Annotated in this window: 51 protein-coding genes and 1 pseudogene; 31 read left to right on the top strand and 21 right to left on the bottom strand. The window is 63.9% G+C overall.

The window, feature by feature from the left end:
* The first annotated feature begins 42 nt into the window (after nt 1-42).
* Both EOA49_RS02615 and EOA49_RS02610 read left to right on the top strand, forming a co-directional pair.
* Nucleotides 43-888 carry a glutathione S-transferase family protein gene (locus EOA49_RS02615; protein ID WP_245460495.1) on the top strand — a complete coding sequence of 282 codons (846 nt, stop codon included), beginning with the start codon at nt 43-45 and terminating at the stop codon, nt 886-888.
* 255 nt (nt 889-1143) lie between these two features.
* Entirely contained in the window at nt 1144-1533 is a 390-nt protein-coding gene (locus EOA49_RS02610; protein WP_067002225.1) for a hypothetical protein, read from the top strand.
* An 87-nt stretch (nt 1534-1620) separates the two neighbouring features.
* Here the strand turns inward: EOA49_RS02610 and EOA49_RS02605 are convergent, their stop codons facing one another.
* Nucleotides 1621-1842 (bottom strand): hypothetical protein, encoded by a 222-nt coding sequence (locus EOA49_RS02605; RefSeq protein ID WP_127240969.1) that lies wholly within the window; start codon nt 1840-1842, stop codon nt 1621-1623.
* A gap of 640 nt (nt 1843-2482) precedes the next feature.
* Here EOA49_RS02605 and EOA49_RS02595 point away from each other — a divergent pair.
* The 7 genes from EOA49_RS02595 to phoB all read left to right on the top strand — a co-directional run bounded on the left by EOA49_RS02595 (nt 2483) and on the right by phoB (nt 11576).
* A complete protein-coding gene (locus EOA49_RS02595) occupies nt 2483-5860 on the top strand; it encodes a response regulator (RefSeq protein WP_245460492.1) in 3378 nt (1125 codons plus the stop codon).
* A 519-nt stretch (nt 5861-6379) separates the two neighbouring features.
* Complete coding sequence (gene pstS, locus EOA49_RS02590) at nt 6380-7438, top strand: phosphate ABC transporter substrate-binding protein PstS (protein ID WP_127241371.1); 1059 nt, start codon at nt 6380-6382, stop codon at nt 7436-7438.
* Nucleotides 7439-7500: 62 nt separating this feature from the next.
* On the top strand, nt 7501-8487 hold the full coding sequence (pstC, locus tag EOA49_RS02585) for a phosphate ABC transporter permease subunit PstC (protein WP_095824035.1): 987 nt from the start codon (nt 7501-7503) through the stop codon (nt 8485-8487).
* Nucleotides 8488-8490: 3 nt separating this feature from the next.
* Nucleotides 8491-9342: a phosphate ABC transporter permease PstA gene (gene pstA, locus EOA49_RS02580; RefSeq protein WP_067319294.1), complete on the top strand. Its 852-nt coding sequence runs from the start codon at nt 8491-8493 to the stop codon at nt 9340-9342.
* A complete protein-coding gene (gene pstB / locus EOA49_RS02575; protein ID WP_067002093.1) occupies nt 9339-10142 on the top strand; it encodes a phosphate ABC transporter ATP-binding protein PstB in 804 nt (267 codons plus the stop codon). Before pstA ends, pstB begins: the two co-directional genes overlap by 4 nt.
* A 20-nt stretch (nt 10143-10162) precedes the next feature.
* On the top strand, nt 10163-10867 hold the full coding sequence (phoU, locus tag EOA49_RS02570) for a phosphate signaling complex protein PhoU (protein WP_127241372.1): 705 nt from the start codon (nt 10163-10165) through the stop codon (nt 10865-10867).
* Nucleotides 10868-10886: 19 nt separating this feature from the next.
* Nucleotides 10887-11576, top strand: a complete 690-nt coding sequence (gene phoB / locus EOA49_RS02565) for a phosphate regulon transcriptional regulator PhoB (RefSeq protein ID WP_127241373.1) — start codon at nt 10887-10889, stop codon at nt 11574-11576.
* 316 nt (nt 11577-11892) lie between these two features.
* Here phoB and EOA49_RS02560 read toward each other — a convergent pair whose 3' ends face one another.
* Nucleotides 11893-13128 carry an ROK family transcriptional regulator gene (locus EOA49_RS02560; RefSeq protein ID WP_127243037.1) on the bottom strand — a complete coding sequence of 412 codons (1236 nt, stop codon included), beginning with the start codon at nt 13126-13128 and terminating at the stop codon, nt 11893-11895.
* A gap of 347 nt (nt 13129-13475) precedes the next feature.
* Here EOA49_RS02560 and xylF point away from each other — a divergent pair, with 347 nt between their 5' ends.
* The 4 genes from xylF to EOA49_RS02540 all read left to right on the top strand — a co-directional run bounded on the left by xylF (nt 13476) and on the right by EOA49_RS02540 (nt 18688).
* Entirely contained in the window at nt 13476-14516 is a 1041-nt protein-coding gene (xylF, locus tag EOA49_RS02555; protein ID WP_127243035.1) for a D-xylose ABC transporter substrate-binding protein, read from the top strand.
* 236 nt (nt 14517-14752) lie between these two features.
* The gene (locus EOA49_RS02550) at nt 14753-16117 is read left to right on the top strand and encodes a sugar ABC transporter permease (RefSeq protein WP_127243033.1); all 1365 of its coding nucleotides are present in this window, start codon (nt 14753-14755) and stop codon (nt 16115-16117) included.
* 13 nt (nt 16118-16130) lie between these two features.
* Nucleotides 16131-16931: an ATP-binding cassette domain-containing protein gene (locus EOA49_RS02545; RefSeq protein WP_095831037.1), complete on the top strand. Its 801-nt coding sequence runs from the start codon at nt 16131-16133 to the stop codon at nt 16929-16931.
* A 131-nt stretch (nt 16932-17062) separates the two neighbouring features.
* Nucleotides 17063-18688, top strand: a complete 1626-nt coding sequence (locus tag EOA49_RS02540; protein ID WP_127242103.1) for a CHASE domain-containing protein — start codon at nt 17063-17065, stop codon at nt 18686-18688.
* An 84-nt stretch (nt 18689-18772) separates the two neighbouring features.
* Here EOA49_RS02540 and EOA49_RS02535 read toward each other — a convergent pair whose 3' ends face one another.
* The 6 genes from EOA49_RS02535 to EOA49_RS02515 all read right to left on the bottom strand — a co-directional run bounded on the left by EOA49_RS02535 (nt 18773) and on the right by EOA49_RS02515 (nt 22269).
* Nucleotides 18773-19018, bottom strand: a complete 246-nt coding sequence (locus tag EOA49_RS02535) for a YMGG-like glycine zipper-containing protein (RefSeq protein ID WP_067319279.1) — start codon at nt 19016-19018, stop codon at nt 18773-18775.
* Nucleotides 19019-19123: 105 nt separating this feature from the next.
* Nucleotides 19124-19426, bottom strand: coding sequence for a hypothetical protein (locus EOA49_RS02530; RefSeq protein ID WP_127242101.1), 303 nt, complete (start codon nt 19424-19426; stop codon nt 19124-19126).
* A gap of 111 nt (nt 19427-19537) precedes the next feature.
* Nucleotides 19538-19708, bottom strand: a complete 171-nt coding sequence (locus tag EOA49_RS32510; RefSeq protein ID WP_164747034.1) for a hypothetical protein — start codon at nt 19706-19708, stop codon at nt 19538-19540.
* Between the two features lie 224 nt (nt 19709-19932).
* Nucleotides 19933-20964, bottom strand: coding sequence for a sensor histidine kinase (locus EOA49_RS02525; RefSeq protein WP_127243032.1), 1032 nt, complete (start codon nt 20962-20964; stop codon nt 19933-19935).
* Between the two features lie 180 nt (nt 20965-21144).
* A complete protein-coding gene (locus EOA49_RS02520) occupies nt 21145-21309 on the bottom strand; it encodes a DUF1328 domain-containing protein (RefSeq protein ID WP_067002119.1) in 165 nt (54 codons plus the stop codon).
* A 165-nt stretch (nt 21310-21474) separates the two neighbouring features.
* Entirely contained in the window at nt 21475-22269 is a 795-nt protein-coding gene (locus EOA49_RS02515; RefSeq protein WP_067002122.1) for a response regulator, read from the bottom strand.
* 203 nt (nt 22270-22472) lie between these two features.
* On the opposite strand from EOA49_RS02515, the gene EOA49_RS02510 reads away from it, so the two are divergent.
* Both EOA49_RS02510 and EOA49_RS02505 read left to right on the top strand, forming a co-directional pair.
* On the top strand, nt 22473-22676 hold the full coding sequence (locus tag EOA49_RS02510) for a NepR family anti-sigma factor (protein ID WP_127240687.1): 204 nt from the start codon (nt 22473-22475) through the stop codon (nt 22674-22676).
* Nucleotides 22677-22679: 3 nt separating this feature from the next.
* On the top strand, nt 22680-23231 hold the full coding sequence (locus tag EOA49_RS02505; protein ID WP_040973662.1) for an RNA polymerase sigma factor: 552 nt from the start codon (nt 22680-22682) through the stop codon (nt 23229-23231).
* Between the two features lie 31 nt (nt 23232-23262).
* Here the strand turns inward: EOA49_RS02505 and EOA49_RS02500 are convergent, their stop codons facing one another.
* A complete protein-coding gene (locus tag EOA49_RS02500; protein ID WP_336618911.1) occupies nt 23263-23607 on the bottom strand; it encodes a response regulator in 345 nt (114 codons plus the stop codon).
* A 198-nt stretch (nt 23608-23805) separates the two neighbouring features.
* Between EOA49_RS02500 and EOA49_RS02495 the strand changes: the two genes are divergently transcribed.
* The 4 genes from EOA49_RS02495 (at nt 23806) to EOA49_RS02480 (ending at nt 25782) form a co-directional block, all read left to right on the top strand.
* Complete coding sequence (locus tag EOA49_RS02495) at nt 23806-24567, top strand: Crp/Fnr family transcriptional regulator (RefSeq protein WP_095799844.1); 762 nt, start codon at nt 23806-23808, stop codon at nt 24565-24567.
* A gap of 77 nt (nt 24568-24644) precedes the next feature.
* On the top strand, nt 24645-24971 hold the full coding sequence (locus EOA49_RS02490; RefSeq protein WP_095778215.1) for a DUF883 family protein: 327 nt from the start codon (nt 24645-24647) through the stop codon (nt 24969-24971).
* A gap of 10 nt (nt 24972-24981) precedes the next feature.
* Nucleotides 24982-25446 carry a phage holin family protein gene (locus EOA49_RS02485; protein ID WP_095782492.1) on the top strand — a complete coding sequence of 155 codons (465 nt, stop codon included), beginning with the start codon at nt 24982-24984 and terminating at the stop codon, nt 25444-25446.
* A gap of 120 nt (nt 25447-25566) precedes the next feature.
* Entirely contained in the window at nt 25567-25782 is a 216-nt protein-coding gene (locus EOA49_RS02480) for a hypothetical protein (RefSeq protein WP_067002134.1), read from the top strand.
* A 20-nt stretch (nt 25783-25802) separates the two neighbouring features.
* On the opposite strand, the gene EOA49_RS02475 is transcribed toward EOA49_RS02480, so the two are convergent.
* The gene (locus EOA49_RS02475) at nt 25803-26723 is read right to left on the bottom strand and encodes a diacylglycerol kinase family protein (protein WP_127240684.1); all 921 of its coding nucleotides are present in this window, start codon (nt 26721-26723) and stop codon (nt 25803-25805) included.
* Nucleotides 26724-26961: 238 nt separating this feature from the next.
* Between EOA49_RS02475 and EOA49_RS02470 the strand changes: the two genes are divergently transcribed.
* Nucleotides 26962-28350 carry a PRC-barrel domain-containing protein gene (locus EOA49_RS02470; protein ID WP_095824026.1) on the top strand — a complete coding sequence of 463 codons (1389 nt, stop codon included), beginning with the start codon at nt 26962-26964 and terminating at the stop codon, nt 28348-28350.
* 44 nt (nt 28351-28394) lie between these two features.
* On the opposite strand, the gene EOA49_RS02465 is transcribed toward EOA49_RS02470, so the two are convergent.
* Nucleotides 28395-29957 (bottom strand): alkaline phosphatase family protein, encoded by a 1563-nt coding sequence (locus EOA49_RS02465; RefSeq protein WP_245460491.1) that lies wholly within the window; start codon nt 29955-29957, stop codon nt 28395-28397.
* 230 nt (nt 29958-30187) lie between these two features.
* On the opposite strand from EOA49_RS02465, the gene EOA49_RS02460 reads away from it, so the two are divergent.
* The 4 genes from EOA49_RS02460 to EOA49_RS02445 all read left to right on the top strand — a co-directional run bounded on the left by EOA49_RS02460 (nt 30188) and on the right by EOA49_RS02445 (nt 33390).
* Nucleotides 30188-31120 (top strand): VOC family protein, encoded by a 933-nt coding sequence (locus tag EOA49_RS02460; protein ID WP_095799849.1) that lies wholly within the window; start codon nt 30188-30190, stop codon nt 31118-31120.
* Nucleotides 31121-31124: 4 nt separating this feature from the next.
* Nucleotides 31125-31763 (top strand): alpha/beta hydrolase, encoded by a 639-nt coding sequence (locus EOA49_RS02455; protein WP_127240686.1) that lies wholly within the window; start codon nt 31125-31127, stop codon nt 31761-31763.
* The gene (locus EOA49_RS02450; RefSeq protein WP_095778179.1) at nt 31756-32052 is read left to right on the top strand and encodes a GNAT family N-acetyltransferase; all 297 of its coding nucleotides are present in this window, start codon (nt 31756-31758) and stop codon (nt 32050-32052) included. Before EOA49_RS02455 ends, EOA49_RS02450 begins: the two co-directional genes overlap by 8 nt.
* Before the next feature lie 279 nt (nt 32053-32331).
* The gene (locus EOA49_RS02445; RefSeq protein WP_067319258.1) at nt 32332-33390 is read left to right on the top strand and encodes a dipeptidase; all 1059 of its coding nucleotides are present in this window, start codon (nt 32332-32334) and stop codon (nt 33388-33390) included.
* Between the two features lie 96 nt (nt 33391-33486).
* Here the strand turns inward: EOA49_RS02445 and EOA49_RS02440 are convergent, their stop codons facing one another.
* The 4 genes from EOA49_RS02440 to EOA49_RS02425 are packed head-to-tail and all read right to left on the bottom strand — an operon-like array spanning nt 33487 to nt 38199.
* Nucleotides 33487-33744 carry a hypothetical protein gene (locus EOA49_RS02440; RefSeq protein WP_082953643.1) on the bottom strand — a complete coding sequence of 86 codons (258 nt, stop codon included), beginning with the start codon at nt 33742-33744 and terminating at the stop codon, nt 33487-33489.
* Between the two features lies 1 nt (nt 33745).
* Nucleotides 33746-34975 carry an aminomethyltransferase family protein gene (locus tag EOA49_RS02435; protein ID WP_127240688.1) on the bottom strand — a complete coding sequence of 410 codons (1230 nt, stop codon included), beginning with the start codon at nt 34973-34975 and terminating at the stop codon, nt 33746-33748.
* Between the two features lie 43 nt (nt 34976-35018).
* On the bottom strand, nt 35019-36593 hold the full coding sequence (locus EOA49_RS02430; protein ID WP_127243030.1) for an NAD(P)/FAD-dependent oxidoreductase: 1575 nt from the start codon (nt 36591-36593) through the stop codon (nt 35019-35021).
* Complete coding sequence (locus EOA49_RS02425; protein WP_127240704.1) at nt 36580-38199, bottom strand: NAD(P)/FAD-dependent oxidoreductase; 1620 nt, start codon at nt 38197-38199, stop codon at nt 36580-36582. Before EOA49_RS02425 ends, EOA49_RS02430 begins: the two co-directional genes overlap by 14 nt.
* A gap of 211 nt (nt 38200-38410) precedes the next feature.
* Here EOA49_RS02425 and EOA49_RS02420 point away from each other — a divergent pair, with 211 nt between their 5' ends.
* The 4 genes from EOA49_RS02420 (at nt 38411) to EOA49_RS02405 (ending at nt 42352) form a co-directional block, all read left to right on the top strand.
* Nucleotides 38411-39205 (top strand): class I SAM-dependent methyltransferase, encoded by a 795-nt coding sequence (locus EOA49_RS02420; protein ID WP_067319251.1) that lies wholly within the window; start codon nt 38411-38413, stop codon nt 39203-39205.
* A gap of 6 nt (nt 39206-39211) precedes the next feature.
* Complete coding sequence (gene betI / locus EOA49_RS02415; RefSeq protein WP_095799855.1) at nt 39212-39898, top strand: transcriptional regulator BetI; 687 nt, start codon at nt 39212-39214, stop codon at nt 39896-39898.
* Nucleotides 39899-39962: 64 nt separating this feature from the next.
* The gene (locus tag EOA49_RS02410) at nt 39963-41045 is read left to right on the top strand and encodes an ABC transporter substrate-binding protein (protein WP_127240703.1); all 1083 of its coding nucleotides are present in this window, start codon (nt 39963-39965) and stop codon (nt 41043-41045) included.
* Nucleotides 41042-42352 carry a flavin monoamine oxidase family protein gene (locus tag EOA49_RS02405; RefSeq protein ID WP_164746783.1) on the top strand — a complete coding sequence of 437 codons (1311 nt, stop codon included), beginning with the start codon at nt 41042-41044 and terminating at the stop codon, nt 42350-42352. Before EOA49_RS02410 ends, EOA49_RS02405 begins: the two co-directional genes overlap by 4 nt.
* Here EOA49_RS02405 and EOA49_RS02400 read toward each other — a convergent pair.
* Genes EOA49_RS02400 through EOA49_RS02390 form a run of 3 tightly spaced genes read right to left on the bottom strand, consistent with a single transcriptional unit; the run spans nt 42316 to nt 45162 of the window.
* Nucleotides 42316-43389 carry an ABC transporter ATP-binding protein gene (locus tag EOA49_RS02400; protein WP_127240707.1) on the bottom strand — a complete coding sequence of 358 codons (1074 nt, stop codon included), beginning with the start codon at nt 43387-43389 and terminating at the stop codon, nt 42316-42318. The genes EOA49_RS02405 and EOA49_RS02400 overlap by 37 nt on opposite strands.
* A 37-nt stretch (nt 43390-43426) precedes the next feature.
* Nucleotides 43427-44248, bottom strand: coding sequence for an ABC transporter permease (locus tag EOA49_RS02395; protein WP_095799857.1), 822 nt, complete (start codon nt 44246-44248; stop codon nt 43427-43429).
* Entirely contained in the window at nt 44245-45162 is a 918-nt protein-coding gene (locus EOA49_RS02390) for an ABC transporter permease (protein WP_127240701.1), read from the bottom strand. The genes EOA49_RS02395 and EOA49_RS02390 overlap by 4 nt, the downstream gene beginning before the upstream one ends.
* 290 nt (nt 45163-45452) lie before the next feature.
* On the opposite strand from EOA49_RS02390, the gene EOA49_RS02385 reads away from it, so the two are divergent.
* Nucleotides 45453-46871 carry an aminotransferase gene (locus EOA49_RS02385; RefSeq protein ID WP_127240700.1) on the top strand — a complete coding sequence of 473 codons (1419 nt, stop codon included), beginning with the start codon at nt 45453-45455 and terminating at the stop codon, nt 46869-46871.
* 180 nt (nt 46872-47051) lie between these two features.
* Here the strand turns inward: EOA49_RS02385 and EOA49_RS02380 are convergent, their stop codons facing one another.
* Complete coding sequence (locus tag EOA49_RS02380) at nt 47052-48254, bottom strand: aromatic ring-hydroxylating dioxygenase subunit alpha (RefSeq protein WP_066990508.1); 1203 nt, start codon at nt 48252-48254, stop codon at nt 47052-47054.
* Nucleotides 48255-48663: 409 nt separating this feature from the next.
* Between EOA49_RS02380 and EOA49_RS02375 the strand changes: the two genes are divergently transcribed.
* A complete protein-coding gene (locus tag EOA49_RS02375) occupies nt 48664-49074 on the top strand; it encodes a hypothetical protein (protein ID WP_127240699.1) in 411 nt (136 codons plus the stop codon).
* A 112-nt stretch (nt 49075-49186) separates the two neighbouring features.
* On the opposite strand, the gene EOA49_RS02370 is transcribed toward EOA49_RS02375, so the two are convergent.
* Both EOA49_RS02370 and EOA49_RS02365 read right to left on the bottom strand, forming a co-directional pair.
* A complete protein-coding gene (locus EOA49_RS02370; protein ID WP_164746782.1) occupies nt 49187-51286 on the bottom strand; it encodes a sensor histidine kinase in 2100 nt (699 codons plus the stop codon).
* A 147-nt stretch (nt 51287-51433) separates the two neighbouring features.
* Nucleotides 51434-52162, bottom strand: coding sequence for a response regulator transcription factor (locus EOA49_RS02365; RefSeq protein WP_164746781.1), 729 nt, complete (start codon nt 52160-52162; stop codon nt 51434-51436).
* 93 nt (nt 52163-52255) lie between these two features.
* Between EOA49_RS02365 and EOA49_RS02360 the strand changes: the two are divergent.
* Nucleotides 52256-52508 (top strand): annotated as a pseudogene (locus EOA49_RS02360) (DNA-binding response regulator); the annotation flags it as partial.

Genomic DNA, 52508 nt, shown 5'->3' with positions numbered 1-52508 from the left:
ACGAAGGGAACGAAGAAGGCCGCCGCCAAGCCGGCAGCGAAGATGGCAAAGCCGGCGGCAAAGGTGACTGCCGCCAAGATGTCGGCCAACGCAGTCAAGCCGGGCGCAAAAGCCGCGCCTAAAGCGACGGCAAAAGCCGCGTCTAAAGCAACGGCAAAGGCAGCGTTTAAAGCCAAGGCGAAGCCGGCGAAGAAGCCCGCGGTCAAGCTCAGCATGCTAAGGCCCAGCGTCAACAACATGACGGTCCGGGTGTTCACGCGAGCGGCCGGGCTCGACCATGCCGAGACCGACGCCTGGGGCCTGACGCGCACGCCGGAATTCCTGGCGCGGAACCCGGCGCATCTGACTCCGATGATCGAGGACAAAGGACTTCCCAGAGGCGTGCTTTGGGAAAGCTGCGCCATCATGCAGTACCTCGCCAACAAGCATGGGTTGGACAAGTTCTATCCGAAGGCGCCAGCCAAGCGGGCGATGGTCGACAGCGCCATGTTTTACCTGGTCGGAACGCTCTATCCCTATGTGGCCAGGGCCACTTATCCGGCACTTGGCTTTCCGCAATATGCCGGCGAGGTCGGCCACAGCGATGCCCATCCCGACAAGAAATCGGAGGCGCAAAAGGCTGCCATCGCCGCAATCGCCGAGCCGCTGGAGGTCTTTCATAGCTTCTTCAGGGACGGCAAGCCTTTCATCGGCGGCAACAACCCCTCGATCGCCGACATCCGTCTGGCGGCGACACTGGAGTTTCTGGCGGTCATCGACTATGCGCTGCCCAGCTGGGCGAAGGACTATATGGCGGCGATCGAGAAGAAGCTCGGCAAGGCCTATGCTGAGCCGGCCGGCGACGTGCGCGGCTACATCGCCCATGTGAAGGCCCAGGCCACGGCTTAAGAAATGCGCGAGGTTTAGGGTTTCGTTAACCAAACCCTTGTCTAGTGTCTCGGTCCTCGCTGCGACCACGGATGTACTGGCGCGATTGCCGAGGAGAAGGAAAGGTCGGCTCAGCGCCGGCCTTTTTGCTTTGCGCCGGCGCGCCAGCGTCACGGCAGCATGATTTTGTCGGTTTGCCGGCGCGGTTGAAATTCTATTGTCATCCGCGTCGTTGGTCGTACCATGCGAACGGGCGAAAGCGGCGAGGACAGAGCCATGAGAAGCACGGCTAGACTTTCAGCGATCGCAGGCGCGCTGCTGGCGATGCCTTTTCCGGCAGATGCCGCATCGCTTAACACGATGAACGAGGTCGGCGCCGCGCTGCAGGCGTGCTGGACGCCGCCGGCCGAAGCCGGAACAGCCTCGGTCACCTTGAGCTTCAGCTTCAAGCGCGACGGCACGCTGATCGGCCCGCCGAAGCCAACGGCCATCAAGGTCAACGGGGATGACAAGGCGCGTCAGGCCTATGTCGACGCGGCGACCGCCGCCCTGCGAAATTGCCTGCCGCTCAGCTTTTCGCCGGACCTCGCAAAAGGAATTCCCGGGAAGATCTTTACGCTTCAATTCAATTCGCCGAAGGACAACGCCAAAGCAATTCAGCAGTAGAACTGCCAAGTTGCTCAGTTTCGCCTTCGCCGATTTCCAACAGAAAACGGCTATGCTTTCTAGGTGGCGCTTTGTTGCTGGACAGCGCTACGCCGGATTGCGCCTGCGGCGGGCATTAGCGTGTCTTTCCAGTTGCGGCATTTCGAAGACGTAGTCGCTCCAGGCCGATTCCGGAATTTGGCCGGCCAGATAGCATTCCAACAATAGATTTTGCTCGGGTGTCAGACGCCTCGGGGCCCGCTCGTGATCCAGTCCAAGCGAATGGATCAGGTTTCTGGTCAGGCCTGAGACGGTGAAATGAACAGACATCTTCGCTCCCCTTCGTGCTGCGCCGATAACGCCAGACGCCACACAAAGGTTTCACGCGCAGTGAGGAAACACGCGATCTTATCGTAGCTGCTACGCTACTCGCAGACGACGCGATAGCGCTTGCCGGGTTCGCTGACATTCCGGCAGGCGAGCGCCTTCTGTGGCTGGGAGGACGCATCAGCCAAATCCGGCTGAAAGGAAGGGGCCGTCGAAACACGTCTTCGACTGGGGGAACTCACCGGGGCGATCGGCGGCTGAGGAAACACGTCCGTCGCGATCTGCCTCGAGGCTGTTGTTCCTGGCGGGGCCTTGTCCCAAATGCGCCTGACGTCCATCCGGCTTGGAATGATGACGGTTCCGTCGTCGCTGCGCGTGCAGCCGCTTGCCGCGAGCAGCGCCGGACAGAGAACAAAAGTCAGCATTCGACCAAGCATCAGCTATACCCCCACCGATTTTATAGCCCGGCAGCGGTGGGTTCGCCAACGGACGGATTACCGCAGCGAGGTCGGACCGGCGTCCGCCTAAAACCCGTTAACGGCAACGGGCGTGTTCGGTTGCGAATCGTTAAGGTTAGCCGATCGTTAATGCTTGTCGGGCACATTCCGCCGACGAACCGGGAGGGTTCGGCCTGGGGGTAGGGATGGCGGATAGGGACGGTACTTTCGAGATGGGCGCCGCCCGTTCTTTCGAAGGCGCGGTCGAGCGCGGCGAGGCGGCGGTCCCCCGCGCCCCCGATCAGCATGCGGCCGCGACCTCGGAAGCGCTTGCCAATCTTCGCCTGATGGTCGATTCGATGCCGATCGGCGTCATTGTCCTCGATGCCGAGCTCAGGGCGGAGATCATCAACCGCGCCTTCTACGACTTCTGGAAGATCGATCCGCTTCGCGCCACTGCCGGCTGCGGCTTCCGCGAGCTGATGGAGGCCAGCCGCGACGCCGACCCCTATGGTGCCGACGAGGTGGGCTGGCAACGCCACATCGCCGAGCGCGAGGCCGAAATCCGGGCAGGCGTTGCCGGTTCCAGGCAGTTGCCGCGCAATGACGGCCGCGTGCTGATCGCCTCGCTGGCACCGCTTGCCGGCGGCAAGCGTCTGATCTCCTATGTCGACATCACCGACATGAAGCATCGCGAGACCGAGGCAGAGGATGCGCGCAAGAATCTCGCCACGGTGCTGGAGTCGCTGCCGGCCGGCGTCATCATCTATGACCGCCACGATGAATTCGTCTTCGCCAACCGCAAGCTGCATGACAGTTTGCCGGCGCTGAAGCCGGCCTGGCAGCCGGGCCGCACCTTACGCGAGGCGCTCGCTCTCGGTCATTCCGCCGGCTATTTCCGGTCGAGCGGCGACGTCGAGATCGACAATGTCTACGGTGTCGACAAAGAACGCTGGCTCGACGCCATGCTGAAGCGTTACCACCTGCCCAATTCGTCCTATGAACGGCTCAATCCCGACGGTCGTTGGTTCCAGGTCTACGACATGAGAGCGGACGACGGCACGTTCATAGGGGTGCGCGTCGACATTTCCGACATCAAGGCCCGCGAGAAGGCGCTGCGGGGCTCGATGCGGCAGATCGACCTTTACCGGCATGTCATGGACGAATTGCCGGTGGCGGCGTTCATCAAGGCCGAGGATCTTACAATCGAGTTCGTCAACAAGGCCTGGTGCGCGCTGACCGGCATTGCCAAGGAAGACGTCATCGGCAAGACGGACCGGCAGCTTTTCGGCGCCGAGGACGCCGAAAGCTACAGCCATGACGATGCCGAGGTCATCGCGACCGGCAAGGGGCGCGAAGTCGAGGAGCCTGTCAGCCATCGCGACGGCACGGTGCGGCAGCTGATGACGCGCAAGAGCCGCCTCATCGCGACCGACGGATCGGTGCATCTGGTCGGTTCCAGCACCGACATCACCGAGGTCAAGGCGCGCGAGCGGGCGCTCAAGGAAAGCATGAGCGAGAACGAGGTGTTCCGCAACCTGATCGACAACGTGCCGGTGTCGATCTACGCGAAGCGTTCGGATCTAAGGCAATTCTACGTCAACAAGGGCTGGTGCGATCTCACCGGCTTCAGCAAGGAAGAGGCGATCGGCAAGACCGACGTCGAGATCTTCGGCGCGGACGGCGAAGCTTTCGTCGCCGGCGACCTGGCGGTGCTGCGCACCGGCGAGACGCAGGAGATCGAAGAACAGGTGACGCTGCCGGACGGCAGCGTGCGTCACCAGTTCGCGCGCAAGGGCGCGATGATCGCGTCCGACGGTTCGCTCTATCTGATCGGGTCGACCACGGACATTACGGAACTGAAACAGCGCGAGGCCGAGCTCAGCGAGGCGCGCCGGCGTGCCGTGCTTGCCGACCGCGCCAAGTCGGAGTTCCTCGCCAATATGAGCCACGAGATCCGTACGCCGATGAACGGCGTGCTCGGCATGGCCGAGTTGCTCGCAAAGTCGGACCTCGACCCAAAGCAGAGGACGTTCACCGACATCATCGTCAAATCGGGCAACGCGTTGCTCACCATCATCAACGACATCCTCGACTTCTCCAAGATCGACGCCGGCCAGCTCGTGCTCGACCCGGCGCCCTTCAACCTTGCCGAGGCGATCGAGGATGTGGCGACGCTGGTGTCGACCCGCGCCAAGGAAAAGGACCTCGAGCTCATCGTTCGCGTCCAGCCCGGGCTCGACGGGCAGTTCGTCGGCGACGTCGGCCGGATCCGACAGATCGTCACCAACCTGCTCGGCAATGCGGTGAAGTTCACCGACAAGGGCCATGTGCTGGTCGACGTGACCGGCGAGCGCGTTCCGTCGGGGACGAAGCTCGCCATCTCGGTCACCGATACCGGCATCGGCATTCCCGAAGACAAGCTGAAGCTGGTGTTCGAGAAATTCAGCCAGGTCGACACCTCCTCGACAAGACGGCACGAGGGCACCGGGCTCGGCCTTGCCATCACCTCGCGGCTGGTCGAGCTGATGGGCGGCGAGATCGGCGTCGACAGCGCCGAGGGCAAGGGCTCGACCTTCCGGTTCACCGTCACGCTGCCGCGGGCCGAGCGAGGCGGGCAGCGGATCATGCCGGTCGACGTGACCGGCGCGCGCGTGCTGATCGTCGACGACAATGCCGTCAACCGCGCGATCCTCAGCGAGCAGATGGCTTCGTGGACCTTCGATTCCTGCGCGGCCGAAAGCGGCGCCGAGGGACTGAAGGTGCTGATTGCGGCTGCCGCCTACGGCGTGCCTGTCGACTGCGTCGTGCTCGACTACCAGATGCCGGGCATGACCGGCGCCGAAATGGCGCGCATCGTGCGCAACACCGCCGGCCTCGCGCACACGCCGATCATCATGCTGACCTCGGTCGACCAGTCGCTCGCCAGCGCCGCCTACCGCGATCTCGGCATCGATGCGCAGCTGATCAAGCCGGCGCGTTCCTCGATCTTGCTGGAGACGCTGGTCGCCACCATCCAGCGTCATCGCCACAGCACGGCGGCCATCCATCCGGCCTTGACCGGCGACGTCGAGACCGGGGCCGGCGCGCCGCAGGCGTCCACGGCGCAGGCGACCGCGGCGGATCGCGTCCTGCTGCAGCCGCCGCCGGCGCGTGCCCGTGTACGCCTGGCCGGCGCGGAGGCCGGGCTCGACATTCTCGTCGCCGAGGACAACGAGGTGAACCAGATGGTGTTCACGCAAATCCTGGGCGAGACCGGATACCAGTTCGAAATCGTCGGCAACGGCCGCAAGGCGCTGGACGCCTTCGGCAGGCTTAACCCGCGCATGATCCTGATGGATGTGTCGATGCCCGAGATGAGCGGCCAGGAGGCGACCGCGGCCATCCGCCGGCTCGAAGCCGAGATGGGCACGCATGTGCCGATCGTCGGCGTCACCGCGCATGCACTGAAGGGCGACCGCGAGCGCTGCCTGGAAGCCGGCATGGACGATTACCTGCCGAAGCCGATCAGCCCGAAGGCGCTGCTCGAGAAGCTTGAAAGATGGCTCGGGTCGGACGCGGAAGTCCGCCGCAGCGCCGGATAACAGCCTTTCTGCGCGGCCGTTCACGGCGTCATCGACGAGGTCCGTCGGCGGGCGTCCAACGCAGACATATGGTGTGATCGCACCATACAAAACGAAGGCCAGGTCAGGACAATGGCTGCTGTCGATTCCGCCCTTCGGTTACGGGCGGGAGCAGCGACCGCCGGCAAGGAACAGCGTCGACTCTACCCCAACGGACCTGTTTTCGGCGATGGCCAGGCCATGATCCGCTCTGGCGCACAGGCAACGCGCTCTCGTCCGGATTTTATTTCCCGGCGGCCGGAGATCCGGCCGCCGGGATAATTTTTGATTCAAAAGTCGGACAAGCTACTGATTCCCGCGGCAAACTTCGGCTGGGTCCGCAAATGGCGGCCGCAGGCCCCCCCAAGGCATCCCCGTTCAGGCGTTACCGGGCTGACACGAAACTGTCATGCGACTGTAATAATCGACGTCTATTGCGCTCGTCAGGCGCCGACAGAAAAGGGTTGCCGAAAGACCATATTCCGAACAGGAGCAGGCCACATGAGACATTTCATCCGCTCGGCGGCCGTTGCGATTGCAATGGCTGCGGCATCCACGCTTTCCCTCTCCGCCGCTATGGCGGCCGACATCTCCGGTGCCGGCGCTACCTTCCCCTATCCGATCTACGCCAAGTGGGCCGACGTCTACAAAAAGGAGACCGGCATCGGTCTCAACTATCAGTCGATCGGCTCCGGTGGCGGCATCAAGCAGATCAAGGCCAAGACCGTGACCTTCGGCGCCTCGGACGCGCCGCTCAAGGGCGAGGATCTCAAGTCGACCGGGCTCGCGCAGTTCCCGATGGTGATGGGCGGCATCGTTCCGGTCGTCAACCTCGAAGGTGTCAAGCCGGGCGAACTGGTGCTCGACGGCCCGACGCTGGCCGACATCTTCGTCGGCAAGATCACCAACTGGAATGACGAGGCGATCAAGAAGCTCAACCCCGACGTCAAGCTGCCCGACCAGGCGATCGCGGTCGTGCACCGTTCCGACGGCTCGGGCACCACGTTCAACTTCAGCTACTATCTGGCCGAAGTCAGCGCCGACTGGAAGTCGAAGGTCGGCGTCAATACCGCGCTCGAGTGGCCGGTGGGCATCGGCGCCAAGGGCAACGAGGGCGTCGCCAACAACGTCGCGCAGACTGGTGGCGCGATCGGTTATGTCGAGTATGCCTATGCTAAGCAGAACAAGCTCACCTATACCGACCTGATCAATAAGGATGGCAAGAAGGTAGAGCCGACCGCCGCCGCGTTCTCGGCCGCTGCAGCCAATGCCGACTGGAGCTCCAAGCCTGGCTACGGCGTCATCCTGGCCAACCAGGCTGGTGCTGAAAGCTGGCCGATGACCTCCGCGACCTGGATCCTCGTCTACCAGAAGCCCGACGATGCGGCGGCCACCACCGAAGCGCTCAAGTTCTTCGCCTGGTCCTACGCCAAGGGCGACGACATGGCCGCCGAGCTGGACTATGTTCCGATGCCCGACGCGGTCGTGAAGAGCGTCGAGGAAATGTGGAGCAAGGACATCGTCGACAGCAACGGCAAGCCGCTCTACTCCGGCATGTAATTCCTCCGGAATAAGGAGGGCGCCTCGGGCGCCCTCCTGTCTCTTTCGAAATGCGAGGGCAAATGACAGCCGTTTCCGAAGCCGTGACATCGTCCGCCATACGGACCAGGGAAGCGACGGTGCGCCGCTTCGCCCTGACCGACACGATCTTCCGAACGGTCACGCGCCTCTCCGCCATACTCGTGCTGCTTCTTCTCGGCGGCGTCGCGGTCTCGCTGATCGCCGGCTCGTGGGAGGCGCTGTCGAAGTTCGGCTTCTCCTTCCTCACCACTGAATCCTGGAATCCGGTCACCGAGAATTTCGGCGCGCTCGCGCCCATCTACGGCACCGTCGTCACCTCGGCCATCGCCATCCTCATTGCCGTGCCGATCGGCATCGGCATCGCCGTCTTCCTGACCGAGCTCTGCCCGCGCCCGCTCAGGCGCCCGATCGGCATCGCGGTCGAGCTGCTCGCCGGCATTCCCTCGATCATTTACGGCATCTGGGGCCTGTTCGTCTTCGCGCCATTCCTGCAGACGACGGTACAGCCATTCATCATCAATCTTTTCCACGGCATACCGGGTCTCGCCAGCCTGTTTGCCGGTCCGCCCTACGGCATCGGCCTCCTGACGTCGTCGCTGATCCTCGCCATCATGGTGCTGCCCTTCATCACCTCGATCACCAAGGACGTGTTCGACACGGTGCCAGCGGTGCTGAAGGAATCGGCCTACGGCATCGGCTGCACGACCTGGGAAGTGACCCGGCGTGTGGTCATTCCCTACACGCGGGTCGGCATCATGGGCGGCGTCATGCTCGGTCTTGGCCGCGCGCTCGGCGAGACGATGGCCGTCACCTTCGTCATAGGCAATGCGCACCGCATCAGCGCCTCGCTGTTTGCGCCCGGCACGACGATCTCGGCGACCATCGCCAACGAATTCACCGAAGCCGACGGCGAGCTTTACACGTCCTCGCTGGTGGCGCTCGGACTGATCCTGTTCATCATCACTTTCATCATCCTCGCGCTCGCACGCTACATGCTGTTGCGCATCGATAGCCGCACGGGAGCCTGACCGATGTCGACAGCCGCATCGCTCCACCGAAGCCGCAAGCGCAAGAACGCCGTGATGATGGCGCTTTGCACCATAGCGGCGGGCATCGGCCTCGTCTGGCTGGCGCTGATCCTCGGCGCCCTTCTCTATAAGGGGCTCTCGGGTGTCTCGCTTTCGGTGTTCACGCAAATGACGCCGCCGCCCGGCGACGCCGGCGGCCTGCTCAACGCCATCTACGGCAGCATCGTGATGACCGTGATCGGCATCGTCGTCGGCACGCCGATCGGCGTGCTCGCCGGAACCTATATGGCCGAGTACGGGCGCTTCTCGCGCCTCACGACAGTGGTGCGCTTCATCAACGACATCCTGTTGTCGGCGCCGTCGATCATTGTCGGCCTGTTCGTCTACGAGCTGATGGTGCGGCCGATGGGTCATTTCTCGGCGATCGCCGGCGCGGTGGCGCTGTCGATCTTGGTAATCCCCGTGGTCGTGCGCACCACCGAGGACATGCTGAACCTTGTGCCCAACGCGCTGCGCGAGGCCGGCACCGCCATCGGCGCGCCGCGCTGGGTGGTGATCCGCTCGGTCGCCTATCGCGCCGCACTGTCCGGCATCGTCACCGGTATATTGCTGGCGATCGCCCGGATTTCGGGCGAGACGGCACCGCTGCTCTTCACCGCGCTCAACAACCAGTTCTGGTCGAGCAATCTCAACGCGCCGATGGCCAGCCTGCCGGTGACCATCTTCCAGTTTGCGCTGAGCCCTTATGAGGAATGGCAGCAACTGGCCTGGACGGGCGCACTGATAATCACCCTGACGGTTCTCGGGCTGAGCATCTTCGCCCGCAGCCTTACCGGACGCAGAGAGGACAGATGAAACCGATGTTGTCCACCGACCTGAACGTAGCCGAGACGACCGCCGAGAAGGCCAAGATCGAAGTCAAGAACCTCAACTTCTACTATGGCCAGTCGAAGGCGCTGAAGGACATCAACCTGTCGCTGCCCGAGCGCAGCGTCACCGCCTTCATCGGACCTTCGGGCTGCGGAAAGTCGACGCTGCTGCGCGTGCTCAACCGCATCTACGAGCTCTACCCGAAGCAGAGCGCCGAAGGCCAGGTGCTGCTCGACGGCAAGAACATCCTCGACCGCTCGCAGGACCTCAACCTGCTCAGGACCAAGATCGGCATGGTGTTCCAGAAGCCGACGCCGTTCCCGATGTCGATCTACGAGAACATCGCCTTCGGCGTCAGGCTGTATGAGAAGATCAGCAAGGCCGAGATGGACAATCGCGTCGAACAGGCGCTGAAGCGCGCCGCGCTGTGGAACGAGGTCAAGGACAAGCTCAACGCCAGTGGCCAGAGCCTTTCGGGCGGCCAGCAGCAGCGGCTCTGCATCGCCCGCACCGTGGCGGTGAAGCCGGAGGTCATCCTGCTCGACGAGCCGGCATCGGCGCTCGATCCGCTCTCGACCGCCAAGATCGAGGAGCTGATCGACGAGCTGCAGGCCGACTACACGATCGTGATCGTCACCCACAACATGCAGCAGGCAGCGCGCGTCTCGCGGCAGACGGCGTTCATGTATCTCGGCGAGCTGATCGAATTCGACCGGACCGAGAAGATCTTCACCTCGCCCCGCGAGAAGCGCACGCAGGACTACATCACCGGCCGCTTCGGCTGAGTTCATACGAGGACATAACCATGGCCCATACGGTCGCTTCCTTCGACGAGGATCTGAGGCAGATCAGCCAGCTTATCCGCGACATGGGCGATCTTGCCGGCTCGATGGTCGGCGCGTCGACCAAGGCTCTGCTGAATTCCGACAACGCGCTGGCGCAGCGCGTGGTCTCCGACGATGCCATCATGGACGCGCGCCAACGCGAGCTCGACGATCGCGCCGTCACGCTGATTGCCAAACGCCAGCCGATGGCCGACGACCTGCGCAGCGTCGTTGGCGCCATCCGCATGGCCGGCGATCTCGAGCGCATTGGCGACCTTGCCAAGAACATCGCTAAGCGCGTCGGCTCGGTCGGCGTCAGCGCCGCGCCGCGCGACCTTTCGCACTCCATCGATTCGATGGCGCAGCTGGTGCTGATCCAGGTGCAGGGCGTGATCGAGGAATACGCGGCCGGCGACGCCACGGCGCTCGCCAAGCTCCGCAACGACGACGAGCGCATCGACGTCAAATACACCGCCGTCTTCCGCGAGCTCCTGACCTACATGATGGAGGATCCGCGCAACATCACGGCTTGCACGCATCTGTTGTTCTGCGCCAAGAATCTGGAGCGCATCGGCGACCACGTCACCAACATCGCCGAGAACGCCTACTATGTGCTGACCGGCACGCAATTGCCCGCGAATCGTCCTAAGCAGGACGAGACGACGATGTCGGCGCCGGCGGCCTGACAGCGAAGGTGCCTGCTATATGATCGCGCCACGCATCATGGTGGTGGAGGACGAGGAACCGCTGGGGGTGCTGCTCCGCTACAACCTCGAATCCGAGGGCTATCAGGTCGAGGTGGTGACCCGCGGCGACGAGGCCGAGATCCGCCTGCAGGAGAATGTGCCCGACCTTCTGGTGCTCGACTGGATGGTGCCGGCGGTGTCCGGCATCGAGCTTTGCCGGCGCCTCAGGATGCGGCCCGAGACCGAACGCCTGCCGATCATCATGCTGACCGCGCGCGGCGAGGAAAGCGACCGGGTGCGCGGCCTCGCGACCGGCGCCGACGACTATCTGGTCAAGCCGTTCTCGACGCCGGAATTCATGGCCAGGGTCAAGGCGCTGCTGCGCCGCGCCAAGCCCGAGGTGCTGTCCAGCGTGCTCAAGGTCGGCGACATCGTCCTCGACCGCGAATCGCATCGCGTCTACCGCAAGAAGAGCGAGATCCGGCTCGGCCCGACCGAGTTCAGGCTGCTTGAATTCATGATGCGGCATCCCGGCCGGGTGTTCTCGCGCAGCCAGCTGCTCGACAATGTCTGGGGCGAGACGATCTATATCGACGAGCGCACCGTGGACGTGCATGTCGGACGCCTGCGCAAGGCGGTCAACAACGGCCGGATGCCGGACGTCATACGTACCATCCGTGGGGCGGGCTACGCGATCAGGGAAGATTAGATCCAGGGCATCGAAGGTCTGACGGGTTCTATCTGCGCTGGCGGGTTATCGAGACGCTGGTGCTTCGCCGTCCACGGGCGGAGCACGAAGCGTCGCGACGCGGCGCAGACCCGACGATCCACGCGACTTCGACGCGCCGCGGCGGTGCAGAAATTCTGCTCCGCTCATCCGACGATTGAGGTAATGGCATGGATTCCAGGGTCTCCGCGACGGAGCTTCGCTCCTGCTCCGCCCTGGAATGACGAAGCTGCGGGGCCTTCGCTAATCTCCGGCGTCTGCAGGACGCACAGAAGACAACGATCGCTATCGAAGCTGCTCAGGCCACGTTCTTGCCCGCTCTTGCCTGCACGCCCGGGGCGAAAATCTCCTGGTCGACGAAGGTCAGCGCGCGCACGGCGCAGCCTTCGCGGATCAGCGGCAATTCGTTCGGCTCGGTATCGAAGGAGATCGAGTTTGAATGCTGGCCTCCGGCGGTCTGGCCGATCGCCTCGCGCAGCGCCGGCTCGATCAGGTCAAAGGCGGCGGCGCTGACGCCGACCATGGCGACCGGCGCCGGGTCGATCAGCGCGAACAGGCTGCCAAGGCCGAAGCCCAGCGCCTCGCCGGCCCGGCGATAGGCCTCGCGCTCCGGGCCATCCGTCTCGCGCGCCTTGGCGGCGAGCGCCCGCATGTCGGCGTCGCCGACATCGACCGGCTCGGCGTCCTCGCTCATCTTCATGGCGCTGCGCCAGATGGCGTAGTTGCCGGCATAGGCCTCGACGCAGCCGCGGCGTCCGCAACGGCAAAGCGCGCCGCCCGGGCGATGGATCATGTGGCCGAACTCGCCGCCGGAAGAATGCGTGCCGGTGAACAGCTCGCCCTTCAGCACCAGGCCCATGCCGATGCCGTGCGAGAGCAGGATGGCGATGAAATTGTCGCGATAGCGGTCGGGATCGCGCCACTGCAGCGCCACCGCCATCATGTTGCAGTCGTTTTCCATGGTGGCCGGAATGCCGAATTCCTTTTCCAGGATGTCGGCGAAGGGAATGTCGGTCAGCGGCGTGATCGGCGACCATAGCATGGCGCGGGCATGGGAATCGGTGATGCCCTGGATGCCCATGGCGATGCGGGCGACGCTGCCGACGTCGAGGTCCGGGTCGTCCAACCGGCGCCGCACGATCGCCAAGCATTCGCCGATCAGCTCGTTGCGCGGCATGGTGAGGGTATCGAGGCGGCGCTGCTCCTCGGCGATGACCTGGCCCGCATAATCGATAACGGCGACCGAGAGGAAATTGAGCGACAGCACCACCGTCACCACCGCCGCCGCCTCAGGCTTGAGCGCGAGGCCCACCTGTGGCCGGCCGCGCTTCAGAGACGCGGTCTCGCTCGGCTTGCTCTCGGCCAAGACGCCTTCCTGGATCAGGTCGGAAGAGATCGCCGAAATGGTCGAATGGCTGAGCCCGGTGGTCGCGGCGATTTCCGTGCGCGACGGCTGGCCGGCCCGGCGCACGGCCGAGAGCACCATGGCGCGGTTGCGCCGGCGCAGATCGTCGTGGCGGATTCCGACCGACATTTTTGTCTCCTCCCAGTCAGCGCGGCCTCTCGATCATGCACAGGACTCGGCGACGCGCCAGATCGGTTCAGTCCCGCACGCCGGCACCCGAACCGTCCTGGTCTTACAAGTTTCGGTGGACCGGGCTGCGCCTCCTCCCGAACTGTTCCGCGATAGTGGCAGAAGCGGTCGGCACTGTCATTATTTATTGCGGGTCTCGAAAAAAGTACGTGACCACCTCAAAAACCGTCAGAATTGCAGTTGACAGCGCTTTAGCGTTGGATCAGTATTTTTTCGAGGCTCGAAAAAAAGCCTCATCGCCTTCGGGCCAGTCTGGGTCGCGCCGCGAGGGGCGCAGGGAGGATATCATGAAGAGATTCGCAGCCGCCATTCTGGCGGGCGTCGCCATGTCGTTGACGTTGGCGTCGGTCGCACAGGCGAAGGACAAGGTGATCGGCGTTTCGTGGTCCAATTTCCAGGAAGAGCGCTGGAAGACCGACGAAGCGGCGATGAAGAAGGCGATCGAGGCCGCCGGCGACAAGTACATATCCGCCGACGCACAGTCCAATCCAGGCAAGCAGCTGACCGACGTCGAAAGCCTGATCTCGCAGGGCGCGAATGCGTTGATCATCCTGGCGCAGGACGCCTCCGCCATCGGGCCGGCGGTGCAGAAGGCACTCGACGAAGGCATTCCGGTCGTCGGCTACGACCGCCTGATCGAGAACAAGGACGTGTTTTATCTGACCTTCGACAACAAGGAAGTCGGCCGCATGCAGGCCCGCGAGGTGTTCAAGGCCAAGCCCGAGGGCAATTACGTCTTCATCAAGGGCTCGGGCGCCGACCCGAACGCCGATTTCCTGTTCTCCGGCTCGATGGAAGTGCTGAAGGAAGCCATCGACAGCGGCAAGATCAAGAATGTCGGCGAGGCCTATACCGATGGCTGGCTTCCCACCAATGCGCAGAAGAACATGGAGCAGTTCCTGACCGCCAACGACAACAAGGTCGACGCGGTGGTGGCGGCCAATGACGGCACCGCCGGCGGCGTCGTCGCGGCTCTGACGGCGCAAGGGCTGGCCGGCACCGTTCCGGTCTCGGGCCAGGACGGCGACCATGCCGCGCTCAACCGCATCGCGCTCGGCACCCAGACGGTGTCGGTGTGGAAGGACGCGCGCGAGCTCGGCAAGCACGCCGCCGAGATCGCCTCGCAGCTCGCCGACGGCAAGAAGATGACCGACATCGCGGGCGCCAAGGACTTCACGACGCCTGGCGGCAACACCGTCAAGTCGCTGTTCCTGACCCCGGTCGCGATCACCAAGGATAATCTCAACCTCGTCATCGACGCGGGTTGGATCAAGAAGGATGAAGTCTGCGCGGGCGTTGCCGCCGGCAGCGTCGCGGTCTGCAACTAAGCTGGCCGTCAAGTTCAAACGCAGCGCCGCGGCCCGACAGCCGCGGCGTTTCTCCAAAGGCTTTCGGGCGTACTGAAGCCGGAGACCATTGGGGCAGTTCACTGTCCGGCAGGATCGCCGAACTGCTACAGCCGTTTGTTTCCGCGCAATTCCAGGCGGCCACGCACTTTTCCTGGAATTGCTCTAGCATCGTGGTCCGGCATCCGCGCCAGACGGCAAGCCGGTGGGAGGAGATCATGACCGATACGACCTCTGATACGCCGGCCAACCCGCCGGCGGATCGCGCGCGGGCTTCCGAACTGAGCACCGTCGGGCGCTTCCTCAAGGCGACCGAGCTCGACACCCGCATGCTCGGCATGGTCGGCGCGCTGCTGATCATCTGGATCGGCCTGCATGTCATCTCGAGCCTGCGGCTCGGCGTCAATCCGCTCGATTTCGACAGCCGAACGTTCCTGACGCCGCGCAACCTGTGGAACCTGTCGGTGCAGACCTCGGCCGTGGCCATCATGGCTTCCGGCATGGTGCTGGTCATCGTCATGCGCAACATCGACCTCTCCGTCGGATCCGCCGAGGGTTTGATCGGCATGGTGATGGGCTTTGCCCAAGTGCATTTCCTGGTACGAATGGTTGAGCTCGAGCTTGGCAATCCCTGGATCTGGGTGCTGGCACTGTTGATCGGCCTGGCGCTCGGCCTGCTGATCGGCGCCTTCCAGGGCTTCGTCATCGCCTATCTCGAAGTGCCAGCCTTCATCGTGACGCTTGGCGGGCTGCTGGTCTGGCGCGGTGCTGCCTGGTGGGTCACCAGCGGCCAGACGGTGGCGCCGCTCGATGCCACCTTCCAGCTGATGGGCGGCGGACCAGCCGGCTCGATCGGCGCCAAATGGAGCTGGATCGTCGGCGCCGTCGCCTGTGTTGCCGTGGTGTTTGCGCTGTTCAACGGCAGGGTGCAGCGCAAGCGCTTCCGTTTCCCGCTGCGTCCGATCTGGGCCGAGACGCTGCTCGGCGCGGTCACCTGCGCGGTCATCATGGGCGCGGTGTGGCTGGCCAATTCCTATCCCTGGCCGGTCGGCATCGTGAACCGCTACGCCGCCGCCAACAACATCACGGTCCCCGAAGGCGGCCTGTTCATCGCCCACGGCATCGCCATTCCGGTGCTGATGGCGATCGCCGTCGGCCTCGTCATGACTTTCATCACCAAGCGCACTCGCTTCGGCCGCTATGTCTTTGCCATCGGCGGCAATCCGGAAGCGGCCAACCTTGCCGGCATCAACACGCGCTGGATCACCATGAAAGTGTTCATGATCATGGGCGTGCTGGCGACGATCGCCGCGGCGATCTCGTCGGCGCGGCAGAATTCGTCGACCAATGCGCTCGGCACGCTGGACGAGCTCCTGGTCATCGCCGCGGCGGTCATCGGCGGCACCTCGCTCGCCGGCGGCTCGGGAACCGTGCTCGGCGCTATGCTCGGGGCGCTGCTGATGCAGTCGCTGCAGTCCGGCATGGTGCTTCTCGGCGTCGATTCGCCGCTGCAAAGCATCGTCGTCGGCGCCGTGCTGGTCATCGCGGTCTGGCTCGACACCATCTACCGCAAGCGGGTGTGAAGGAGGCAGCATCATGGCAGACGAGAACGCTCCCGCCGGCGCCGCGCTGGTCGACATGCGCAACATCTCGATCGCCTTCGGCGGCATTCGCGCGGTCGACGACGCCTCCATCGATCTCTTCCCCGGCGAAGTGGTGGCGCTGCTCGGCCACAACGGCGCCGGCAAGTCGACGCTGATCAAGATACTGTCCGGCGCCTACAAGCGCGATGCCGGGCAGATCTTCGTCAACGGCGAGGAGGCAGCAATCTCCAACCCGCGCGACGCCAAGAAATACGGCATCGAGACGATCTATCAGACGCTGGCGCTTGCCGACAATGTCGACGCCGCCGCCAATCTTTTCCTCGGCCGCGAGCTGATGACCGCCTGGGGCACGCTGGACGACGTCGCCATGGAGGCCGAAGCGCGCAAGGTGATGGGCCGGCTCAATCCGCGTTTCCAGCGCTTCAAGGAGCCGGTGATCAAGCTGTCCGGCGGACAGAGGCAGTCGGTGGCGATCGCGCGCGCGATCCTGTTCAACGCGCGAATCCTGATCATGGACGAGCCGACGGCAGCGCTCGGCCCCCAGGAGACGGCCCAGGTCGGCGAACTGGTGCGGCAACTTAAGGCCGACGGCATCGGCATCTTCCTGATCAGCCACGACATCCATGACGTGTTCGAGCTGGCGGACAGGGTCTGCGTCATGAAGAACGGCCAGGTCGTCGGTACGGCGCGCACCAGCGACGTGACCCAGGACGAGGTGCTCGGCATGATCATTCTGGGCAAGTGCCCGCCAGGCGCCATGCCAGGCCCGGGAGCGCTGAAAATCGCGGCCTAAGACTATAAATTGGTTGGCTAATTTGCGACTTGTTTGATGAGCCAATCGCGGCGTTGGGTTGGCCTTGCCATTGTATTGGCGCGGAGACTTGCCCATAAAGGTGGCCAACCATCCATGGGCCGCACCCTGCATTGAAAAAGCTTTTCCCGATCGTCGCCTTCATCGCCGTCGCGCTGATCAGCCTGACGATGGCGGGGTTCGCCTATTTCGCGACCCAGGAGGCGGCACGCATCAAGTTCGAGGGAACCGCCGACGATGCGCTCAACCGCATCGAGAGCCGCATCGACCTGCATCTGTCGCTGCTGCGCTCGACCCAGGCGCTGTTCGATGCTCGTAACGGCGATATTACGCGCGGCGAGTTCAAGGCCTTCCTCACCGCGCTCGACATCGACGACAATTTCGCCGGACTGCGCGGCATCGGCTTCCTGAGGCTGGCCAAGGCCGGCGACGAGGCCACGCTCGAGCGCGACATCTTGCGCGCTCGCGGTTCGGCCCACCCGGTCTATCCGGCAATCACGCAGCAGCAATGGCGCACGCCCATCGTGCTTTTCGAGCCGCTCGATACCTCCAACCAGTCGATCATCGGCTTCGACATGTTCAGCGACCCGGCACGGCGGGCTGCAATCGAGAAGGCCATGGCCGACGACCAGCAGCATGCCAGCGGGCTCGTTCAACTTGGCCAGGGACAAGGGCTGGAGCAGACCTTCCCCGGATTTCTGGTCTTCGTGCGGCTGAACGTGGAAACGGCCCCGGACGTCATCGATGCCAGCCGCTCCTCGACCGCCGGCTTCCTCTACGCCTCCTTCCGCGCACGCGATCTGTTCCAGGTGGCGCTCAGCAAGGCTCCGCTGCTGCCGGTCAACGTCGAAATCTTCGACGGCCAGCCGGGTGCCGGCAATCTCCTGTTCCGGTCGGAGGCGCCGCCGGCCGAATCGCTCGGCGGAAAGCTGCTGGCGCGCCGGGATATCGTCGTGGCCGGCCGACCCTGGACTGTCCTGTTTCGGCCGACGAGCGCTTTCGCGCTGCCTTCCTCGCGCGCTATTCCCGTGATGCTCGGTCTGTTCGGCCTGCTGCTCGCCGGGGCGATCGCCTTGGTGGCCCGCTATCAGGAGCGCGCCTACGAGGCGAAGTCGCTGCTGCATGAGGCGACGGAGAAGAGCCTGCTGGAAAAGGAGCTGATCCTGCAGGAGATGAAGCACCGCATCAAGAACTCGATCACCAGGGTGCTGGCGATCGCGCGGCAGACTGCTTCGCAGGCCACGGACGTGAAGGAGTTCTCGGCATCATTCTCGGCGCGGTTGCAGGCGATGGCCGCGTCGCAGGACATGCTGACACGCTCGCGCTGGCAGAAAGCGGACCTCGGCGACCTGCTGCGCACCGAGCTTGGGCAGGTGTTCGGCAAAGAGCTTTCCGAAGGCATATTGTCGGGGCCGGAAGTGCTGCTTGACGAGACGACGACGCAAGCGCTCGGCCTGACCTTCCACGAGCTTGCCACCAACGCGCTGAAATATGGCGAGGCCGGCAACTCGGTGGGCGCCCTGAAGGTCGATTGGCGGGTCGAAGGACGTGGCCGGGAGCGGACGCTGGTGCTCGATTGGCGCGAGGCCGGGCAAAAGAAACTGGAGCCGCCGGCAAAGACCGGTTTCGGCACCAAGCTGATCGATCTCAATGTCACGCGCGAATTGCGCGGTAGGATCAAGCGCGACTACCGGGCCGACGGGCTTAAAGTGGAAATCCGAATACCTCTGCCAGGCTGAGCGCCCGTCAGTCAGGGTCCAACGAGGATCTACCCGGGGACCGCTGGTCGGGCCCCCGGGTAGATGACTGTGTCTCGCGGAAAATCAGTTGCAGCGGGCCTTGTATCTCGTGCCGTCAGAGCGGCGATACACGCAATAGCCATTGCGCAGGTTGCGAACCAACAGGCCGGACCCGGCGCCCACAGCCGCGCCGATCAGCGCGCCCCTGCCGCCGCCGACCAGGCCGCCGACGCCGGCGCCGATCAGGCCGCCCCCGACGACATCCTGCTCGGTCGTGGTGCAGCCGCTGACGGCGACCACGGCAACCATGGCAATGATCATTTTCCGCATAAATAGCTCCTCGCTTTTGTCCTCACTTTTGGCAGTGCCAACCGCCGTTTAGCACGAAAAAACGGGCTTTGCCTGCCCGATCTTGTTATTGCTGAAGAGAGTGTCTTACGGGCGTGCGCCGTTTGACGCGACAAGCGCGCCGGAAGTTTCCAGCGACGCGACGAGCCTGCCGTCGGGACGCACGGTCCACAGCAGTTGATCGTAGTCGTCTTCAAGTGCCGGATCGACGGCAAGGCACTCGCCCATGACACGCGGCGTGCGCCCCTGCAGGTCGCCCAGCGCAAACGGCCGTTCGGCGATGCAGGCCTCGAAAGTCTCGAAGACGCTGACCGGCACCGACAATTCGCGGCAATCGGTCATGGTGTCCGAGCAGCCAATGACGAGGAGCAAGGCGGCGATGTGTTCCACGGGTCCTCCCGCCGCAAAGAACGATTGTTGCCGCTCAAAAGTTCCTGCTCGGCGGAGTCGGCGCGCAATGGCGCGTGCCCTTGGCGCCGGCCGGCTGCTCGATTGGAAAGATCAGGCCAGTTGCCAGGCCACCGCCAGCACGAGAGCAGCAACAAGCGCGACGGCGCCGAGGCGAAGCGATGGATGGGAGGAACGGGGCGAGGGCCGTGCTTCGGTGTCCTGGAAGCCGCTCATCGAGACGCGGGCGGCCTGCTCCAGCCTGTTCATATCGGCAATCATCATTCGGTTCCTCCCAAATCGCGGTGTGATTGCGCGGCTGGGTTTGCTCCGTCGCGAGTGGTTCAGCGCCTGACGGGATCGCCGATCCGCTCCAAGGTTTTACGCAACTCGGAAGGGCATGGCGCGCTATCCTGGAGTTGCTTCTGCCGGGGAACACAATCGGATTTTATGGTGAATGGCAGGTTAACGCCTCTCCGGCGGCTGTCTGTTGCCCAAGACGTGGTTATTCATTCTATCTCGAAATTGCCGCGCGGGATGGTCAGGCGATATTCGAGACGATCGTCGTCGATATCGAGACTGGCGGAGCCGTTCAGCGACGTCGGCACGACGCGTTCGAGGGCGACGCTGCCAAAACGATTTTCGGTGCGCCGACCGGCGCCGATCCTTTCTGTCCAAATCAGCAAAAGGCCAGGCGAAGTCTCGCTGCCGGCCGCGATCCTGGCGCTTACCCTGATCCGTCCGTCAGGCTGCGACAGGGCGCCGTAGCTTACCGAATTCACGGCCAGCTCGTGCATGGCCAGTCCGATATGAAGGGCAGCGTTCGGATTGAGGTAAGGGTTCTCCCCATCGAAACGCAGGCTGCGACTTGGATCGGCGCTATAGCGGCCGACCTGGCCGGACACGAGCTCACGAAGCGCCGCTCCCCGCCAGTTGGAGGATGTCACCAGATCCTGAGACGAGGCGAGCGACTGGATACGGCCGCGAAAGTGCGTCAGAAAATCGCCGAGCGTCTCCGAGTAGCGTCCGGTCTGGGTGGCTATGCTCTGGATGATGGCCAGAAGATTCTTCGAGCGATGGCTGACCTCTCGCAGCAGCGTCTTCAGCGTCTGCTCGCGGCGCTTCTGCTCCGTCGTCTCGACCATGGTGGTGACGACGCCCTGAACCTCGCCGGAGTCGCTGCGATCGGCATCGATCCAGACATGGAACCAGCGCACGCCGTCACTGTCGGAAATGCCGAGCTCGATGCGATCCGGGTTGCCGGTTTCAATCACCTTGCGCTTGGCTGCGCCTATGCGCTCGGACTGCGCGGGGGAAAGCGCACCCTTGCCCTCGGCCGTCTCGCAGGCCCACGGGGCGCGCATGTTGCGCGCCCAGACGGTCTTCATTTCACGATCCTGGTAGAGGACCGAAATTCCAGCATTGTGGAGCGCGTGGAGTAGCGCGCGACCCACCTGCATCCCGCTTTCCGCCGGATGCATCGCGATCACTTCGTCGCTGCGCTCTTGCGTATAGTCCTTCTCTGAGGCCTTGGAACGCATTCGATACTTCCCGCATCCAGGCGCGAACGGCTTACGAGGATTGCTGCCCCGGTCTTGACCTACTGATGCTTATGCTGCCCAAAAGCGGTCCGCCGGACGACATCCTTTTGGGGACATCGCCCGGCGGTGGCTGGAAACCGTTTGAGGGGTGCGGCTTCCAGTGTTCGGCACTCCCCCTGGTCAGGTTCTCCTGACGAGGCCGGCGATGAGTGAGATCACCAGGAAAGCAAGGAAGACGAAGAACAATATCTGCGCGATGCCAGCCGACGTGCCGGCGATGCCGCCGAACCCAAGCGCGCCGGCGATGATCGCGACCACAAGAAAAACGAGCGCCCAGTACAGCATGATATCTCTCCTTCTAACGTCCTGGAAAAAACGTGGCTGGATGGCGTTTGTTCCACCATTTGCGGAAAAAGACGATCCCCTGAAAACGCTTCACGGATGGGACTCCGCGCCGCATCGTGCGAGGCGCGGGCGCCTCGCATGAGACCTCAATGATCGGACATGCGGTCAGGCCGCGGCTTTCGCCTGCCGGTCGAAGAACAGCGCCTGACTGATCAGGGCCTTCACCATGTCTGGATTGAAGGGCTTGGTCACCAGAAACGCCGGTTCGGGACGCTCGCCGGTCAACAGGCGCTCAGGGAAAGCGGTGATGAAGATCACCGGCACCGGCGTCGAGGACAAGATCTCGTTGACCGCCTCTATGCCCGAACTGCCATCGGCGAGCTGGATGTCGGCCAGCACCATTTTCGGACGCGTCTTGCCGAAAACGGCGACCGCCTCGGCGTGCGTGCGGGCGGTGCCGACAACGCGATGGCCGAGGCTTTCGACCATCTCCTCGATGTCCATGGCGATCAGCGGCTCGTCCTCGATGATCAGCACGTCGGTGGCGACCTGGCGGGAAATCTCGCTGCTTGCCTGGGCAAGCAATTCGGAGAACTCCTGTTCGTCGGCATCGAGGATTTCCGCCGCTTCATCCTCGCTGAAACCCTCTACGGCGACCAGCAGGAAAGCTTGCCTCGGCCGCGGCGCGATTGCGTTCAGATTGGCGGCCGCCCGCTGCTCCCAAGCTGTCTGCGCATGCTCTTGCGGCACGCGGATCGCAATCGAAGTGAAAAGCCTGGCAAAGACCTTGTACAGCGCAATGCGATCGCTCGATGCCTTAGGGAAAACTTCGGTGTCGGCGATGATGGCCTCCAGCATCGCAGCAACCAGGGCGTCACCGCTTTCCTGCGATCCCGACACGGCGCGCGAGAAACGGCGGAGGAAAGGCAGGTGAGGAGCGATGGTTGCGGACAGGCTCATATTTGACGTCTCCCTCAGATGACGTTGTTGCATTGCAAAGCTAGACTAACCAACGTCGGCTTTCTGAAAAAGTTCCGCCGAGCAGGGAACTAAATTAGGAAGCGGGCGTTTCCGGCTGTGGGATGGGCAACCAGACAAGGGTGCCGCTTGCGTCGTGATCTATGGTTTTAAAGCGGTTTCAGGTGCTGGGACTTAGGGCAAACATGAAAGAAATGTCAAAGAATTCAATAACTGGCGCCCTGAGCAGGCACCGGAACGGGGGTAGCAGTCCGCTCGGACCGAACTCCGAAATCGCCCGCAAACTCAAGCAATATTACGACGAGCTGGTCTCCGATCAGGTGCCGGATCGCTTCGCTCAGTTGCTCAGCCAGCTGGAAAAGGCCGAACCCGCCGAGAAAAAGGACTGAGACATGGCGGCGGTCTCCCAGAGCTTCAAGACCGAGCTGCTCGGCGCGATCCCAAGCCTGCGCGCCTTTGCGGTGTCGCTGACGCAGAATGCCGACAAGGCGGACGACCTTGTCCAGGAAACCCTGGTCAAGGCGTGGGACAAACATGAGAGTTTCCAGCCGGGCACCAACCTCAAGGCCTGGCTGTTCACCATCCTGCGCAACGAATTCTATTCGCAGATGCGCAAGCGCGGTCGCGAGGTGCAGGACAGCGACGGCATCATGACCGCCAGGCTCGCCGTCCACCCGGCCCAGCATGGCCAGCTCGATCTCAAGGATTTTCGCGGCGCGCTGGAGCAGCTGCCGGAGGATCAGCGCGAAGCGATCATCCTGATCGGCGCGTCCGGCTTTTCCTACGAAGAGGCGGCGGAGATCTGCGGCTGCGCGGTGGGCACGATCAAGAGCCGGGTCAGCCGCGCGCGCGCCCGGCTGCAGGACATCCTGAAGATTTCTGGCGAGGACGAATACGGCCCCGACGCGATCTCGGCGCAGGTGACAGGATCAAACGCCGCCTGACACGGACCTCCGGCTCTTCGACGCTACGTCGTCACGCCGCTTTCGCGCGCCTGCAGGCGAGCGCCAGGGCCTGGATCAGATCGTCTCCCGAGTAGGGCTTGGTGACCAGCTTAATCTCGGGAAAAGAGCCTTCGAGATCCTCGGCGTCGGAGTAGCCGGACGCGAAGACGAATGGAATGCCTGCGCTGCGCAGCCGCTCGGCGAAGTCGAGTGTCGAGGTGCCGCCGAGCATCAGGTCGACGATAGCGGCGTCGAACCAGGAAAACCCATCCCGCAGGTCGATTTCAGCCAGGTCGCCAACAATCGTGACCTCGGCGGCCCCTTGGTCGCGGCATAGTTGCTCGACATCCATCGCTATCAGGAATTCGTCTTCCAAGACCAGGATACGCAATCCGTCTAGCAATGGGGGCACGTGGCGGCGACTCCTATAAGGCTGCAGTCATGCGCGGTATTCGGCGCTCTGTCATTTAAAAAAGACATGACCGGCGATGCATTGCGTGAGCGGCGGAACCTCGGTCCGGGTGAAGCGTTTGTATTCGCCCGATCGGGGCAGGGGTTTCGAAGAGGGGTCGAAATGTCCGGCCAGAGCGCATATTCCCTTGCCACCCGCCAATATCCTTGCGGCAAATGCCCGTTGCGGCCGTTGCCAGTCTTTCGCGAATTCGAGAGCCAGGAGCTGTTGTTCGTCAGCGGCTTCAAGAAAGGAGAGCTTGCGGTCGACAAGGGGGCGACCGTGCTGGTCGAAGGCAGCCACAGCGCGCATCTCTACACCATACTTTCAGGCTGGGCATTCCGCTACAAGCTGTTGCCCGACGGGCGGCGGCAAATCCTCAATTATTCCATGCCCGGCGATCTCATCGGCCTGCAAGGCAGCCTGATGGGCGAGATGCAGCATTCCGTCGAGGCCTTGTCGCCGATGCTGCTGTGCGTCTTCGAGCGCGACCAATTGCACGAGCTTTACCGCAACTACCCGGGCCTGGCCTATGACATCACCTGGATGGCGTCGCGCGAGGAGCGCATGCTCGATGAAAACCTGCTGAGCATCGGTCGCCGTTCCGCGCTTGAGCGCACCGCCTATCTTGTCGCCTTCATCTCCAGCCGTGCCCGGGGGGCGGGCCTGAACGGCAAGCGGCCGGTGCAGATCCCGATCACGCAGCAGCATATCGCCGATACGCTCGGCCTTTCGCTGGTGCATACCAACAAGACGATCCGCAAGCTGATGGACCGTAAGCTGATCATTTGGCGTGACGGTGGTTGCGAGGTTCTCAGCCATGAGGGGCTGACGGAGTTGGCCGGCTGGCAAGGTTTGGGTGAGGAGCGCAGACCGCTGATCTGACGACGAGCCGGACCGGCAGAACGGAACCCCGGTCTCGGCCAAGCGTTGAAATGGAAGCAAACATAAGGAGTTACGCAATGGCGACCGCCGCAGGCAGATCCGCAACAGACACTCCCCCCAGCGCCGACCTCGAAGCCGACATCCGGCAGTTGAAGGCCGATATCGAAGAGCTCACCAGGCAATTGGCCAAGACCCGGGACGACAGTTACGGGGCAGCGCGCCGCGCGGCCGCCGAAGGCGTCGAGCAGCTGCGCGCGCACGGCGAGGCAGCGTTCGAAAGCATGCGCGGAAGCGCTCAGGATTTGGAAGCGCAGTTGATAGCCAGCGTTCGCGAAAAGCCGGTGACGTCGCTGGCGATTGCGGCGGGAGTAGGTTTCCTGTTCGCGCTGCTGTCGCGCCGCTAGCAGCCCTCATATGGGGACGCTGGTTTCGCTTATTTCCGGCCTTGCTTCCGGCGAGGCGGTGGCGGCCTTGCAAAGAGCGCGGCTGACCGCAATCCTCTACGGACTTGCCGGTGTTTTTGCCCTGTGCGGCGTCGGTTTCCTCATCGGCGCGGCCTATATCTGGCTGGCGGCGCGCTACGGGCCGCTAGCGACCAGCCTCGGCTTCGGCATCGGCTTCCTGGTGATCGCCGGGCTGATTGTCGTGATCCACAAGTTGACAACCAGCATGCGGGCGCGGCGGCGCGCGCGAAGGCGAAAGGCCGACATGACGGCGGTTGGCGTAACCGCGGCGCTCGCGTTGCTCCCGGCGCTCGCGAAAAGCAAGGGCGGCCTGGGCACGCTTCTCGCGCCCGCGATCGCGCTCGCCGCCTACGCCATCTACCGCGAGAACGTGAAGGCTGGGCCTCGAGAAAAGGATCGCAGCGAAACGCCATAGGCGCGGCAAGCCGGTCGTGGCGGCCGACCGTTGCCGGATGATTGGGAACTTTCGCGGAAAGGGTCCGTTACCCGACCATGCCGTGCTCGGCGTGCCCGCCCCCACACCTGGAGACCGACCATGCCCAAGACCGTTCCTGAAAACGAAGCCCGCCAGGGGCATTGGGGCTGGCATGCGCTCAGGATTCTCGTCGCCGGGCTGCTGCTGGTATTCATCGCCTGGGGCGTAGCCGAGATTTATGGCGTGCTGATCAAAGAGCCGAGCACCGAGCAGCAGCACGTCCCACAACCTCCAGGGACCGAGCAGGCGCCTGCTCCCAGCGGTCAAACGCAGTAGTTTTGGAGTCTTGGCTCCATTCAGGCTGCCTTTGCCTGCGCGCTGCTTCTAGGGACCAGCACGTTAAGGGTCGCTGGATGGATTTCGACCGTGGTTTCGCGTTCCAGCTTGACCAACTCTCCGTCCATCACCGCCTTGAACTTTGTCGGCGAGGAATGAATTTTCAGCACGGCCTTGTCAGCCTGGTGGATCTCGACATGTTCGCTTTGGCGCCACCGGCCGCGCAGCATGGCAAGCAGCAATTTTACCAAGTCACGGCGCCGGCGCGCAACGCTGACATAGATGCCAAGCACGCCGCCGGCCGGATTGTCCGCATAAGGCAGATGACCCTCGCCGAACAGGTTGTTGCTGATGCCAATTCCGGTCGCGCGGGTGATGATGTCGGTCTTGCCGATGGTCAAGGTCACCTTGAGGGTGCGCGGGTTCTTGATCGTTGCCCATGCGGCGCGAACCGACGCCCGCATCTTTCCCAGCCGCGAGCCAAAATCCATCTTCTCGCGGAGCTGGACCATTCTGGCATGCATGCCGATTGAAAATTGATGCACGAAGGGATGGCCATTCGCGGTCGCCATATCGACCGCCTTGACCTCGCCGTCGGTAAAGGCCTTCAAGGCGGCTTCCAGTGTCTGGGGGATGCCAAGGCTGCGCGCGAAAAGGTTCATCGTACCAGCCGGCAATATGGCCAACGCCTTCTTCGTGTTCATCAGAAGCGAGGCGGCGGTGGACACCGTTCCGTCGCCGCCTCCGGCGAGCACGACATCGACGTTGCGCCTGGCTATGGCCTTTTCCAAAGCCGTAGCGATTTCGCCGCCCGCAACGATGTCGATCTGAACCGAATGGCCAGCCGCTTCCAGAAGCTCGCGGACCCGGTCGGCAAAGGCTGCAACATCGGTCGTGCGCAGGGTGCCCCCGTCCTTGTTCAGCACCGCAGCAAACCGCATGCCCCTCTCCGTCCTGCTATTGTGGGCCAAAAACGAGCTCTCAGCCGGAGGCTGAAACGGAAAGGGGCCGCCGAAGGTTCCGCGTCAGCGAGCAAGTCAAGCGCCGTGGACGAGCGCCGTTTGGAACAAGGCTCCCCTCACGACGTTGTGAAATCGTGGAATATTGCCGCGCTCGCCCTTGCCCTGTGCGAGGCCGCTAACGCGGCGCGTAGGAAATCAGGCACGAGGAGAGACGATCATGATCCGCACTCTTTTTGCAACGACCGCGCTTGCAACCCTCCTAGCAACCGGGGCCTTTGCGCAGAACACAACGCCTGCACCGGCGCAGGCGCCCGCCACCGAAACCCCCGCGCCCGCCGCCGAGACCCAAGCTCCAGTAGTACGTGCAGACGGGGCGCTGATGACCAATATCATCGGTGAATCCGTCTATAATGGGACCGGCGACGATGCCGAAGACATCGGCAAGGTCGACGACGTCGTGTTCGATGCAAGCGGCAACGTAAAATCCGTCATCATCGGCGTCGGCGGATTTCTTGGCGTCGGCACCAAGGATGTCGCCTTCGATTACAACAAGCTGGAATGGGCCGAGAAGAACGGCGACCGCTGGCTCGTAGCGAAGACGACCAAAGACGAGCTGAACGCACAGGCGGCCTTCGATCGCAAGGCCTATGATCCGGCCCCGGCGCAAACGACCGATGCAACGCAGCCTGCGACCACCGACACCGGAACGGCGCAAGCGCCCGCGCAGCCGGCCCAGCCGGTAGAGAAGGCTGAAGGCAATCTCGCCACCAACATCATGGGCGAGTCGGTCTATAACGGAACCGCCGACGACGCCCAAAAGATCGGTGACGTCAACGACATCGTTCTTGCCAAGGACGGCAAGGCCGAATCCCTCGTGATCGGCGTCGGCGGCTTCCTGGGCATTGGCGAGAAGAACGTTACCTTCGACTTCGCCAAGGCCAAATGGGCGGAGAAGAATGGCGATCGCTGGTTGATCGCCGAGACGACGAAGGAAGAGCTGGAGGCTCAGCCGGACTTCAACCGCAAGGCCTATGATCCGGCGCCGGCCGCAGCCACCACGGCTTCGAACACTGCTCCGGCAACGACCACCCCTGCCGTGACCTCGTCCGACACCACGGCCGACAAGGAGGCCAAACCGGCTCAGCCGGCCCAGACGACGGCTGAGACCAAGCCCGCGGCGCCGGCTGCGAATACGACGGCTGAGAACAAGCCGGCCGATACCGGCACAGCCGCCACCGACACGACCAAGACAGCCTCGATCGACAAATCGACGTTGAACGAAATGCCGATGGGCAACATCAGAGTCGACGACCTGAAGGGCACCACGGTATACGGCGCCAACGATGTCGAGATCGGCGAGATTGGCGATGTCGTGCTGACGCCCGACAACAAGCCGGATGCGGTGGTTATCGATGTCGGCGGTTTCCTCGGCATCGGCGAGAAGGAAGTCGCCCTCGGCATGGATAAGCTGAAGTTCATGACCGACAAGGACGGCAACAAGTATCTCTACACCAACTTCACCAAGGAGCAGTTGGAGGCGCAGGCAGCCTACGACAAGAGCTCCTATGCCGCAAACCGCGACAAGCAGAGGATGGTCCTGCAGTAAGGGACCAGGCAGCGGGCAGCAGGCAGCAGGGAATACGCGTTTCGCTATTCCCTGCTGCCTGCTGTCTTGCTCACGTGGCCGGCCACTCCGTCCTTTGTCAGCTCCGCCAGCGCGAGTGATTGGTCGAGATGGTTGGCGCGCCAGGTGAGCATCTTCTCGGCGAGTTCCACGCGCACCGGCAGATAGGCGGGGTCGTGCGCGACGTTGCTCAACTCGTCCGGATCGCTAGCCAGGTCGAAGAGAAGCGGCGGCAGGCCGCCGCCGAAATGGACATATTTGAAAGCCTCGGTGCGAAGGACGGCAAGGTTGCAGTCGCGTGAGCCGATGCCGAAATGCCGCTCGGCTTCGCCGTCGGCGACCGAGCGGAAATCGAATTCCCAGTGCGCCGCGTCGCGCCAGTCGGCCGGCTCCTCGCCGTCGAGCCAGGACGCCAGCGACCTGCCGTCGAGGTGCGGTTCGGGTGCTGCGCCGATCAGGTCGAGCAAGGTCGGGAAGACGTCCACCGCCTCGGTGAAACGATCGATGGAAGCGCCGGCCGCTTCTGTCCGGCGCGGATCGCGCACGATCAGCGGAATGTGGTAGCTGGCGTCGAAGAAGCCGCCTTTGCCAAGCATGAAGTGGTCGCCCATCATCTCGGCATGGTCGGAGGTGAGCACAACCACAGTGTCATCCCAACTGCCGGCCGCCTTCAGCGCTTCCCAGATGCGGCCGAGCTGCGCGTCGAGCTCGGAGATCATGCCGTAGTAAAGCGCACGGATCCGGCGGAAATTCTCCTCGCTCCAATCCCGCACCGTGCCCTCGGCGCCGGGAACGAACTTCGTCCGCTTCTGCAGGCCAAGATCGTATGCGAGGTAGGGGTGGCTTTGCGCCTCGGCCTGCCAGTTCGCCGCGCGCCGGAAAGCGGGGCCGTCGGCCGGGTCGTACATGGTGTTGTAGGGCTGCGGCACGATGAAAGGCGGGTGCGGGCTGATGAAGGAGATGTGCCCCAACCACGGCGCCGCCTGCTCCTGTTCGCCAAGCCAGCGGATGAATTCGCCGGCCAGGAAAGCCGCCGGCGTCTGGTCCTTCGAATAGACCGGCGGCGCGTTGCTTACATCATCGCCGACCTTGCCCTGCTTGCCAGCCGGACGATGGATGCCCGGTATCCCGGTGCTCGTGTCGATGCCTTGCGTCCGCAGCCAGGACAGCCACTGCTTCTGATGTTCGGGCAGCAACTGCCGGACGCTGAAGCCGGGCAGCACGCCTTCATAACTCCTCAGCCGCGGATCGCCGGCCGCAAGCCGGCGCGGATCCGGCGCAACATCGGTATAACCGAACAGCGTGGGGTCATAACCCACCGCGCGTGCGGAAAGCGCGATGTTACCGTGGCGGGCGTCGAGCGGCGAGCCGTTGCGGCAGACCCGGTTGTTCATCTGATAGAGGCCGGTGTAGAGGCAGGCGCGCGCCGGCGAGCAGGGCGCCGCTCCACCGTAGTGGCGCCGGAACAGCACGCCCTCGGCCGCGAGCGCATCCACATGCGGCGTTTTCACCACCGGATGTCCCGCCGCCGACAGACAATCGCCGCGCCACTGGTCGCAGGTGATGAGAAGAACATTCGGGCGACTCACTCGGTTGTCCAAACTCTTCTCCTCAAGACGGTGCGCCCGCTCATGGAGCCGAAATTTCCCGATCGGCGCAAGGAGGCAGTTTCATCAATTGGTGAACATCGGTCTTATGGTCGTTCACTTTTGTGATACAGTCCATTCTGAGTTTGGTCGCTTTGCCGGGCCCGGCGCTATCCTCATATTGCGGTGGACAGCGGCAAGGGCCGCAGCAAGGATAGGGAAGGAGCAAGACCATGCTCAATCAGATCAAGGGCCTGCATCACGTTACCTCGATGGCAAGCGATGCGCGCCGCAACAATGAGTTCTTTACCAAGAAGCTCGGCCTGCGCCGGGTGAAGAAGACCGTCAATTTCGACGCACCGGACGTCTATCACCTCTACTATGCCGACGAGTTCGGCACGCCGGGCTCGGTGATGACCTATTTCCCGTTCCCCGACATCGGCAAGGGCCGGCATGGGGTGGGTGAGGTCGGCACCACCGTCTTCTCAGTGCCGGAAGGCACGCTCGGCTATTGGGAAAAGCGCTTCGCCGACGAGGGCGTCAGCGGTGTTGGCCGCAGCGAAAGCTTCGGCGAGAAGCGGCTTGCCTTCACGGGCCCCGACGGCGACAGTTTTGCGCTGGTCGAAGACAAGGCCGACGGCAGAGCGCCCTGGGTGAAGGGCGGCGTCCCCGCCGATGAGGCGATTCGCGGCTTCCACTCGGTCGCGCTGAGACTGAAGGACGGCGGCGCCACCGAGGAGCTGCTGAAGTTCATGGGCTATGAAGAGGTCGACAAGTCCGGCAACGTCCGCCGGATGGCGATCAAGAACGGCAATGGCGCCGACGTCGTCGACATCGAATCGCTGCCGGGCGCCGGCTTTGCCAATCTCGGCGCCGGCTCGGTGCACCATGTCGCCTTCGCGGTCGAGAATCGCGCGCGGCAGCTCGAAGTGCGCAAGGCACTTGTCGACACGGGTTACGGCGTGACGCCGGTCATCGATCGCGACTATTTCTGGGCGATCTATTTCCGCACGCCGGGCGGCGTGCTGTTCGAGGTGTCGACCAACGAGCCGGGCTTCAACCGCGACGAGGACACCGCGCATCTCGGCGAGGCGCTGAAGCTGCCGACGCAGCATCAGCATCTGAGACCCTATCTCGAACAGCATCTCCAGAAGCTGGAAGACTGACGCCATGAGCAAGGACGCCTACATCCACAAAGTGCTGCCCGGTTCGCCGGGCAGCGCGCTGTTGTTCATCTTCCACGGCACCGGAGCTGACGAGAACCAGCTTCTGTCCTTCGGTCGCGAGCTCGCGCCTTCGGCGACGTTAGTCTCGCCGCGCGGCGATGTGTCGGAGCAAGGTGCCGCCCGTTTCTTCCGCCGCACCGGCGAAGGCGTCTACGACATGGACGACCTCGCGCGGGCGACGGCCAAGATGGCCGGCTTCGTCAAGGCGCATGTCGAGGCGGCAAAGCCCTCGGCAGTGTTCGGCCTCGGCTATTCCAACGGCGCCAACATCCTGGCCTCGGTGGTGTTCGCCGAGCCAGGACTGTTCGATGCCGCGGCGCTGATGCATCCGCTGATCCCGTTCGAGCCGCAGGTGCAGGGCAGCCTTGCCGGGCGCCGCATCCTGATCACGGCCGGCAGGCGCGACCCGATCTGCCCGCCGAACCTGACAACGCGGCTGGAGGCCTATTTGCGCGCCGAGGGGGCCGATGTCACAGTGGAATGGCACGACGGCGGGCACGAGGTGCGGCCGAATGAAATCGAAGCGGCGCGGCGGCTCTTTGCCCTCTCGCTCGTCGGCGCAGGAGGCAAGAAAAATGGCTGACCAGCTGCCTGAGATCGAACTGGAAGATCGCGGCTCCAAGGGTCGCTACCTGCTGCGCGGACCAGGCGGCGCCGAGGCCGAAATGACCTTCACCAAGGTCGGCGAGCACCAGCTCATCATCGATCACACCGAGGTGCCGGATGTCTTTCGCGGCCAGGGCGCCGGGCTTCGCCTGGTAGCCCGCGCCGTCGAGGACGCGCGCGCGGCGGGCAAGAAGATAATCCCGCTCTGCCCCTTCGCCAACGCCCAGTTCCGCCGCCATCCGGAATGGGCCGACGTGCTGAAATAGTAGCACTTGTCTTCCCCTTCTCCCCCGGGGAGAAGGGCCGCGAAGCGGCCGGCTGAGGGAGTTCCAGGGCAAACCGACGTCTCACTCCGCTGCAGCGCCCCGAACCGTCTCGGCGCTGCGCGCCGATCCATCGCCGCCGGGGGCGAGCGACGCGTCTCGCCCAGCCATAAATGCGAACACGCGTCTGGCATTTGCGCAGTTCGGCCATCTTGCCTAATTAGACAGATCACCTGGGATTCTCCCGCCCCGATCCGCCACCTCAAAAAAGCGAATGGCCTGATGACCGAATCCGACCTCATTCCCGTTTTCGACGGCCACAACGACACGCTGCTGAGGCTCTACCAGTCGAACGAAGCGGATGTCGAAAAGCTGTTCATCGAGGGCACGCCGGGCGGTCACATCGACATGCCGCGCGCCAAAAAGGGCGGTTTTGCCGGCGGCATGTTCGCCATCTTTCCGCCGCCGATCGAAAAGACCAAGCGCAGCGCCGTGCCGCCGGCGCCGAGCGACAACGAACCACTGCCGCCGGAACTGCCGCGCGCCGAGGCGGTCACGTCGACCATCGGCATGGCCTCGATCCTGTTCAGGCTCGAGCGCGCCGGCGCGCTCACCGTCTGCCGCAGCGCCGGTGATGTGCGCGAGGCGATGGCGAATGGCTCGATCGCCGCGGTGTTCCATATCGAAGGCGTCGAGGCGATCGATCCCGAGCTTGCCATGCTCGACGTGCTCCATGCCGCCGGGCTCCGCTCGCTGGGAATCGTCTGGAGCCGGCCGAACGCCTTCGGCAACGGCGTGCCGTTCCGCTTTCCCTCGTCGCCCGATACCGGGCCGGGCCTGACCGACGCCGGCAAGGCGCTGGTCAAGGCATGCAACCAGCTCAGGATCATGATCGACCTCTCGCATCTCAACGAGAAGGGTTTTCGCGATGTCGCCGCGCTCAGCGATGCGCCGCTGGTCGCGACCCACTCCAACGTGCATGCGATCTGCGGCCATTCGCGCAACCTCACCGACTGGCAGCTCGGCGCGATCCGCGAAACGGGCGGCATGGTGGGCCTGAACTTCGCCACCGGCTTCCTGCGCGAGGACGGCCGCATGAATGCCGACACCAGCCTCGACATCATGCTGCGCCACATCGAGTCGCTGTTGCAGGCGCTGGGCGAGGACGGTGTCGGTCTCGGATCCGATTTCGACGGTGCCATGATCCCGGCGGTGATCGGCGACGTGGCAGGCCTGCCGAAGCTCCTCGATGCGCTCGCCGCTCGCGGCTTCGGGCGCGCGCTGATCGAGAAGATCGCTTATCGGAATTGGCTGCGTGTCCTTGAAAGGACGATCGGATAAAGTGACAATCTTGGACGTTCGGAATTGGGCCAGAACGCTCCCCCAATGTCGTCATCCTAGGGCGAAGCAGGAGCGCAGCTCCGTCGCGCTGCGGGCTTACGCACCCAAGCGCTTAAGCCATTCCTTGCCGACACCGCGGTCGCGGATGATCGGCAAGGGGTCTTCATGGTCGAGCCGAGCGCAGATGCGGTAGACCTCCAGCGTGTCGGCATCCATCTCGCCGCGCTTGAAGAAGAACATCGCCGCCGCATAGCGGGTGCGGCCGGACCACATCTCGCCGAGCGGCGTGTTGACCAACTGCCACTGCTCGGCCGCTTCCGCCTCCGCGTCCAGCCTGTCCGCATCCCCTTCCACGTCAAAAATCCGCCGGCGGGTTGGCGGTGCGGCGGTCGAGCTTGATGAACGGTCGCGGCACCACTTTCGCCCGCTTCATCAGCTTCTGGTACCGCAGCTCGCGCAAGGCGTAGATCTCGACCCAGAGGTCGTCGACGACCCTATCGCCGTAAGGCCGTTGCAAGGAGGCGATGGCGATGTTGCGCTTGGCCATGGGCGACCACATCGCCGCGCTGACGAGCCCGACCTCCCGGCTCTTCTTCCAGTAGACGATGGCGTGCTCGGCCGGGATGTTGCCTTCGATCTCCAGCCCGACCAGCACATGGCGCAGCTGCTTCTTCGCCCGCGCTTCGAAGATGGGGCGGCGGCCGTTGAAGTGGCCTTTGTCCGGATCGACCATGAAGCCGAGGCCGATCTCGTCCGGCATGCGCAGGCGGTCGGCACGGATGGCGTGCTCGGCAGTGGTGAAGTCGGCATTGGCGACGATCAGCCCGGCTTCGAGCCGGGCGCGATTGAGCGCCGTGTAGCCGATGGCGCGGATGCCGCGCACCTCGCCCGCCGCCATCAGCCGGTCCCATAGGCTCAACGCCTTTTCCGCCGGCACGAACAGCTCGTAGCCGAGATCGCCGGTGAAGCCGGTGCGCGAGATCGTGACGGCAGCGCCGTCATGCGCGAAGTCCGCGAGGTCGAAAACCTTCAGCCGCTGGATGCCGGCAAAGCCGGCGTCGCGCAGGATGGCGAAGGAGGTTGGGCCTTGCAGCGCGAGCCCGGCGATCGCTTCGGTTTCTTCCTCGACGCTGACCTCATAGCCGATGGCACTGTCAAGCAGCCAGGGCAGATGCCGCTCCTGCGAGCACAGCCGAAAGCGCGTCGGCGACAGCCGGAACAGCGTGCCGTCATCGAGGACGAAACCCTCGTCGTCGCACCAGGCGGTGTAGTGGACGCGGCCCGGCTTCAGTCTGGTCACGTCGCGCAGCGTGACACGGCCGAGATAGGCTTCGGCGTCCGGACCCTCGATCCGGTATTTCGTCATCGGCGAGATGTCGAAGAGTGCCGCCTGGCTGCGAATGGCAAAATATTCCAGCTCCTCGTCCCAGAGCGAATGCGGCGCGCGGTAGCCGGCCCAATTGTACCAGTCGTTTGTCAGCGCCAGCGCGTCGATGCGCGGCTGGAAAGGTGTGCCGAGCCGAAGCGTGCGGAAGTGGGATTGCGCAAGGGTGCGAGCGGAATTGATTTTCACATGACGGTTCATGTTGGCGTCGTAGAGCGCTGCATTTGTGAATGGCGAAATCATCTCATGCCCTTGTCGCGATGATGCGGCGTGCGGCGTTGAGGCCGGGAGCGCCGGAGATGCCGCCGCCGGGATGCGAGCCGGCGCCGGCAAGGAACAGCCCTTCGAGCGGCGTGTCGTAGCCCGACCAGCCGGAGATGGGCCGCGACATCAACATCTGGTCGGCCTGCAATTCGCCATGGTGCCAGTGGCCGCCGGGCATGCGGTAGCGTGCCTCGATGTCGGCTGGGGTCAGAAGTTCGGCATCACGCACCGTGGCGCCGATGCCAGGCGCATAGGCTTCGAGCTGCGCCATGATCGCCTCGAGGAATTGCGGCTTGCCGGCGGTCCAGCCCTGTTTCAGCGCATAGGGCGCGTACTGCACCACGGCCGAGAGCACGCAGGCGCCGGAGGGTGCCAGCGAAGGATCTATCAGGCTGGGCAGCGTGATCTCCATCACCGGCTCGGGCGAGAACTCGCCATATTTCGACGGGTTGAAGGCGCGCTCGACATGCTCGGGCGAAGGCGCGATGACGAGGCGGCCCTTGTGGCCAGCGGCGTCGACGCCGGCAAATTGCGGCGGCCGGTCGAGTGCGAGATGGAGCTTCGCCGCATCGCCCTTCATGCGGATGTTCTTCACCTTGCGCACGAAACCGGTATCGACCTCGCGCGGCCCGGCCAGATCAAGGATCGTCGTTGCGGGATTGATGGCCGAGACGACGGCTTTTGCGCGCAGCGCTTCGCCGCCCTGCGTGACGACACCGACGGCGCGGCCCTTCTCGACGACGACCTTGGCGACCGGCGAAGCCAGGCGGATCGAAACGCCCGCCTTCTCGGCCGCTGAGCGGATGGCGGCAACGACCGCGCCCATGCCACCCTTGGGCTGTATCTGCGCGCCGGCGAGGCCGCCGATCTCGCCAGCCAGCCGATAGTAGAGGCCGAGCAGCGATGTCGGCGAGCGCGGACCGAGATGGCAGCCCAGTGTCGCGTCGAAAGCGAGCAGGCCTTTCAGCCTGTCGTCGGAAAGCTGCTCGTCGAGCAGGTCGTAGACGTTCATCAAGAGCACGCGCAGGAAGTCGCGCATGTCCTCCTTGCCGAGCTTCTTCAGCGCCAGCGCCGTCTGGCCGAGCCCGGTCATTTCGGCGAGCGACATGCCGGCAAGGTCCGGCGGGCGACGCGACAGGAAGGGTTTCAGCACGCCGGCGTAGCGCAACAGCTGCGCGCGCAGGTCGCGCCAAGCCGACTGCTCCGACGGGCTGGCGCCCGTCAGCGCCTCGCCATAGGCGCCGTGCAGCACCAGCGGGCCGTCTTTCGACAATGCAATCGACGGCACCAAATCGCCGCGCTCGATCTTCAGCCCGTGGCGCTCGAGCTCCAGCGTCTTCACCACATCGGGATGCAGGCGGTTGAGCAGATGAGCGACCGAGGAGGCGCGAAACCCCGGCGCGAATTCCTCGGTGCGCGCCGCGCCGCCGACCTCCTTGCCGGCCTCGAGCAGCAGCACCTTGCGTCCCGATTTCGCCAGCGTGGCGGCGGCGACCAGGCCGTTGTGCCCGCCGCCGATGACGATCGCGTCCCAATTCGTTTCAGATGACGTCATGGGCCAGGCTCATATGCAGGGTTGGTTTGGCGAGATCGCGCAGGATCTCGGCGGCGGCGTTGCGTCCGGGCGCGCCCATGACGCCGCCGCCCGGATGCGTGGAGGAACCGCACATATAGAGCCCGCCGACCGGCGAACGGTATTGCGCGTAGCCCGGCACCGGGCGATTGAACAGCAGCTGGTCGAAGGTCAGTTCGCCTTGGAAGATGTTGCCTTCGGTGAGGCCGACCTCGGCCTCGATCTCGCGCGGCGTGCGCACCTCCATATGGACGATGCGGTCGCGGAAGCCGGGCGAATATTCGGCGATCTGCGCAACCACGCTCTCGGCGAAGCCGTCGCGGTCGGCGTCCGTCCAGTCTCGGCCGCCAATTTTGGGCGGCGCGTATTGCACGAAGCAGCTCATGAAATGTTTTCCCGGCGGCGCCATGGTCGGGTCGAGTGTGGTCGGGATCACCATGTCGAGGAAGGGATCGGCCGACCAGCGCCCGGCCTTCCAGTCGTCATAGGCGCGCTCCATGCGCTCGATTGAATCGGTGAAGTGCATGTCGGCGCGATAGACCGGCGAATCCTTCGGCAGAGCCGGGAATTGGGGAAGTGAATCCAGCGCGATGTTGACCTTGCCGGACGAGCCGCGGATCTTGAAGTTCCTGACCCGCCGAAGGAAGATGTCGGGCAGCTCCTTCTCCTCGACCAGCTTCAGGAAGGTGCGCTTCACGTCGGCGTTTGAGACGACGAGCTTGCCATAGACCTCTTCGCCGCCGGCCAGTACGACGCCCTTGGCCCTGCCGTTCCTAATCAGCACGCGCTCGACCTCGGCGCCGGTGCGGATCGTGCCGCCGGAGGCCTTGAACGAGGCGGCGAGCGCCTTGGTCACGGCACCCATACCGCCACGCGCATAGCCCCAGGCGCCCACCGAGCCATCGACCTCACCCATATAGTGGTGGAGCAGGACATAGGCCGTGCCGGGCGACATGGGCCCAAGCGCCGTGCCTATGATGCCGGAGAGCGCAAAGTTCGCCTTGATGACGTCGGTCTCGAAATACTCGTCGAGGAAGTCGGAGATCGACATCGTCCAGAAGCGCAAGGTCAGCGCCATTTCCTCAGCGGTGAGACCGGCGAATTTGTTGCCGAGATAGAGCAGCTCGCCAAGATCGCGCGGCTTGAAGCTGGTGGGATCGGGCGCGGTGCGCATCAACAGCGGCTGGATGAAGCGGCACTGCCTTGTGACGTCGCGCGAATAGCGGTCGTAGGCCTCGGCGTCGCGCTTGGAGAAGCGGGCGAATTCGCGGCGATGCGCATCGTGGTCGCGGTAGTTGGCGAGATAGTCGCCGTCGCGCGTGAACACCGCGCCGCCTTCATAGGAGATCACCTGCAGGCCGAAGCGCGGCAGCTCCAGATCGCGCATGATCTCGGGCCGGAACAGCGAGCAGACATAGGAGCAGTTGGAGTAGAGAAAGCCCGGCGTCAGCTCGCGGCTGGTCGCCGCACCGCCGACCCAGTCGTTCTTCTCGACCACCAGCACGTCGAGCCCGGCGCGCTGCAGATAGCCGGCGTTGACCAGCCCGTTGTGGCCGCCGCCGATGACGATCGCGTCCCATGCCTTCATGTGCGCTCAACCTCCCTCCGGCCGCCCGTTTTTGGGTGCGATTTGTTCCCCGATCAGCCGAATTTGGCACGGGTCACGGTTTTTTGTCCAGCCATTTTGAATGAATGTTCAACAAATGGTGTTGCGTTTCTGCGTTGATGCGCTAGGCTTTGCCCCGCATTTCTGGTGTCCACTAGCGCGAAGGTGACTTCGGCATTTGAGGCTCAGTCCGATGATCGAAACGGCTAACGCCGAGCCGGAATATGACGACGCGGCCATTCGCTTCCTCGAGGCGCTCTGGGGCGATGGCTACCTCTCCCCGGGCGGCCCGGACGAAGTGGACCGCGTGGTCGAAGGCCTCTCGCTCAAGGTCAAGACGATCCTCGATCTCGGCTGCGGCGCCGGCGGCGTCACGCTGGATCTGGTCGCGCGCCATGGTGCGGCGCATGCGACCGGTTTCGATGTCGAGAGGCCGGTGATCGAGACGGCAAAGCGAAAGGCGGCTGCGCAGGGTCTCCAGGACCGCGTGAGCTTCGTCCAAGCGCCGCCGGGACCGCTGCCTTTCACCGATGCTTCCTTCGACGTCGTCTTCTCCAAGGACGCACTGTTGCATGTCCGGGACAAGGATGCCCTGTTCGCCGAGATCTTCCGCGTGCTGAAGCCCGGCGGCGTCTTCGCCGCGTCGAACTGGATGATCTCGCATGACGGCGAGCCGTCTGCGGACATGAAGGCCTATCTCGCGGCGGAAGGCTTGTCCTTTGCCATGGCTTCGCCGGCGCGCTACGCCGAAGCGATGCGTCGTGCTGGCTTCCGCGACATCAGCGTCCGCGACCGCAACGCATGGTACCGCGAGGTGGCGCGGGAGGAACTGGCGCGCCTGAAGGGGCCACTCTATCAAGCGCTCGCCGCCGCGGTCGGCGGGGGCTATGTCGACAAGAACATCCGGACCTGGGAGGCGATGCAGAAGGTGCTTGACAGTGGTGAGCACCGCCCCACTCATCTGCGCGGTTGGAAGCCGGTCGGATAGCCGGCAATGCTGGAGACCGTCACGCTCATGAAGAATGCAGAGGCCAGGGATGCCTTGCCCGAACCGGCACGAAAAGGAGAGGCCGAGAAGCGCGGCCGCAAGGCTTCGAAAGAAGTCAGGCAACTCCAGTTGATCGAGGCGACGATCGATTCACTGGCCAAGCGCGGCTATGCGGAAACGACGATGGCCGATGTGGCCGACGGCGCGGGCCTGTCCCGCGGCATCGTCAACTTCCATTTCGAAAGCAAGGAGAAGCTGCTCGTCGCCACGCTGCAATATATGTATGACGAGTATTCGGCGCATTGGCGCGCGGCCTTGCAGAAGGCAGGCGACGATCCGGCGCGGCAGCTGCAGGCGCTGGTGTGGGCCGACTTCGATCGCTCGATCTGCAACAAGCGCAAGCTCGCCGCCTGGTGCGCCTTCTGGGGCGAGGCCAAATCGCGGCCGACCTACCAGGCGCTGAGCAGCTCGCGCGACGCTTACTACCAGCAGGTGTTCATCGATCTCTGCGCGACGCTCAAGCAAAGCGGCGGCTATGCCTATGAGCCGCAGGTCATGGCGCTGGCGCTATCGGCCATGCTCGAGGGCCTGTGGCTGCGGTTGATGATGGGCACCCAGGACACCACGCGCGAGACCGCGCTGCAGGCGGCCAACGCGTTCCTGGCCGCCGCCTTTCCGAAACACTACGATTAACGTCAGCCCGGGGTTAGCAACAGCCGGCCAGCAAGACCGGCAAGACCAAAGAGGATGGAACAGCATGAAGAAACTCAGCCGACGCCTGACACTTACTTTGGCGCTCGCCGGCGCGCTGGCGTCTTCGGCGGCAGCGTTCGCCGTTGCCGCCGACAAGGACCTCATCGTGTTCGACTGGTCCGGCTATGAGGACCCCAGCTTCCACGGCAAATATGTCGAGAAGGACGGCGACTCGCCGACCTTCGCCTTCTTCGGCGATGAGGACGAGGCATTTGAGAAGATCCGCTCCGGCTTCAAGGCCGACCTCGGCCATCCGTGTTCGCAAAGCGTGGTGAAGTGGCGCGAGGCGGGGCTGTTGCAGCCGCTCGACACTTCCAAGATCGCCGGCTGGAAGGATCTCGACCCCGGCATCATGGCGATGAAGGACCTTGCCACCACCCCCGACGGCAAAGCCTGGTTCATGCCTTGGGACTGGGGTGACACGCAGCTCACCTTCAACTCCGACAAGATCGCCGAGAAGGACGTGCAGTCGCTGAAGGCCTTCGCCGATCCCAAGTATAAGGGACGCGTCTCGATCGGCGACAATGTCGACGACGCCTATGCGCTGGCCAGCCTCGCCATCGGGCTGAAGGACTGGACAAAGATGACGGACGAGCAGTTCAAGCAGGCGTCCGATTTCCTGCGCCAAGTGCACAAGAACGTGCGCTCCTACTGGACCGACACCACCGACATCGTGCAGCTGCTCTCAGGCGGCGAGGTCGATCTCGCCTGGGCCTGGAACGACGCGGCGGTGCAATCACAGGCCGCCGGCGTGCCGATCAAGTCCAAGAAGGATACCGAGGAGGGCATCTCGACCTGGGTGTGCGGCTATGTGCTGTTCAAGGACGCGCCCGGCAACATTGACAAGGCCTATGACTATCTCAATGCCGTCAACGATCCGGAAGTCGCCAAGGTGCTGGTCAAGGACTGGGGCTACGGCCAAACCAACGCCAAGGGCATGGCCGGTGTCGACCAGGCGGTGCTCAAGGAAAAGGGCTACGACAACGTGGAAAAATGGGTCGACAAGACGCTGTTCCAGCAGCCGCTGCCTTCCGAGCTCAAGCTGAAGATGATCGCCGAGTTCGAGAAGATCAAGGCCGGCTATTGAACAGCAAGACCGAAAGCACCGACGTTGCAATCGTCGGCGCCGGCTTCACTGGCCTGTCGGCCGCGCTCGAATTGAAGCGCGCCGGCATCGATTTCCTTGTCCTGGAAGCGCGCGGCCGCGTCGGCGGTCGTGTGGAAGGTGTGCGAAACGGGCTCGGCGAGCTGATCGACAGCGGCGGCCAGTTCCTGTGCGAAGACATGCCGGAGCTGATGGCGCTGGCCAGGGCGCGCGGCAAGACCTTCGTCAAAACCTTTGTCGATGGCGATTTCATCACCCATCCACCGATGTCGGTCGACCAGGCCGGACAGACCTATGTGACCGCGATGGCGATCCGCGACCGCATGAACTGGACCGAGCCTGACGATCCCGCGATCGCCGGGCTGACCGTCGCCTCCTGGCTCGAACGCCAGACCGATCCGGTAGATGCCAAAGCCGCCTTCCGCTCGATGATCGAAGGACTGTGGTGCCTGGCGCTGGAAAAGGTGCCGCTCTGGTACCTGATCGACAATGATCGCCGCATCACCAACGACGTCCCGGAACTGCAATATTCTCTGCGCGAGACCATGCAGTCGCTGGCCGCGGACCTGGCGGGCGATCTCGGTGACCGGCTGCGGCTGAACGAGCCGGTCATTCGCGTCGAGCGCGGGCCGTCCGGCGTTCGTGTCGTCGTCGGCAGTGGCGCCGTCGAGGCGCGCGAGGTCCTGCTCGCCCTGCCGCCTGCGACGGCCAACAGGCTCGACTTTCGGCCTGCCTTGTCAACGGCCTTGAAGAAGGCGCTTGGCGTCTGGGAAAGCGGCGCGGTGGTCAAGATCCTCGTCCGCTATGCCAGGCCGTTCTGGCGCGAGCGCGATCTGAGCGGAATGGTTATGTGGCGCGACATGCCGGGCCTGTTTGCCTGCGATGCCAGCAGGGACGCGGAGCATGCAGCGCTCGTCGTCTTCATCGGTGGGCCGCTGGCGCTGCGCTGCCGCAAGCTGGGTGCTGCGGCGTTGCGCGCCGAGGTCATTGCGAAGCTCGCGGATGCGCTCGGTCCGGACGCGGCCGATATTCTCGATTTCAGCCAGCGCGACTGGACGCATGACCGCTGGAGCGGCGGCGCCTATAGCGATCTCATCGTCGACGTGACGGCAAGAGATGCCGAGCGCACGATTCTTGCCGGCGCGCCGCCGATCCATTTTGCGTCGTCGGAAGTGTCGCCGTCCTTCCCCGCCTATGTCGAGGGCGCGATCGTGGCCGGGCACATCGCCGCCGGGAAGATTTTGGCGCGGCTTCAGTCCGCCATCGCCACCAGGGCCTCTGGGTCGTAGGCGAGACGGATCGGCGCGCCGACCGGAATGTCGTCGGCGCCGAAATCATTGGTCTCGGTCACCGAGAGCGGCTTTTCCAGCCCCGGGATCTCGACGATCAGATGCGTGATCTCGCCGAAATAGTGGCGCTCGACCACCTTGCCGGCGACCTCGAACTTGGCCGTCGCATTGTCCCAGAGCACGCGCAGCCGCTCCGGCCGGATACCGAGAGTCGCCGCGCCGCCGTTGCGGACGAAGGCCTTCGGCTTGTGGGTCCTCACACGCCCGAAGCCAAGCGTGTCGACAACCAAGGACGCGCCGTTCTCCTCGACGATCTCGGCCTTGACGAAATTCATGCCGCCGAGGAAGTCGGCGACCTGGCGGTTGACCGGGCGCTGGTAGATTTCCTTGGGCGAGGCGACCTGCGCGATACGGCCGCCGAACATCACGGCTATGCGGTCCGACATGGCCAAAGCCTCATACTGATCGTGCGTGACCAGCACGAAGGTGATGCGTACCGCCTGCTGCAGCCGGCGCAACTCGACCTGCATCTGCTCGCGCAGCTTCTTGTCGAGAGCCGATAGCGGCTCGTCGAGCAGCAGCACCTTGGGACGCATGACCAGCGCGCGGGCCAGCGCCACGCGCTGACGCTGGCCGCCGGAGAGTTCGGTGGCGCGGCGCTTGCCAAGGCCGGTCAGCGACACCTGCGCCAGCGCCTCCTCGACGCGGCGCTTTTCTTCGCCGCCCTGCAGTTTCAGCCGCTTCAGCCCGTAGGAGACGTTCTGCTCGACATTGAGATGCGGAAAGATCGCGTAGCTCTGGAAGACCATGTTGGTCGGACGCCGGTTGGCGGGAATGCCGTCCATCGGCTGGCCGTCGACCGCGATCGAGCCGCTGGTCGGCGTGTCGAAGCCGGCGATCATGCGCAAGAGCGTGGTCTTGCCGCAGCCGGACGGCCCGAGCAGCGAGAAGAACTCGCCCTCCCTGATCGCGAGCGATGCATTATTCAACGCCTTGAACGCGCCGTAGCTGCGCGTGACGTCGCGGATCTCGATCATGGTGCGATCGGAAATCGTTCGCTCGGACTGGACCTGCTCAAGCATAGAGGCCTCCCTCGTTCTGGGTGCGTCTCGCCGCGCGGCGGCGCAGGATCTCTGCAACGGTCATCAGCACGAAGGACGCCGCCAGCAGCAAGGTGCCGAGCGCCAGCACGCCGGGGAGCTTGGCCGCGAAGCGCAGCTGTCCCCAGATGTAGATCGGCAGCGTCGCCTCGGTGCCGGTGAGGAAGAAGGCGATGATGAACTCGTCGAGCGAGATGGTGAAGCAGACCAGCAGGCTGGAGATGATCGCCGGCGCCACCATTGGCAGCGTCACCCGCCGGAAGGTGCCGAAGGCGCTTTCGCCGAGATCGGCGGAGGCTTCCTCGAGGCTGCGGTCGAAACCTTCGAAGCCGGAGGTCAGCACCGTCATCGAATAGGGAATGCAGACCAGCACATGCCCAAGCACGACCGTGAACAGCGACAGGCTCAAGCCCAGTTGCAGCATCACCAGCAGCATCGAGATGGCAACGATGACCTCGGGCAGCACCAGCGGGGCCATGATCAGCCCGTTGACGGTGCGTCGGCCGGGATAGCGGTAGCGGGTGATCGAACGGGCGGCGAGAATGCCGAACACGGTCGACAGGATAGCGGCCGAGGCGCCGACAACCAAGCTGTTCCAGGTGGCGTCGATCAGTGCCGGCGTGCGCGGCAGGTCCTGGTACCAATGCAGCGTGACGCCTGAGAGCGGGAATTTCGGCGTCGCCGCGGTGTTGATCGAGAAGATCGGCAGGAAGATCACCGGCAGATAGAGGAAGAGAATGTAGAGCGCGGCGTAGCTCGACAGCCAGCTTGGCAGGTAACGCCTGATCGCCGTCATCGCGCCAGCCTCTGCAGCGCGCGGATGACCAGCACCGCGGCGCCTGCCATCAGCGAGACGATGACCATGGTGGTGACGGAGAGTGCTGCGCCGAGCGGCCAGTTCGACGCCTTGCCGAATTGCGCCTGGATGGCGTTGGCAATCATCACGCCGTCTTTGCCGCCGACCAGCTTCGGCGTGACGTAGTCGCCGACGGTCGGGATCATGACGATCAGCGCCGCCGAGATGACGCCTGGCGCCGACAGCGGCAAGGTCACGCGCAGAAAGGAGCGCAGCGGCCCGTCGCCGAGATCGGTCGCCGCTTCGACCAGGGTGCGGTCGACCTTCTCCAGCGAAACGAAGATCGGCAGGATGGCGAAGGTCGCCCAGGCGTGGGTCAGCGTGATGATGACGGCGCTGGAATTATAGAGCAGCGCAGTCGACGGCTCGTCGATGAGCCCGAGGCCCATCAGGCCGGAATTGAGCACGCCGTTGTAGCCGAGGATCACCTTCCACGACATCACGCGCAGCAGGTAGCTGGTCCAGAACGGGATGGTGATGAGGAACAGCCAGAGGCTCTTCTGGCGGCCGCCATGGAAGGAAATGAAATAGGCGATCGGATAGGCGAGCAGCACGGTGAGCAGGCTAACCGTCAGCGAGATGTAGAGCGAGCGCCAGAGCAGGTCGCGGTAGATCGGCTCGGTCAGCGCGATCCGATAATTCTCCAGCGTGAATGTGTGGTCGATGGTCAGGTAGTCCTGCGTCCAGAAGGAATGGGCTATAACAACCAGGATCGGCAGGACGAGAAGGATGAGCGCGTAAACGAAGGTCGGGCTGATCAGCGCAATGCCCTGGACGGCTTCCGACTGCAGAAGGGGACTTCGTCTGGCTCTCGCCATGCGCAGCGGGGGCGACCCTTCCGCGGCGGCCGTCATTGCAGCGCTCCGGGCGTGATTGCAGTTGCCGGCTCGGACTGTCCCGCCATACGGCCTTCCCATTGATCAGCGCCGACTGCCTGGTCCCAATTTATGTGCCCGGAGCGATCACTCCAGACTTGCCGGCTTTCTTTCATCATGAGCGCATCCGCCGATTGAAATCAAGCGCTATTTCTGCAATATTGATTGAATGGACATTCAAAATGAAGTGACGAAAAGCCGAATTTCCATGGCTTCCCGCTTCGTTTCATGTCTCTGGAAATCACCGCAACGGACCATGCGAGGCTAAGATGGCGGCTGCACGAGAGATCAAGGCGAGGGAAGTTGTGGAGCCCGGGGACGACGATGCGGTCGAGCTGGCCAAGCGCCATCTGGTCCAGCCCTGGCCCTATGCCGGTTCGGTCGGCGCCGAGGCACGGGCGCTGATCGGCGAGGGCGAGGGCATCTACATCACCGACGCATCCGGCAAGCGGCTGATCGACGGTCCGGCCGGCATGTGGTGCATCAATGTCGGGCATCGCCGCGAGGAACTGGCAAGGGTGATGTACGACCAGGCGATGGCGCTGTCCTACAACACGCCTTGGTATACGATGAATGCGCCCTCAGCCGAGCTTGCGAGACGCATCGCCGATGCCGCTCCCGGCGATCTCAGTCACACCTTCTTCACCACCGGCGGCTCGTCGGCGGTGGAGACGGCGCTGCGCTTCATGCAGTTCTACAACAATGTGCGCGGCAGGCCGGAGAAGAAGCTGATCCTCAGCCGCGGCGGCGCCTATCACGGCTCGACGTACCTGTCGGCCTCGCTCAACGGCCGCCCGCGCGACCGGCACTGGATGGATGGTGCCGACGAGCTGGTAATCAAGCTCTCCTCGCCCGATCCGTTCCGACGGCCGAAGGAGATGAGCATCGACGCCTTCACCGATTTCCTCGTCGACCAGTTCCGCGACACGGTCGCGCGCGTCGGCGCCGGTCGCATTGGCGCCTTTGTCGGCGAACCGGTGCAAGCTTCGGGCGGCGTCGTCGTGCCGCCGGACGGATACCTGAAGCGCATCCGTGAGATCTGCCGCGAGAACGAGATACTCTATGTCTCGGACGAGGTGGTGACCGGCTTCGGACGGCTCGGCCATCTTTTTGCCTCAGGCGACGTGTTCGGCCTCGATCCGGACATGATCACCTTCGCCAAGGGGGTGACCTCGGGCTATTTCCCGCTTGGCGGCGTGATCATCTCGGAGCGGCTGCTGGAGGAACTGCGCCGCTCCAACCATCCCGATGCGCTGTTTGGCCATGGCCTCACCTACACCAGCCATCCGATCGGCTGCGCCGTCGCGCTGAAGAACCTCGATCTTTTGGAAGAGGGCGTGCTTCAGCATGCGCGCGAGATCGCGCCCTATTTCCAGGCGCGCCTGAAAACGCTCGAGGAACTGCCGCTGGTCGGCGAGGTACGCGGCGCCGGCCTGATGGCTTGCGTCGAATGCGTCGCCGACCGCGAGAGCAAGGATCCGCTGCAGCTCGACAAGGATGTGGGAAAGCGTATCGACGCGCATTGCCATGAGCTCGGTCTCTTGGTGCGGCCGCTGATCAACATGTGCGTGATGTCGCCGCCGCTCATCATCAGCCGCGAGCAGATCGACGACATGGTCGCGATCCTGCGCGAAGGCATCTCGCGCACGATGGATGATCTGAGGAAGGAAGGCGTCTGGCGGGGGTGAGAGAGCGCCCCTCTCCCCGTTCTACGGGGAGTGTAGCCGGCGGGTGAGGGGCAGCGCCAGCTTGCGAGATTTAGTTCAGACGCTCCCTGAGGTTCGGGAGCCAGAGCCAATTGTGAGGCGCTTGCCCTGCCCCGCCCTTCGGGCACCTTCTCCCCGTGTAACAGGGAGAAGGGAAGACGCTCACCCCTTCGACCGCAGCGCGTCGTTCAATCCCCACATGTCCTTTTCCTCCGGTGCGGTCTCCAAGTTCAGCACCGGCACCTGCCTGCGCAGATGGTCGTGGTGGGTGCGCACGCCATATTCGAGGTCGGAGAGGTAGAAGCCCCCGAACGCCTCGGAGAGCATGGATTCGTTCGACCAGACGGAGAGCTGGACATCCTCGTTCATGGTGTCGCGGTCGATGCGGTAGGCAAGGTAGCGCGCCGCCGCCTGCTCCCGCGTCTCGTCCTTGTAGCGATAGATCGCGCCGCGCAGCAGCGTCTCGCCGGTGGACAGCGGGAACTCCTGATAGAACTGCACCGATTCCGGCATGATCGACAGCGCGTTGTTGGGGAAGATGCCGTAATAGATCCAGGCTTTGCGCAGATGCTCCGGCAGGTGCGTCGGCTCGGGCGCTATTTTGATGTACTGGTTGACGCTCCAGCGCCGCCCGGCATGCGGGTTGTAGGTGGCGAAGGACCGCGACACGCCGTTGACGAAGGGTTCGTCGAAATAGGTCGCGCCGTAGAGGTCCTGCAGCGCCGGATGCGCCATGGCGACGTGATAGCCCTCATTGTCGACGTCGCGCACCGATTTCCAGTTGACCGGTGATTTCTGGGTCCAAATGCCCAGGCACGGCACCATGTCGGCAACATTGTAATGGGCGATCTCCGCCTCGATCGGCTTCAAGAGTTCAGCCACGGAAGGCTGCGGGCCACCGTTACGGAAGCGGATGAAGATGAAGCCCATCCAGACTTCGAGATCGAGCGGCATCAGCCCGAACTCGGTCTTGTCGAGTTCCGGGAAGGAGCGCGGACGGGCAGCCCCCCGCAGCGTGCCGTCGAGATTGTAGACCCAGCCGTGGAACGGGCAGATCAGCGCGTTCTTGCAGGTGCCCTGGCTGTCGGCGACGACGCGGCTGCCCCGATGACGGCACATGTTGTTGAAGGCACGCACGACGCCGTCCTTGCCGCGCACGATCAGCGCCCGCTCGCCGATGACGTCCATCGTCAGATAGTCGCCCGGATTTGGCACGTCGGAGACATGGCCGGCGATCTGCCAGTGATTGCGGAAGACGTATTCCTTCTCAAGCTCGAGAAGGGCGTTGGAGTGGTAACTCCACCCCGGCAAACCCCGCCGGTCCCAATCGTTGGGGATCGCCACGTCACGCAGGTGCGGGTTCATGAAAATGCTCTCGTTTTGTTGAATGCTCGTTCAATAAAAACACATTTTCCGTTAAAATGCAATGGCTTGTGAAAGTATGGAAATTTCATGCCGACCGGCTTGCAGTCATCCGAGCCGAGAAAATCCCGGAAAATCCGAGCCTTAACCAGGAGTGCAAAACGGCGGTTCCAGCTTCGGATCCGCAGTTTGTGAGGGCACCGTTTCGACGCGCTCCGCGCATCGGACCATGCCAATTCTGCGCCTGTGTGAGGTCGCTTACAGTCCGCCGCATCAGACAGGAGCAAAAGGAACAGAAGTGATCCCCGTTTCAGTCCTGTTACATGGGCCATCCCGCCCTATCATCCGGCTGTTACGTGGTGCGGTTAAGTTCGCTTCAAGGAAAAAAGAAAGATAACGAAGGGAACAGCCGATGTTTGCCAAAGTCCGGATCGCCGATGCCAGCCGCCGCTCTTACGGTCCCGAGCGCAATGATCGCCGTCCGAAGCTGGCGTTGCGCCAGCGCGCCAGCGACCATCCGATGGCGATGTTCATGCTGCTGGGCCTTGCTGCCTTCGCCAGCATGGTGCTTGCGCCAGCCGCGGGTCCCGCTTTCGCCTCGATCAATCCTCCGGCCAATGTCGTGGAGGGCGCGCCGACGACGCTCAAAACCGCGCGCCTGCCGCAGTCGCAAGTCGAATTCGCCTGCAAAGGGCAGAGCTGGGGCGCCGAGAACGCCGAATGCCTGCGTGCCATTGCCGAGCAGTCCGGTCAGCACCGGGCCCGAGCTGTGCGCATGATCGCCAATGCCGCGCCGCTGACCAACACCCCCAACGTCTTTTAAGGCTCCCCTGAGCGCACCCTCCGCGCTCCAGTCAGGCTCCCGCCGCAAAGTCGTCGGGAGCCTCTTTTTTCGAATCCGACGATATCCAGGTGAAGCCGCAGAGGGAGCAATTTCAGATGTCGGCGCCGTTGTCGGCCGCCGCGACATCGGCAACGGTCGCAAGGATGCCGCGGACGTCGAGCGTCGAGAAGGGCTTCTCCAGGATCTGCGGCCGCTGCTGCGGCGGCAGTGCCTCAATCTCGGCCTTGGCGCCGATGAGGTCGCCGGTGACCAGCACGAAACGCTGCGCCAGCCCCGGCCGTTCGGCCAGCAATTCACGGTAGATCGAGATGCCGCTGGTGCCCGGCATGCGCAGGTCGGAAAACACGATGTCCGGCGGCATGTGCCCGCTCAGAACCTCGCCGGCGGACGTCCAGCTTGGCACGAGACGCGACTTGAGCCCCATGAGCTCCAATATGTCGGACAGCGAAGCGGCGACGTCGGGCTCGTCGTCGATGATCAGCGCATGGCGCAACCCGCTCGACCGCGCCGGACCCTCGCCGGCCTTTGCCGCATTGCCGTCAATCGCCGGCAACTGGACGACGAAGCGCGCGCCGCGCGGCTGCACCTCTTCGAACCAGATGTTGCCGTTGTGGCGCTCGACGATCGATTTCGAGATCGACAGGCCGATGCCGGTACCGACGCCGACCGGCTTGGTGGTGAAGTAGGATTCGAAGATGCGTGAGCGGATCGCATCGGGAATGCCGGGTCCGTTGTCCTCGACCGAGAAGCCCGGATTGCCGCGCTCGCTGCGAAAGGTCCGCACCTTGATGCGCCGCTCGCCGGTGAAGCCGGCAAGCGCATGCTGGCTGTTGATGAGGAAGTTGGCCGCGACCTGCGTGACATGGTCGGCGTCGGCCATGGCGAGCAGCGGGCCGTTGGCGAAGTCGGTGTCGATGATGATGCCGCTGGAGCGCGCACCATAGGCGGTCACTTCGAGCGCCGAGCGCATCACCTGGTTGAGGTCGGTTTCGGCCTGCTCGGTCGGATGCAGGCGCACCATCGACAGGAAGCTCTTGACGATGCGCCCGCAGCGTTCGGCGGCCGCGCGCACCTTTTCGGCGCGCACCTTGGTCTGCGGGTCGGCCGCGAATTCATGCAGCAGGGTCGATTGCGCGACCACAACCGCCAGCGGGTTGTTGAGCTCATGCGAGACGCCGGCGAGCAGCGAGCCCATTGCCGCCATCTTTTCATTCTGGTGCAGCTTCTCGCGCTGGCGGTTGATCTCTTCTTCGGCGTGCAGCTTCTCGCGCAGGTCGCGGATCGAGCCGAAGATGAGCCGGCGGTCGGCAACCCTCATCTCCGTCGCGGTCAGCTCGATCGGAAAGATCTCGCCGGCCGCGTTCTGGGTCACTGTCTCAAGCCGCTGGCCAACCATCGGCGCGCCCCGTCCGGCCATGTACTCGGCGCCCGACGAATAACCCTTGCGGTAATAATGCGGCACGATCGTGTCGATCAGATCCTTGCCGAGGATGTCGCTACGCTTGAAGCCGAACATCTTCTCGGCGGCCGGATTGAATTCGATGATGGAGCCGGCCTCGTCGATGACGATGATGGCGTCGAGCGAAGCCTGCAGCATGGTGCGGCGGATAACCTCGCTGGCATGCGCCTCTGAGGGCGAGCGCTCGATGGCGTCGCCGATGGCGAGCGCGATGATGTGAAGCGTCGCCTCCTCTTCATCCGTCCATTCGCGTTCGGCCGCGCAGTCATTGACCGCCAGAGTGCCCCAGAGATGGCCGTGGGCGAAGACCGACACCGAAATGAAGGATTTTATGTTCTGCTTCTCGAAGTCGGCCCGCAGGAAACCATCGAGGTCGCGCGTGTGGCCGGCGAAGACCTTGCCCTGGCGCTCATCCTCCTGCAACTGCTCCAGGAGCGGATCGGAGTTGATGATCGACTGCATGATCACGGTAGGCGATGCGAGCTCGCCACCAAAAGCAGGGTCGATCCAATAGGAGGCCACGGACTGGGCGAAGCCCTCGCCCGGCAACTCGCGCAAACGGAAGAGAATGCCGCGCTGGCAGTCCAACGAACGGCACAGTGCCTCCAGTATGCTGTCCATCTCGCGCTGCCAGTCGCCTGCTTCGCGCAAGCGGCGAACGACATGGACGGCCGCCATCGCGGCGCCCTGGCGGGAGCCGTGCATTTCTGTCCGTGCGGCCTCAGCTGTCATCGTCGAACGTCATCTCCGGGGCCATATCGGTAAACCATGAAATCCAGCACACAAGCCCGAAAATCGACAACGGTTTTCTGGGGGCATGCCGCCGGACCGGAATGCTACAGCGTCGATTGCGTATCCGGAAGGTGCGCGGCGCCGGAGTCAGTTGCCGTCGCCAGCCGGCAGCGAGAAGATGTAGCCTTCGCCGCGCACCGTGCGCAGGAATTTCGGATTGGCGGGGTCCGCCTCGATCTTCTTTCTCAGACGCATGATGCGGATGTCGACAGCGCGCGACGATTCCGGGTCTTCCACGAAGCCGATCGCCTCCGAGATCGCCGCCCGCGTCAGAAGCCGGTTGGCGCGGGTGAGGAAAACTTCCAGCACGTCGAACTCGCTCTTGGCCATCTCGATGACCGCGCCATTGGCGCCGGTCACCAGCCTGCCGTCGAAATCGGCCTGGAAGCTGCCGAAATTCATGAAGCGGCGCGTGCCGGCCTCGGTCTTCGCGGCCTGGGGGGCAACCGGCTGCGGCACGCGGCGCAGCACACTGCGGACCCTCGCCAGCACTTCGCGCAACTCATAGGGCTTGACGATGTAGTCGTCGGCGCCGAGCTCCAGGCCGACGATGCGGTCGAGCGCGGTGCCGGCGGCGGTGGCGTAGATGATGCCGATCTGCGTCTTGGAACGCAGCCAGCGGCCGAGCGACAGGCCGTCCTCGCCGGGCATGGCGATGTCGAGGATGGCGAGGTGGAAGGGTTGCGCCTCGAGCAGGCTGCGCGCCGCCGCGGCATTCTCGGCCGTGGCAACGTCATAGCCGCTGGCGCCGAGATACTCGGCAACCGCTTCCCTCAGATCCGGCTCGTCCTCGACGACAATGATGCGCGGCTTCACAATGGTCTCGCTCCCGCTTTCAGCGGAAAGTAGATTGGGTATAAACATGATGTCCAGCGCTCATCTCGAGTTGTCTGTGGCGGAGTGGAGAAAATGGCAGCACGATCCGTCGTCGCGCTTGTGTCCGTTGCCGAAGTGGTGGCCGGCGACCTGGCCGACCATCTCGAGCGTCGGGGGCACGACGTGCGTCAGGCGCGCCAGCCCTGGGAGGCGGAGTCGCTGCTTTCGGCAGGCGGCATCGACGTCGTGGTCGTCGGTGACGACGTGACCCAGGCGGAGGGGCGCGAACTGCTCAAGCGCTATAGTAGCCAAGGCGGGGGCGGCGAGGGTGGCTGCGACTTCATCC

This window comes from Mesorhizobium sp. M1A.F.Ca.IN.020.04.1.1 (assembly GCF_003997315.1).
In the GTDB taxonomy this organism is placed as follows: Bacteria; Pseudomonadota; Alphaproteobacteria; order Rhizobiales; family Rhizobiaceae; genus Mesorhizobium.
This window is presented reverse-complemented; position numbering and strand designations above follow the sequence as displayed.

Excerpts from the sequence above, each read along its gene's own strand:
- EOA49_RS02615 (WP_245460495.1), top strand. The coding sequence starts at position 43 with ATGGCAAAGCCGGCGGCAAAGGTGACTGCCGCCAAGATGTCGGCCAAC.
- EOA49_RS02610 (WP_067002225.1), top strand. The coding sequence starts at position 1,144 with ATGAGAAGCACGGCTAGACTTTCAGCGATCGCAGGCGCGCTGCTGGCG.
- EOA49_RS02605 (WP_127240969.1), bottom strand. The coding sequence starts at position 1,842 with ATGTCTGTTCATTTCACCGTCTCAGGCCTGACCAGAAACCTGATCCAT.
- EOA49_RS02595 (WP_245460492.1), top strand. The coding sequence starts at position 2,483 with ATGGCGGATAGGGACGGTACTTTCGAGATGGGCGCCGCCCGTTCTTTC.
- pstS (WP_127241371.1), top strand. The coding sequence starts at position 6,380 with ATGAGACATTTCATCCGCTCGGCGGCCGTTGCGATTGCAATGGCTGCG.
- pstC (WP_095824035.1), top strand. The coding sequence starts at position 7,501 with ATGACAGCCGTTTCCGAAGCCGTGACATCGTCCGCCATACGGACCAGG.
- pstA (WP_067319294.1), top strand. The coding sequence starts at position 8,491 with ATGTCGACAGCCGCATCGCTCCACCGAAGCCGCAAGCGCAAGAACGCC.
- pstB (WP_067002093.1), top strand. The coding sequence starts at position 9,339 with ATGAAACCGATGTTGTCCACCGACCTGAACGTAGCCGAGACGACCGCC.
- phoU (WP_127241372.1), top strand. The coding sequence starts at position 10,163 with ATGGCCCATACGGTCGCTTCCTTCGACGAGGATCTGAGGCAGATCAGC.
- phoB (WP_127241373.1), top strand. The coding sequence starts at position 10,887 with ATGATCGCGCCACGCATCATGGTGGTGGAGGACGAGGAACCGCTGGGG.
- EOA49_RS02560 (WP_127243037.1), bottom strand. The coding sequence starts at position 13,128 with ATGTCGGTCGGAATCCGCCACGACGATCTGCGCCGGCGCAACCGCGCC.
- xylF (WP_127243035.1), top strand. The coding sequence starts at position 13,476 with ATGAAGAGATTCGCAGCCGCCATTCTGGCGGGCGTCGCCATGTCGTTG.
- EOA49_RS02550 (WP_127243033.1), top strand. The coding sequence starts at position 14,753 with ATGACCGATACGACCTCTGATACGCCGGCCAACCCGCCGGCGGATCGC.
- EOA49_RS02545 (WP_095831037.1), top strand. The coding sequence starts at position 16,131 with ATGGCAGACGAGAACGCTCCCGCCGGCGCCGCGCTGGTCGACATGCGC.
- EOA49_RS02535 (WP_067319279.1), bottom strand. The coding sequence starts at position 19,018 with ATGCGGAAAATGATCATTGCCATGGTTGCCGTGGTCGCCGTCAGCGGC.
- EOA49_RS32510 (WP_164747034.1), bottom strand. The coding sequence starts at position 19,708 with ATGATGATTGCCGATATGAACAGGCTGGAGCAGGCCGCCCGCGTCTCG.
- EOA49_RS02525 (WP_127243032.1), bottom strand. The coding sequence starts at position 20,964 with ATGCGTTCCAAGGCCTCAGAGAAGGACTATACGCAAGAGCGCAGCGAC.
- EOA49_RS02520 (WP_067002119.1), bottom strand. The coding sequence starts at position 21,309 with ATGCTGTACTGGGCGCTCGTTTTTCTTGTGGTCGCGATCATCGCCGGC.
- EOA49_RS02515 (WP_067002122.1), bottom strand. The coding sequence starts at position 22,269 with ATGAGCCTGTCCGCAACCATCGCTCCTCACCTGCCTTTCCTCCGCCGT.
- EOA49_RS02510 (WP_127240687.1), top strand. The coding sequence starts at position 22,473 with ATGAAAGAAATGTCAAAGAATTCAATAACTGGCGCCCTGAGCAGGCAC.
- EOA49_RS02505 (WP_040973662.1), top strand. The coding sequence starts at position 22,680 with ATGGCGGCGGTCTCCCAGAGCTTCAAGACCGAGCTGCTCGGCGCGATC.
- EOA49_RS02495 (WP_095799844.1), top strand. The coding sequence starts at position 23,806 with ATGTCCGGCCAGAGCGCATATTCCCTTGCCACCCGCCAATATCCTTGC.
- EOA49_RS02490 (WP_095778215.1), top strand. The coding sequence starts at position 24,645 with ATGGCGACCGCCGCAGGCAGATCCGCAACAGACACTCCCCCCAGCGCC.
- EOA49_RS02485 (WP_095782492.1), top strand. The coding sequence starts at position 24,982 with ATGGGGACGCTGGTTTCGCTTATTTCCGGCCTTGCTTCCGGCGAGGCG.
- EOA49_RS02480 (WP_067002134.1), top strand. The coding sequence starts at position 25,567 with ATGCCCAAGACCGTTCCTGAAAACGAAGCCCGCCAGGGGCATTGGGGC.
- EOA49_RS02475 (WP_127240684.1), bottom strand. The coding sequence starts at position 26,723 with ATGCGGTTTGCTGCGGTGCTGAACAAGGACGGGGGCACCCTGCGCACG.
- EOA49_RS02470 (WP_095824026.1), top strand. The coding sequence starts at position 26,962 with ATGATCCGCACTCTTTTTGCAACGACCGCGCTTGCAACCCTCCTAGCA.
- EOA49_RS02460 (WP_095799849.1), top strand. The coding sequence starts at position 30,188 with ATGCTCAATCAGATCAAGGGCCTGCATCACGTTACCTCGATGGCAAGC.
- EOA49_RS02455 (WP_127240686.1), top strand. The coding sequence starts at position 31,125 with ATGAGCAAGGACGCCTACATCCACAAAGTGCTGCCCGGTTCGCCGGGC.
- EOA49_RS02450 (WP_095778179.1), top strand. The coding sequence starts at position 31,756 with ATGGCTGACCAGCTGCCTGAGATCGAACTGGAAGATCGCGGCTCCAAG.
- EOA49_RS02445 (WP_067319258.1), top strand. The coding sequence starts at position 32,332 with ATGACCGAATCCGACCTCATTCCCGTTTTCGACGGCCACAACGACACG.
- EOA49_RS02435 (WP_127240688.1), bottom strand. The coding sequence starts at position 34,975 with ATGAACCGTCATGTGAAAATCAATTCCGCTCGCACCCTTGCGCAATCC.
- EOA49_RS02430 (WP_127243030.1), bottom strand. The coding sequence starts at position 36,593 with ATGACGTCATCTGAAACGAATTGGGACGCGATCGTCATCGGCGGCGGG.
- EOA49_RS02425 (WP_127240704.1), bottom strand. The coding sequence starts at position 38,199 with ATGAAGGCATGGGACGCGATCGTCATCGGCGGCGGCCACAACGGGCTG.
- EOA49_RS02420 (WP_067319251.1), top strand. The coding sequence starts at position 38,411 with ATGATCGAAACGGCTAACGCCGAGCCGGAATATGACGACGCGGCCATT.
- betI (WP_095799855.1), top strand. The coding sequence starts at position 39,212 with ATGCTGGAGACCGTCACGCTCATGAAGAATGCAGAGGCCAGGGATGCC.
- EOA49_RS02410 (WP_127240703.1), top strand. The coding sequence starts at position 39,963 with ATGAAGAAACTCAGCCGACGCCTGACACTTACTTTGGCGCTCGCCGGC.
- EOA49_RS02400 (WP_127240707.1), bottom strand. The coding sequence starts at position 43,389 with ATGATCGAGATCCGCGACGTCACGCGCAGCTACGGCGCGTTCAAGGCG.
- EOA49_RS02395 (WP_095799857.1), bottom strand. The coding sequence starts at position 44,248 with ATGACGGCGATCAGGCGTTACCTGCCAAGCTGGCTGTCGAGCTACGCC.
- EOA49_RS02390 (WP_127240701.1), bottom strand. The coding sequence starts at position 45,162 with ATGACGGCCGCCGCGGAAGGGTCGCCCCCGCTGCGCATGGCGAGAGCC.
- EOA49_RS02385 (WP_127240700.1), top strand. The coding sequence starts at position 45,453 with ATGGCGGCTGCACGAGAGATCAAGGCGAGGGAAGTTGTGGAGCCCGGG.
- EOA49_RS02380 (WP_066990508.1), bottom strand. The coding sequence starts at position 48,254 with ATGAACCCGCACCTGCGTGACGTGGCGATCCCCAACGATTGGGACCGG.
- EOA49_RS02375 (WP_127240699.1), top strand. The coding sequence starts at position 48,664 with ATGTTTGCCAAAGTCCGGATCGCCGATGCCAGCCGCCGCTCTTACGGT.
- EOA49_RS02370 (WP_164746782.1), bottom strand. The coding sequence starts at position 51,286 with ATGACAGCTGAGGCCGCACGGACAGAAATGCACGGCTCCCGCCAGGGC.